The following is a 57332-nucleotide window of genomic DNA, read 5'->3' as shown; positions in this document are numbered from 1 at the left end:
AGCAACGATGCGCTGCAGAAGGTCAAGAACCTGCTGAGGGCCGAGAAGGCCGGCCACACCGGCACGCTCGACCCGCTGGCCACCGGCCTGCTGCCGATCTGTCTGGGCGCGGCGACGAAGTTCTCTCAGGTCAGCCTGGAGTCCGACAAGGCCTACCGCGCGACGCTGCACCTGGGCCAGACGACGGTCGGCGGCGACCGCGAAGGCGCGGTGCTGCTGGAGCGACCGGTTCGATGTGACCGCGTCGCCATCGAGGCCGCCTGCGCCGCGCTGAGCGGCGAGCAGATGCAGCTGCCGCCGATGCACTCGGCGCTGAAGGTCCAGGGCAAAGCGCTGTACGAATACGCCCGCGAGGGCATCGTGCTGGAACGCACGCCGCGCGCGGTGACGATTCATCGCATCGACATCGTGTCGTGGCAGCCTGACATGCCGCACGAGCTGGTGATCGACGTGCGCTGCAGCAAGGGCACCTACATCCGCACGCTGGCCGAGGACCTCGGCGAGCGGCTCGGCTGCGGGGCCCACCTGTCGGCGTTGCGACGCACCGCCAGCGGTCCCCTGCAACTGGCCCGGGCGATCTCGCTGGAGGCCTTCCTGCAACTCGACGAGGCCGGCCGCGAGGCCTGCCTGCTGCCGCCGGACGCGCTGCTGCGCGACTGGCCGGCGCTCACGCTGGCGGCCGATGACGCCGCCCGTTTCCTGGCCGGCATGCGCCGCCGCGGCCAGGGTCCCGATCAGCCGGCGGTGCGTGTCTACGGCCCCGACGGCCGCACGCTGCTGGGCAGCGCACACATCACCGCGGGCGAGCTGATCGCCGACCGCCTTCTCAGTCCTCTTGAAATCCAGGCCATGCGGCCCGTTGCCGCAGCCTCAACGCCATGACCAAGCAAATCCGCAACATCGCCATCATCGCCCACGTTGACCATGGCAAGACCACCATGGTCGACCAGCTCCTGCGCCAGAGCGGCACCTTCGCCGAACACGAGAAGGTCGTCGACACCGTGATGGACAGCAATGCCATCGAACGCGAGCGCGGCATCACCATCCTGGCCAAGAACTGCGCCGTCAGCTGGGAAGGCACGCACATCAACATCGTCGACACGCCCGGACACGCCGACTTCGGCGGTGAGGTCGAGCGCGCGCTGTCGATGGTCGACGGCGTGGTGCTGCTGATCGACGCCCAGGAAGGCCCGATGCCGCAGACGCGCTTCGTGACCAAGAAGGCGCTGGCGCTGGGCCTCAAGCCCATCGTCGTGGTCAACAAGGTCGACAAGCCGGGCGCCAAGCCCGATGCCGTCATCAACGCCGCCTTCGACCTGTTCGACAAGCTCGGCGCCACCGACGAGCAGCTCGACTTCCCGGTCGTCTATGCCTCCGGCATCAACGGCTGGACCTCGCTGGAAGAGGGTGCGCCCGGCGAGCAGTGGGGTCCCGACATGTCGGCCCTGTTCAACACCGTGCTCAAGCACGTGCCGTCCCACCAGGGTGACCCGAGCGCGCCGCTGCAGCTGCAGATCTCCGCGCTGGACTACTCCACCTTCGTCGGCCGCATCGGCGTGGGCCGCGTCAGCGCCGGCACCATCAAGCCGGGCATGAACGTGGCCGTGATGGAAGGTCCCGGCGGCAAGACCGTCAACGGCCGGGTCAACCAGGTGCTGACCTTCCAGGGCCTGGACCGCGTGCAGGTCACCGAAGCCGGCCCGGGCGACATCGTGCTGATCAACGGCATCGACGAGATCGGCATCGGCGTGACCGTGACCGATCCGACCAACCCGAGCCCGCTGCCGATGCTCAAGGTCGACGAGCCGACGCTGACGATGAACTTCTGCGTCAACACCAGCCCGCTGGCCGGTCGCGAAGGCAAGTACGTCACCAGCCGCCAGATCTGGGACCGCCTGCAGAAGGAGCTCCAGAGCAACGTCGCGCTGCGCGTGTCGGAAACCAGCGAGGACGGCATCTTCGAGGTCATGGGCCGGGGTGAACTCCACCTGACCATCCTGATCGAGAACATGCGCCGCGAAGGCTACGAGCTGGCGGTGAGCAAGCCGCGCGTGGTGTTCCACGACATCGACGGCGTGCGCCACGAGCCGATCGAGCTGGTCACGGCCGACGTCGAGGAAGCCCACCAGGGCGGCGTGATGCAGGCCCTGGGCGAGCGCAAGGGCGAGCTGGTCAACATGGAGCCGGACGGCCGTGGCCGCGTGCGTCTGGAGTACCGCATCCCGGCGCGTGGCCTGATCGGTTTCGCCAACGAGTTCATGAACCTGACCCGTGGCTCGGGCCTGATCGCCAACATCTTCGACGGCTACGAGCCGCACAAGGGCGAGATCGCCGGTCGCAAGAATGGCGTTCTGATCAGCATGGACGCGGGCGAGATCTTCACCTACGCGCTGGGCAAGCTCGACGACCGTGGCCGCATGTTCGTCAAGCCGAACGATCCGGTCTACGAGGGCATGATCGTGGGCATCCACAGCCGCGACAACGACCTCGTCGTCAACGCCACGCGCACCAAGCAGCTGACCAACTTCCGCGTCAGCGGCAAGGAAGACGCGATCAAGATCACGCCGCCGATCGAGCTGACGCTGGAGTACGGCGTCGAGTTCATCGAGGACGACGAGCTGGTCGAGATCACGCCCAAGAGCGTGCGCCTGCGCAAGCGTCACTTGTCCGAGCACGAGCGCAAGCGCGCCTCGCGCGAATCGGCCATCGCCTGAGCGGACGGCCCGACGCGCCGGCATGATCGCGCTGACCCATCGACGCGCCGTCGCCACCATGCTGGTGGTGACGCTGCTGTGGAGCATCGCCGGCGTGGTCTCGCGCCACCTCGATGCGGCCCGCTCCTTCGAGGTGACGTTCTGGCGCAGCGCCGCCAACGGCGTCGCGCTGGCGCTGCTGCTGGCGGCCTGGCGCGGACCGTCGGCCCTGTGGCGCAGCGTCCGCGACGGGGGCCGCACGATGGTCTTCTCGGCGCTGTGCTGGTGCGTGCTGTTCACCGCCTTCATGCTGGCGCTGACGATGACCACGGTCGCCAACGTGCTGATCACGATGGCGCTGGCGCCGGTCTTCACCGCGCTGATCTCGCGCTTCGTGATGCACCAGCACCTGCCGCTGCGGACCTGGATCGCGGTGCTGCTGGCCGGCATCGGCATCGCCTGGATGTACGGCTCGCAGGTCGGTGGCGGCAGCCTCGCCGACCTCTACGGCACCCTGGTGGCGCTGACCGTGCCGATCGGTGGCGCGACCATGTGGACGCTGGCCCAGCACAACGCGCGCGCCCATCCCGACGATCGCCGCGACATGACGCCGGCCGTGCTGATGGGCACGACCCTGTCGGCGCTGCTGATGCTGCCGCTGGCCTGGCCGCTGCAGGCCAGCGCCCATGACATCGGCCTGCTGACGATGCTGGGCGTCGTGCAGCTGGCCATTCCCTGCGTGCTGGCCGTCGCGGTCGGTGCGGTGCTCAAGGCGCCGGAGGCCTCGCTCCTGGGCCTGCTGGAGATCCTCTTCGGCGTGGCCTGGACCTGGCTGGGCTCGGACGAGTCGCCCACGCCGGCCGTGATCGGCGGCGGCTCGCTGGTGCTGCTGGCGCTGGCCGGCAACGAGGCGCTGGCGCTGTGGGGCTCACGCGATGAGCCTGCCGAGCCGACGCAGCCTGCCGCGCCGCTGCAGGCCTGATTCCCTTCCTCGCCCTGCGGAGCATGCCATGGCCACCCCGAACGACACCCGTCCCGTCGAACCCCGCCTGACCTCGCTCTCGCACGGCGGCGGCTGCGGCTGCAAGATCGCCCCGGGCGTGCTGTCCGAGATCCTGCGCGGCACCGCCGCGATGCCCTTGCCGCCGGAACTGCTGGTGGGCATCGAGACCTCCGACGATGCGGCCGTCTACCGCCTCAACGACGAGCAGGCGCTGGTCGCGACGACCGACTTCTTCATGCCCATCGTCGACGACCCGCATGACTTCGGTCGCATCGCCGCGACCAACGCGATCAGCGACGTCTACGCCATGGGCGGTCGGCCGATCTTCGCGCTGGCCCTGGTGGGCATGCCGATCAACGTGCTGAGCACGGCGACCATCGGCCGGATCCTCGAGGGCGGCGCGAGCGCCTGCCGCGCGGCCGGCATCCCGATCGCGGGCGGCCACACCATCGATTCCGTCGAGGCCATCTACGGCCTGGTCGCGCTGGGCCTGGTCCATCCGGACCGCATCAAGCGCAATGCCGATGCGCAACCCGGCGACGTGCTGGTGCTGGGCAAGCCGCTGGGCGTGGGCGTGCAGTCGGCCGCGCTGAAGAAGAACCTGCTCGATGCCGCCGGCTATGCCCGCATGCTCGACACCACCACGCGGCTGAACACGCCGGGCCCGGACCTGGCCGCGATCGACGGCGTGCATGCGCTGACCGACGTCACCGGCTTCGGCCTGGCTGGCCATGCGCTGGAACTGGCGCGCGGCTCGCGCTGCCAGGTCCGCATCGACTGGGCAGCCGTGCCGCTGCTGGACGGCGTGCGCGAACTGGCTGGGCAAGGCTGCGTGACCGGCGCGTCCGGCCGGAACTGGGCCGGCTACGGCACCGGGGTGGTGCTGCCGTCCGACTTCGACCCGCTCGACCGCGCGCTGCTGACCGATCCGCAGACCAGCGGTGGCCTGCTGGTGGCCTGCGCGCCCGCCGCGCTGGACGCCGTGCTGGCGACCTTCCGCCGCCACGGCTTCGAGGCCGCCGCCCGCATCGGCGAGGTCCTCTTGGCCGGCACCGACCGCCCGGTCGGCCTGACGATCGGCTGAACCGGCGACCCGTCGGGCGGCCGGGCCCGACGACAGGATGCCGATCTGATACCCGCCGGGGTCTGAATCCCTGGTCCGGCCTGCCGAAAAGACCGGGGAGGGCGCCGCAGGGGCGTCCGTCTGGTCCGAAGGCATCCTGTTGATCTCGATAGACCCAGCCGATGGTTTCCCGGCGGTGGCCGGTCCCGCCCGGCCGTGCGCGCGTCCCGCGCCACAGCCGCTTCCGGCGCCGTGTCTGGCGACCCCTCGGGCGCGTCCATCGGGCACGGCTGAAACGGGTCAGGCTTCCCTGATTGATCCCAGGTACGGGGTGTGAACCAATGCTCACCACCACGTATTCATGTCCTGGATCAAGCACCGGCAGGGACGCCCGCGAGCGGACCGCCACGGCCGACCGGAATCGTTTCCGGCGTGCCGACGCTCCCTTTGCGATGTCCGACTATCCCGACCACGACGAACTGGCCTGCCTGCCCCTGATCGACCGCATCGGTCGCCAGATCGACCACCTCCGCGGCGTCCGCAGCCACACGCGCAGCATCCGCCGCCGGGCCGACGACAGCAGCTCGCCGTTGCTGGAGGAACTGCTGCATGCCTCGCGCGCCACGCTGCATGCCCAGGGCCTGGAGATCACCAGCCTGCGCGCCGCGCTCGCGCGCTGCCAGCAGCGGCGCCAGCATGAGCACGGTGCCGTCACCGAGCCGGTCGACGACCGCGAGGCCGAGGACCTGCTGTTCCTCGCCCATCCGCAGGCGCTGCTGGTGGTCGACGTCGAGACCCGCCGGATCCTCGACGCCAACCCGGCCGCCTGCGAGCAGTACGGCTGGCGCGGCGAGGACTGGCGCGGCCTGGGACTGGCCGACCTGCACACCGGCCCGGAACATGCCCGCATGGATGCCTACCTCGATCGGCTCGGGCGCGGCATGCCGGCCAGCGGCGGCCTGTGGCAGCACCGCCGGGCCGACGGTTCGCCCTTCTACGTCCACCTGCGTTCGCGGCCCCTGCGCCGGCAGGGCCGCGAGGCCCGGCTGATGCTGGTGCGCGACGTCTCCGAATGGCTGGCGACGGTGTCGGCACGCGAGCAGGCCCTGCAGGCGCTCGGCCGCTCGGAGTCCAAGCTCCAGGCCGCGCAGGTGCTGGCACGCATCGGCAGCTTCGAGCACGACGTGCGCAGCGGCGACTTCCAGTGCTCGCCGCAGCTCTTGCGCATGCTGGGCGGCCGTCCGCTGGACGGCCGGCTGACGATGGTCGACATGCTCACCGCGCTCGACCCGCGCGACCGGCCGCAGCTGATCGCGCTGCGCGATGGCGTGCTGGACGGCCGGGCCGGCCAGATCGTGGTGCGCTGTCCCTGCCGGGCCGGCACGCGCCAGGCGCAGTGGCATGCCATCCGGGTCGAGCCCGAGACCGACCGCAACGGCCAGGTCATCCGGGTGCATGGCACGGTCCAGGACGTGACCGAGTCGCAGCTCGCGGCGCAGGAGCTGGCCGACCTGAGCGCGCAGCTGCGCGAGCTGTCGGCCCAGAGCGAGCAGCGGCTGGACCAGCTGCGCAAGCGCATGGCCGCCGACCTGCACGACGGCCTGGGCCAGGTGCTCAGCACGATCAAGTTGCGCGCCCAGATGCTGGGCCAGGCCGGCGCGGCCAGCGAGCCGCAGCGGCTGGCCGAGCGCGTGGAGGCGGTCGGTGCGCTGGTCGACGAGGCCCTGTGCATGGTGCGCGACTTCAGCACGCTGATGCGGCCACCGGCGCTGGCGCTGGGCCTGGTCAGCGCGATCGGCTGGCTGGCCGACGAGTTCCGGCTGCGCGCCGAGCTGCCCTGCGAGGTCGTGGTCGACGACCCGGACGGGCGCTGCGGCGGGCTCGACGAGGACGCCACGCAGGACCTGTTCCGCATCGTCCAGGAATCGCTCGGCAACGTCACCCGCCACGCGGCGGCCCACCAGGTCGGCCTGAGCCTGGCGGCCGATGCGGCCGGCCTGTGCATCGAGGTGGTCGACGACGGCATCGGCTTCGACCCGGCGCAGCGCCGTCGCCATGGCCATTTCGGCCTGTTCGGGATGCAGGAGCGGGCCTTGCGGCTGGGCGCCCGGCTGCAGGTGTCGAGCCAGCCCGGGCGCGGCTGCCGGGTGCGGCTGGAGATGGCGTGGCCGGTGCGGGCCGCCCCGGCCGAGCGCCTGCCGGGAGCGTCGTCATGATCCGCCTCGTGCTGGCCGACGACCACGCGATCCTTCGGGCCGGGCTGGTCGAACTCTTCGCCGGCCAGCCGGACATGGTCGTGACCGGCCAGGCCGGCAGCGCCGACGGCCTGCTTGACCTGCTGCGCCGCGGCCTGCCCGACGTGCTGCTGCTGGACCTCAACATGCCCGGCGAGAGCGGCCCGGTGCTGCTCGACCGGATCCGCCAGGGCTGGCCCGGACTGCCCATCCTGGTGCTGACGATGCACGCCTCGCCGTCGATCGTGCAGCGCGCGCTGGAGCTGGGCGCGCGCGGCTTCCTCAGCAAGGGCTGCGACATCCAGACGCTGATGGGCGCGATCCGCAAGCTCGCGGCCGGCGAGCGGTTCGTCGAGTCGGCGCTGGCCCAGCGCATGGTGCTGGACGGCCCGGGCGACGGCGAGGTCAGGCTGACGCGGCGCGAGCAGGAGGTGCTCGCGCTGATCGTGGCCGGGCTGCGGCTGGGCGACATCGCCGACCGTCTGTTCCTGAGCGCCAAGACGGTCAGCACCCACAAGATGAACCTGATGCGCAAGATGGGCGTGGACAACAACGCCGACCTGATCCGGCATGCGCTGCGCAACGGGATGGAGCTTTAGACGCGTGACATCGGCGTGGTTCGGGCGCCGAGGGCCGAGGCCTGAAGCCCGGGCAGGGAACAAAAAAGGAATGACAGGGATGGATCGAGGATCACGCAGGCCGTCAACGGCCGCATGGGCGCGAGGGCTGCTGGCCTGCCTCGCGATGGCTTGCCTGCCGACCGCGGCGATGCAGGCGGTGTCGGTGCAGCTGAGCTGGACGCACCAGTTCCAGTTCGCCGGCTACTACGTCGCGCTGGCCAGGGGCTACTACCGCGAGGAAGGCTTCGACGTCGAACTGCGGCCGGGCGGCCACGGTGCGGCGGCGCCGGTCGATGCGGTCACGCTCGGCCGCTCCGAGTTCGGCGTCGGCAATGCCGGGCTGGCGGTCCGGCGCATGAAGGGCGCGGACGTGGTGGCGCTGGCCGCGGTGCTGCAGGAAACGCCGCTGGTCTGGATCGCCGCACGCCCGCCGACCGACGAGCGCGCCGGCGCGCCGGCCCTGACACACGAACGGCTGGCCGAGTTGGCGCGTGCCCGGGTGATGTGGCGGGGCAAGGTCGACGACCAGGTCGAGCTGGCCTTGCCGCTGGCGGCGGCGGGGATCGACCTGGCGCGGGTGCCGCAGGCCATGCCACCCGATCCGATCGAGCAGTTCGAGGCCGGCGAGATCGAGCTGATGTCGGGCTACCGCAGCACCGAGGTCCAGGAACTGCGACGACGCGGTGTGCCCCATGCGCTGATCGAGCTGGACCGGCGCCTGCCGGGCTTCTACAGCGAGATCCTGTTCACCTCCGGTGCGCTGGCCGCGCAGGATCCGCAGCGGGTCGAGCGCTTCCGGCGTGCGACGCTCAAGGGCTGGCGCGCCGCCTTCGACGACATCGAGGGCACGGCCCGGCTGATCCATCGCCTGCATGCGCCGCACCTGGGCGTCGAGCAGCTGATGGCCGAAGGCCGCGAGCTGGAAAGCCTCAGCCACCGGGACGACATCGAGCTGGGCCACATGAGCCAGCTGCACTGGCGGCGCGTCGCCGACGAGCAGGTCCGCCTGGGCCTCGCCAGCGAGGCCGACCTGGCGCGGCTCGACGGCCTGCTCTGGCGGGTCGACCGCGAGCCGGTGGCGCTGATGCCCGACCCGATGCGGGTCGCGCTCACCGGCGTCGTCGCCGCGCTCTGGCTGACGGTCTGGGGGCTCTGGCGCATCGCCGCGCGCAGCCGGGCCGAGGCCGACCAGCTGAAGGCGGCCCAGCAGCAGCAGGGCGACGACGACCTGCGCTTCCAGTTCCTGATGGACGTCGCGCCCTTCCCGGTGCTGATGTTCGGCATCCGTGACGGCCATGTCGCCTATGCGAACGAACGGGCCATCGGCGCGCTCGGACTGGCCGGCGACTCGGCCGAACTGCGCATCCACGACAGCCTGCCGTCGCTGCGTCCGGGCGGCGAACTGATGCAGCGCTTGCAGAGCAGCCGCATCCTGCGCGACGTCGAGCTGGAGCGTCCTGGCGTGGGTGCCGAGGCCGCGCACTGGTCGTTGCTGACGATGCGGGCGGTCGAGTACGAGGGCAAGCCCTGCGCCTTCGCCGCAGCCGTCGACATCACGTTGCGCAAGCGCGCGGAGATCGAGCTGTCGCTGCTGTCGGCCCAGCGCGGCCGGATCATCGAGGAGGTCGAGCAGCTGCAGGCCAAGCTGCGCGATGCCAGCGTGCGCGACCCGCTGACCGGCCTGTTCAACCGCCGCTACCTCGATGCGACGCTGCGCCGCGAACTGCACCGGTCCCAGCGGGAGAGCCGTCCGCTCGCGCTGATGGTGGTCGACGCCGACCATTTCAAGCGCATCAACGACCACTACGGACATGCCGGCGGCGACGAGGTGCTGCGCCAGATCGCCCGCGTGCTGCAGGACCGCCACCGCAGCGAGGACGTGGTCTGCCGCTACGGCGGCGAGGAGTTCGTGGTCGTGCTGCCCGGCTCTGACCTGGGCTTCGCGGCCGAACGGGCAGAGCAGCTGCGCCAGCTCATCGCCGCACTGGAGATTCCGACCGACGGTGGCTTCGCGCACATCACCGTGTCGATCGGCGTGGCGGCGACGCTGCCCGGCGACGATGCCGACCGGCTCTTCAAGCGCGCCGATGCGGCCGTCTACCAGGCCAAGCACGAGGGGCGCAACCGCGTCGTCCTCGCGTCGGTGGCGACCGGGCCCAGCCTGCCGGCCCAGGTCACCTTGCCCGGCGAGCCGGACCGCCCGGCGCCCGCCGAGGCCGATCCATCATGAAGGCACGCGATTCAGGTCAGGTCGAAGGCGCAAGCCCTGGCGGCGATCCGGGCCGTGCGGCCCTCCCGATGCAGGCGCTGGCCTGGCTGTTGCTGCCGGTGCTGGCGATCGGTGCCGGACAGCTGCGTGCATCGCCCGGCGACATGCCGCCGGTGGCGCTCGCCGTCGGCCCGGCGGTGGTCGTGGCGATGCAGGCAGCGCATGCCTCGCGCGGGCGCTGCGTCCTGCTGCTGGCCATCGTGCTGGCCGCTTGCGAACTCGTCGCGCAGCGGATCAGCCAGCCCTTCGGTCTGGACCTCGCGCAGCGCTTGCTGGACGGGTTGGGCAGTGGCGCGCTGGTGGCCTGGCAGGCCTGCTTCACGTCGCGGCAGGTGCAGCGCATCCTGGCCGAACTGGCCCGCGACCGGCGGCCGCCCCCGCTGCGGCGGCTCTCGGCCACCGCCCGGCTGGTGGTGATGAGTCTGCTGCCTCTGGCGCTCGTTGCCGGCCTGGCGATCGTCGGGCTGCACCTCGTCATGCAGGCCCTGAGCGATGCGCACGACGCGATGCAGGATCTCGAGCACCTGCGGCTGCTGTTCTACAGCCACGTGCTGGCCAGCACGCTGTCGGTGCTGCTGGCCGTGCCGCTGCTCGGGCGAGTCCCGGCGCCGCGGCCGGGTGGGCGGCTGCTGCTGGGCATCGTCGCGGGCGCGCTGGTCCTGGGCCTCGCGCTGGGCCAGTCGATGGGCGCGATGTATGCCTTGCCGCTCTACACCTTCCTGGGCGGCTGGCTGGGCGGGATGTTCGGTGCGGCGCTGTCGGTCCTGCTGTCGCTCTCCTTGCTGCTGCACGTGGACGGCCTGCTGGTCGGGGCCTCGCCCTTCAACGGCCCGGACGGCTATGTCGTGCTGCTGGCGACAACCTTCCGGCTGATGGTCGTCGGGATGCTCGGCATGGTCTGGAACGAGCCGCGTGCGCGCCACGCCAGGCGGCGGACCGAGCGCGACGCCCGCTCCGGCGCGGCCACCTTCCGCAACGTGATGGCGCTCGAATGGCATCTCGCGCGGGCTGGCTACGGTCGCGGCGCGCGGTCGCGTCGACCGGTGCTGTGGCTGCACATCGACCTGCCCGTGAACCGGCCCGAGGGCAGCCACAGCACGCTGGCGCCCCTGTCGGCGGCGCAGGCGCCCGACGATCCGGCGTCCGGCCCGGAGATCCAGATGATGACGATCGGCCCGATCGGCAGCCTCACCCCGGCCGGTGCCCAGCCGTCCGACAACGTCGATGCGCCGCTTCGGCGGCCGCACGGCGACGGCCTCGACAGCTCGCTGCCATCACCCCGTCTGCCGGCGCTGATGCAGGCGCTGGCGCGCGGCCTGCGTGGCCACGACGCGGTCGTGCCGATCGCCGGCGAGGCGCTGATCGTGCTGGTCGACGACCTGGAGCGTGCGGCCGTGGCCAACGTCGTCCAGCGCCTCGACGTGCTGCTGCTGCGCGAGGGCCGTCGTCACCTCGCCCCGGCCGAGATCCGCCAGGCCGTGCAGGTCCACGCCGGCGCGGCGGCCTTCCTGCTGACCTCGGCGCGCTACCTCAGCATCGACCTGTGATGCCCGGGCACGGCGCGCGAGGCCCGGGACGACAATCGAGGCCTGCTTCTTCCTCGCGCCGCGCCCCGTCCGTCGATGTCCCTGCCTGCCACCCCCCCTGCCACGTCACCTGTCACCTTGCCTGCCGTCGTTCCCGTTGATGTCGCCAGCCCCTGGCGCCTCAGCGTCGCCCCGATGCTGGACTGGACCGACCGGCACTGCCGCCACTTCCACCGCCTGCTCACGCGTCAGACGCGGCTTTACACCGAGATGGTCACGACCGGCGCGCTGCTGCACGGCGACGTGCATCGGCACCTGGACTTCGACGGCGTCGAGCATCCGGTCGCGCTGCAGCTCGGCGGCAGCGAACCGGCCGACCTGGCGGCCTGCGCCAGGCTGGCGCAGCGCTGGGGCTATGACGAGGTCAACCTCAACTGCGGCTGCCCGAGCGAACGGGTCCAGCGCGGTGCCTTCGGGGCCTGCCTGATGGCCGAGCCGGCGCTGGTGGCCGACGGTGTCAAGGCGATGCGCGATGCGGTCGACATCCCGGTGACGGTCAAGCACCGCATCGGCATCGACCGCATCGAGCGCTACGACTTCGTGCGCGACTTCGTCGGCACCGTCGCCGAGGCCGGCTGCGAGGTCTTCATCGTGCATGCCCGCAACGCCTGGCTGCAGGGCCTGAGCCCGAAGGAGAACCGCGACATCCCACCGCTGCGGCATGAACTCGTGCACCAGCTCAAGCGCGACTTCCCGCAGCTCACCCTCGTCATCAACGGCGGCATCCGTAGCGACGACGAGATCGCCCATCACCTGCATCACGTCGACGGCGTGATGGTCGGCCGGCAGGCCTACCACGAGCCCTGGCAGATGGCTGGCTGGGACGCCCGCTTCTTCGGTGCGGCCACGCCGTTCGAGGACCGCCGCGCGGTCGAGGACGCGTGGATCGCCTACCTGCAGCGCGGCCACGAGGCCGGCCGGCCCTGGACCCAGGCGATGCGCCATGCGCTGGGCCTGTGGAACGGCGTGGCCGGAGCCCGCGCCTGGCGGCAGTTCTGGTCCGATGCCCGCCAGCGCGAGCAGGCGCCGGACCTGCTGCACGCGCGAGCCCCTCGTCCGGGCGTCGCCGGGGCGCCGCAGACGAATACACTTTCCCAAGCGGCGTCGGACGCGCGGGGCTGACCTGCGGGGCCCGGGCCCGGCGGCAGACGGTGGACCGGATCAACGGGTGGGAGCAGCGGTGTCTGGAGCGGGCATGAAGTGGCGCAGTGTGTGGGCTCGCAATGAGCGCATTGCGGTCCAGGCGCTCCTGGAGAACCTGCGTCGTCTGGCGTGGCTGACCGCCTTGCTGGTCCCGCTGAGCCTGCTGCACGTGGCCAGTTCATGGAACGACCATGCCGTCGCCGCACCGGCCACCGGCAGCGGCCTGATGCGGCATTTCGGCCTGGGCGTGCCCGGCCAGGTGGTCGCCGCAGCCGTGTCGGCCAATGCGGCCACCGAACTGGCGCTGGCCAGTGCGCGCTGGCGCGAGGCGGTCGTGCTGGTGCACCTGGCGATGGCCGCCAACCTCGTGCTGGTGGGCCTGCTGATCGGCTGGACCCGCCGCCAGCCCCGGCTGCGCCGGGGCTTCCAGGAGGTGCTGGAGATCTGGGGCCTGGGCAGCGCGCTGCTGTTCACCATCGTCATGGCCAGCATCGACCAGTGGATCGGCGCGAGCATCACGTCCTTCCTGATCGGCTGCGTGCTGGTCGGCGCGCTGTTCCTGCTGCGCCCGCCGCGTGCGGCCGTGATGTACGGGCTGGCCTTTGCGGTCTATGCCTGGGCGCTCGGCCTGACCCAGGGTGACAGCGGCCACCTGGCGGCCAACCGGATCGACGGCCTGATCGCCTGCGGGCTGGGCTTCATGGTCAGCCTGATGATCTGGCGCAAGCACGTGCTCAAGGAGACCCTGGTGGCCGAACTGCAGAGCTGCCGCCTGCAGTTGCAGGAGCAGGCCGCCGAGATGCAGTCGCAGGCCGTGCGCGACCCGCTCACCCAGGTCTGGAACCGGGCCGAGATGCTGCGGCTGATGCAGCGTGAGCTGATGCGTGCGCAGCGCCACGGCGGCGAGACCTGCCTGGTGCTGGTCGAGCTCGATGGGCAGCGCCACGTGACCGAGCGCTGGGGCGCGGCAACCGGCGAACGGCTGCTGCTGGCGGTCTCGCGGCTGCTGATCGAGGGCTTGCGCGCCACCGACGAGGTGGGCCGCATGGCCGGCGAGTCCTTTGCCATCCTGCTGCCGCAGACCACCCAGGAAGAGGCCCGCGTGCTGGCCGAGCGGCTGCAGCTGTCGATCCAGCGGCTGCGCCTGACGATGCCCGACGGCGTCGTGTCGACCGGCGCGAGCCTGGCGGTGTCGTCCCAGCCCGGTCGGGCGCTGGTGCCGGTCCCGCAGCAGTGCGACCGGCTTTTCAGCGCGGCCGAGCATGCGCTGGCGCCGATCCGTGCGCAGGGCCGTGGCGGCGTCGCGATGGCGCCGCCCAACGCGGTTCAGGGCTGAGCCATGGCCTGGAGTCGCGCGCGCCGCCGGATCGATGCGCCGTCGACCCTGCCTTCTACCCTGCCATCCGGCAGCCTCGGCGGGACCACCACCACCCGTTTCGGCGGCGCGCACCGGCGCAACTGGCCGGGTCGTCCGACGCGCCGCTCCGCCACCCCGCGCTGGCCCTACCTGCTGGCCGTCGCGCTGGTGGTCGTGCTGGTGCTGGGCCTGGCCGCGCTGGCGCTGGTGCTCGAACACGACCGCCAGCGCGAGCGGGCCGCGCTGGCGACCCAGAACATCGCCCGGCTGCTCGATGCCAACCTGCGCAGCCTGTTCGAGCAGGCCGATGCGAGCCTGACCGTGGTGGCGGCGCGCGAGTCCCGCCGCCCGGTCGGCGAGGCGGCCCTGTCGCTGCCGATGCAGCGCCAGGTCGAGCAGTCCAGTGGCCTGCGTGACCTGCGCATCGCCGATGCCGACGGCCGCTGGATCGCCGGCGGCGAGCGCGACGCGGCGCTGAACCAGGGCGGCGCGCTGGCCCGGCTGGCGCAGCTCAAGCCGGCGCGCATGCTGGTCGAGGGCCCGCGCCGCGATGCGCCGACCGGCGAGTGGGTGTTGACCGTCATGCGGCCGGTGGTCGACGCGAATGGCCGCTTCATGGGCGCGGTGGCGGCCGACCTGACGGTGCACCGGCTGGATCGGCTGTTCGAGGGCCTCGAACTCGGCGAGAGCGGTGCCGCCTCGCTGCGCACCCAGCGCATGGCGCTGGTCTACCGCAAGCCCTGGCCGGCCGACGAGGACAAGGTGCTGGGGGGCACCGAGGTCTCGCGCCAGCTGCGCGACGAGTTGGCCAAGCCTGCGGTGGAGGGCATCTACACGGCCAGCACCGCGATCGACGGCATCGAGCGCGTCAACGCCTGGCGTCGCGTGCAGGGCCTGCCGCTGGTGGTGCTGGTCGGGATGGCGGTGGACGACTTCACCGCCGACTGGCGCCGGCAGCTGACGATGGTCGGCCTGCTGGCCGGCGTCGCGGTGCTCACGGTCGGCGTGCTGGTGTGGATGCTCTACCGCGCCTCGCTGCGCCGCATCGGCGTGGCCGAGCAGCGCTTCGAGGCCATCGTGCGCTATTCGCGCGACGCCATCATCAGCAAGTCGCTCGACAGCCACGTCACCAGCTGGAACGCCGGTGCCGAGGCCGCGCTGGGCTGGCACGAGGACGAGATGCTGGGCGAGTCCATCGGCCGCGTGCTGCCGCCCGAACGCCAGCACGAGGAGGCCGAGATCATGGCCCGCGTGTTGCGCGGCGAGGTCATCGAACCCTTCGACACCGTGCGCCTGCACCGCGATGGCCGGCGCGTGGACATGTCGATCTCGGTGGCGCCGCTGTACGACGAGCAGGGCCGCGTGGTCGGCGCCTCCAGCATCGGCCGCGACGTGACGCGCCAGAAGGCGATGGAGGAGGAGATCCGCAGCCTGGCCTTCCTCGACGCGCTCACGCGCCTGCCCAATCGCCGCCTGCTGATGGACCGGCTCGGCCAGGCCCTGACCCGGGCGCGCCGCGAGCGCCGCCACGGGGCGCTGATCTTCATCGACCTGGACCGCTTCAAGGAACTCAACGACACGCTCGGCCATGAGGCGGGCGACCGCGTGCTGGTCGAGACCGCCCAGCGCCTGGCAGGCGCGGTGCGCAACAGCGACACCGTCGGCCGGCTCGGCGGCGACGAGTTCGTCGTGATCTGCCCCGACCTGGGCGCCGATCCGGAAACCGCCTTGCACGACGTGCAGCAGCTGGTGGTCAAGCTCGACCACGCACTGTCGCAGCCGCTGGCACTGGGCGAGCTGTCCGCCGGCATCCCCGCCAGCCTGGGCTGGCGCGTCTTCGGTCCGCAGGACCATGATGCCGACCAGGTCCTCAAGGACGCCGACCAGGCCATGTATGCCCAGAAGGCCGGCCACCGGCTGCGCGACAACGCGGTCAACGAGTCCTTGTTCGACCGGTCGATCTGAGCGGCGCGTTCAGCGCCGGGCCGGCCAGGTTGCCAGCAGCAGGCCGGTCAGCGCCAGCGCGTAGGCGGCGACCTGCGGGCTGCTGATGCGTTCGCCGAGCAGGCCGACGCCAACGGCGGCGGCGGCCAGCGGCAGCATCACGGTGAAGACGCCGGCACGGGCCGCGCTGACGCGCTTCAGGCCGGTCATCCAGAGCCAGACCGTGATCGTGCTGGCCGCCAGCGAATAGAAGCCCAGCAGGCCCCAGGTGGCCGCGCCGACCGAGCCGAAGTCGAAGCTGAGGGCCTGCCAGAGCGCCAGCGGACTGACCAGCAGCAGGCCCCACAGGTTGACGATCGCGCTGATGCGGCGCGCGCCGACATGGCCGGTCAGCTGCTTGCCGATGATCACGTAGCTGGCCTCGCAGAACACCGCGCCGATCAGCAGCAGGTGTCCCCAGGTCGGGTCACCCGCCGCGCTGGCCGACGATGCCGGTCCGGCCTTCATGAAGGCCACGACCGCGATGCCCCCCACCGCGCAGACGATGCCGGCCAGCACGCGGGCATCCAGCCGCTCGCGCAGCACGACGCGCGACAGCAGGGCGACCGCGGCCGGCAGCGCGGCCATGATCACGCCGGCCGCCAGCGCCGTGCTCATGGCCACGCCGTAGAGCATGCAGATCGAGAACAGGAAGTTGCCCAGCAGGCTTTCCAGGAACAGCAGCCGCCACTGCCGTGGGCCGAGCGGTGGCTCGTCGGCCGGCTTGCGCACCCAGCCGGCCATCGCCACCGCGGCGATCGCGAAGCGCAGGCCGGCCAGCAGGAAGATCGGAAAGACCGTGACCAGGCTCTTGGACAGACCGACGTAGCTGCCCACCAGCGCCATGCTGGCGGCCAGGCAGAGGTAGGACAGCCAGGGCGTGGCGTGGCGATCAGCGTGCGGCATAACGCGCCAGCTCCCAGGCGCTGACATGGCGGGCGTACTGCAGCCACTCATCGCGTTGCAGGGCCAGCAACTGCGTGTGCAGCGTGCTGCCCAGGGCCTCGGCCAGCACGGCGTCGACGGCCAGCGCATCGGCGGCCTCGGCCAGGCTCTGCGGCAGCACGGCGATGCCGCGCGCGTGGATCGTCGCGAGGTCGAGCGCGAACAGGTCGTCGTCGATCGCCGGGCCGGGTTCGAGCCGGCGCGCGATGCCGTCGAGCCCGGCGGCGATCAGGCCAGCCGCCGCGAGGTAGGGGTTGGCGCTTGCGTCCGGCAGGCGCCACTCGAAGCGGCCGGGCAGCGTGCGGACCAGCGCCGTGCGGTTGTTGGCGCCGTGCGCGACATAGGCCGGCGCCCAGCTGGTGCCCGACAGGCTCTCGCCGACCACCAGCCGCTTGTAGGAATTGACCGTCGGCGCGGCCATCGCGCACAGCGCCGCGCTGTGCGCCAGCACGCCGGCGATGAAGTGGCGCGCCAGCGGCAGCTCGCCAGCGCGTCCGGCCCGGTCGACGAGATGCCCGTGTTCATCGAGGTCGTCGAAGGCCGGCCGGTCGCCGTCCCACAGCGAGACGTGGAAGTGCAGGCCGCTGCCGGGCTGGTTGGCCCAGGGCTTGGGCATGAAGGAACAGACGCAGCCGTGCTGCTCGGCCAGGCGCTGCGCGGCCAGCTTGAACAGCATCAGGCGGTCACAGCTGGCCAGCACCTGGTCGTGGCGGAAGTTCAGCTCGTACTGGCCGTGCGCGTCCTCGTGGTCGATCTGCTGGACCTCGGCGCCGTCGGCCTCCAGCGCGGCGCGCAGGGCCTGCAGCAGCGCGGCCTGGCGCGGCAGGCTCTGCAGGTCGTAGCTGGGCTTGTCCAGGCGGTCCAGCGCATCGGCCGGCCGCCAGCTCCCATCGGCCTCGCGGCGCAGCAGGAAGAACTCGGGTTCGATGCCGAGCTGCAACTGCCAGCCTTCCGCGGCCAGGCGAGCCACCTGACGGCGCAGCACCTGGCGCGGGCAGGCGTCGAAGGGCTCGCCGGCCACATGGCCATCGCCGACGATGCGCGCCACGCCCAGCCACCAGGGCAGCGGCTGCAGCGTGGCCAGGTCACCGCGGGCCATGTACTCGGCGCGTGGACCGGTGCGCGGCAGGCCGGTGCCGGCGATCGACGGGCCGGCGAATCCCGCGCCGTGGGCGAGCACGCTGGCCAGCTGGTCCAGCGGCACCAGCTTGCCCTTGGCCACGCCGTGCACGTCGGTGAACTGCACCAGCAGCGTGTGCACGCCCAGGCGCTTCAGTTCGAGGACCCGGGCGTCGTGCATGGCGAGGCCTGGCCCGGTCAACTCTTCAGCGCGGCCTGCTGTTCCTTGTAGAGCCGCCGTTCGCGGGCCGCGATCATGTAGCTGGAGACGACCACGAAGACCGCGACGACCGCGATCACGACGGTGGCCAGCGCGTTGACCGTCGGGTCCAGGCCCAGCCGGGCGCGCGAGAAGATCACCAACGGCAGCGTGGTCGAGCCGGGGCCGGACAGGAAGGCCGACATCACCACGTCGTCCAGCGACAGCGTGAACGTCAGCAGCCAGGCGGCCAGCATGCTCTGGGCAATCATCGGCAGCGTGACCAGGAAGAAGACCTGCGCCGGGCGCGCGCCGAGGTCCTGCGCGGCTTCCTCGAACTGCGGGTTCAGGTCGCGCAGGCGGGCCGAGATCACCACCGTGGCGTAGGCCATGCCGACCAGCAGGTGGCCCAGCCAGATCGTCATCAGGCCGCGTTCGGGGAAGCCGAAGACGCGCTGCACCGACACCAGCATCAGCAGCAGCGACAGGCCGACGATGACCTCGGGCATCACCAGCGGCGCGTTGACCATGCCGGCGAACAGCGTGCGGCCGCGGAACTGGCCGAAGCGCACCAGCGAGAAGGCCGCCAGCGTGCCCAGCACGACCGAGCCGGTGGCCGATCCGGCGGCCACCTGCAGGCTCAGCCACAGCGCGGCGCGGATGTCCTCGTCGCCGACCAGCTTCTCGTACCAGCGCAGCGAGAAGCCACCCCAGACGTTGGGCACCGGCGACTCGGTGAAGCTGAAGACCACCAGCGAGACGATCGGCAGGTAGAGGAAGGTAAAGCCGGCGAACAGCCAGAGCCGGCTGACCCAGCGGGCGGTGGGCGTCGTGATCATCGCTTCTCAGCCTCGGTTTGGGCCCGGTTGAAGATCGCCAGCGGCACCAGGATCAGCATGATCATGATCACCGCGACGCTGGAGGCCATCGGCCAGTCGTTGTTGCTGAAGAACTCGTCCCACAGCACGCGGCCGATCATCAGCGTCTCCGGTCCGCCCAGCAGCTCGGGAATGACGTACTCGCCCACGCAGGGGATGAAGACCAGCATCGCGCCGGCGACGATGCCACCGCGCGACAGCGGCACCGTCACGCGCCAGAAGGTCTGCCAGGGCGTCGCGCCCAGGTCCTGGGCGGCTTCCAGCAGGCGGATGTCGAGCTTGGACAGCGTGCCGAACAGCGGCAGCACCATGAAGGGCAGGTAGGTGTAGACCATGCCGATCACCAGCGAGAAGGGGCTGTACATGAACTGCCCTTCGGCCGGGATCGCGCCGATGGCGAACAGCAGCTGGTCCACATGCAGGGCCTTGAGCGCCGTGCCGACCCAGCCGGTGTCGGCATCGAGCAGGGCCTTCCAGGCATAGACGCGCAGCAGGAAGCTGGTCCAGAAGGGCAGCATCACGCCCATCAGCAGCAAGGGTTGCAGCGATGCCGACGAGCGCGCCATGAAGTAGGCGAAGGGGTAGCCGATCAGCAGGCACACGGCGGTCGTCACGCCCGCATAGAGCAGCGACAGGCCGTAGGTCGACCAGTACAGGTCGTCGGTGAAGAGCAGCTGGTAGTTGCCCAGGCGGACCGTCAGCGTCAACTCGGTGTCGGTCCAGTGGAACAGGTCGCTGACCAGCGCGCCGTCCATCTGCGCCAGGCTGATTCGCAGCACGATCAGGAAGGGCAGCAGGAAGAAGACCAGCAGCCACAGGTAGGGAACGCCGAGCACGCTGCCACGTCCGCCGAGCGAACGCAGCAGGGCCAGCAGGCGCTGCGGCAGGGGAGGGCGGGCGGCGGGCATCAGGCGATCCCGCTCATTGGGTCAGCACGACCTGGGAGGTCGGCGACCAGTTGGCCCAGACCACGTCGCCCATCACCGGGTTGCCGCTGTGCAGGCGTTCCTCGTTCTCGACATTGACCTTCAGCGTCGCGCCGCTGGCGAGCTGCAGGTGGTAGAGGGTGTGACTGCCGAAGTAGGACACCGCATGCACGCTGCCGCGCACCTGGTTGAAGGACTGGTCCAGCGGCTCGCGGGTCAGGTGGATCTTCTCGGGACGCACGGCCACCGTCACGGGCATGCCGAGGTAGCCGGTGATGCCGTGGCCGATGTGGTGGACCACGTCCGGGCAGCCGATCTCGGCCCGGTCGGGCTCGTCCAGCGTGATGGTGCCGTCCATCAGGTTGACGTTGCCGATGAAGTCGGCAACGAAGCGGGTGGTCGGCGTCTCGTAGATGTCGGCCGGACCGCCGACCTGCAGGAAGCGGCCCTCGCTCATGACCGCCAGGCGCGAGGCCATGGTCATCGCCTCTTCCTGGTCGTGCGTGACCATCACGCAGGTCACGCCGACGCTGCGGATGATGTTGACCAGCTCGACCTGGGTCTGCTCGCGCAGCTTCTTGTCGAGCGCGCCCAGCGGCTCGTCGAGCAGCAGCAGCTGCGGCTTCTTGGCCAGGCTGCGCGCCAGCGCGACGCGCTGCTGCTGGCCGCCCGAGAGCTGGTGCGGCTTGCGCTTGCCGAACTTGCCGAGCTGGGTCAGCCGCAGCATCTCGTCGACGCGCTGCTCGATCTCGGCCTTGGGCAGGCCGTCGCGGCGCAGGCCGAAGGCGATGTTGTCCCACACCGTCAGGTGCGGGAACAGCGCATAGGACTGGAACATCATGTTGACCGGCCGCCGGTAGGGCGGCAGGCCGGCCAGGTCCTGGCCCTTGAGCACGATGCGACCGGAGGTCGGCGTCTCGAAGCCCGCGAGCATGCGCAGCAGCGTGCTCTTGCCGCAGCCCGACGAGCCGAGCAGGGCGAAGATCTCGCCGCGCGCGACGTCCAGGCTGACCTGGTCGACGGCACGGAACTCACCGAAATCCTTCACCACGGATTCGATCCGCAGGAAGGCGCTGTCGTCCCCCGGGGCAGTGCTCATGAGGCTCCCTCAAGTCGATGGGGGCCGGTCGCGCGAGGCGGCGCGCCGGCCCGTCCAGGCTCGGTTCAGCGACCGGCCTTGAAGTTGGTGAAGGTGCGGGTGATCAGCTTGCGCGTCGCGTTGTCCGGCGCGCCGGGCGGGATCATCGTGGCCATGGCCGCTTCGCTCGGGAACACCGCCGGATCGTTGGCGATCGCCGGCTCGACGAACTTCAGCGAGGCCTTGTTCGGGTTCGCGTAGAAGACCGAGTTCGTCAGCGACGCATGCACCTCGGCGCGCAGGATGTAGTCGATGAACTTGTGCGCGTTGTCCGGATGCTTGGCGTCCTTGGGGATGGCCATCGTGTCGAAGAACAGCAGGCCGCCGGTCTTGGGCAGCAGCACCTCCAGCTTCTGCGGCTTCTTGGCCTTGGCCGACTTGTCCTTGGCGATCAGGATGTCGCCCGACCAGCCCACCACGGCGCACAGCTTGCCGGTGGCCATCTGGTCGATGTAGTCGGAGCCCGAACCGGCAAAGCGCGTCACGTAGGGGCGCACGGCCTTGAGCATCTCGGCGGCGGCCTTGTAGTCGTCCGCGTTCTTGCTGTGCGGCTCCTTGCCGACGTACTTCAGCGCCAGCGGGAGGATCTCGGAGGCGGTGTCGAGGAAGGACACGCCGCAGCCCTTGAGCTTCTTGGCGTAGTCGGGATTGAAGACCAGGTCCCAGGCGTTCTCGGGCATCGGCATGTCGCCCAGCGCCTTCTTCACGCGCTCGGCGTTGATGCCCACGGTGGTGTAGCCCCACAGCCAGTCGACGATGTGCTCGTTGCCCGGGTCCATCTTGGCCAGCTGGGCCTGGATGGCGGGGTCGAGATTCTTGTAGTTCGTCAGCTTGCTCTTGTCGAGCTTCATCAGCAGGCCGGCCTCGATCTGCTGCTTGGCGAAGTGCGAACCGGGCACCACGATGTCATAGCCCGACTTGCCCGCGACCAGCTTGGCGTGCAGCGCCTCGTTGCTGTCGAAGTTGTCGTAGCGGACCTTGATGCCGGTTTCCTTCTCGAAGTTCTTGATCGTGTCTTCGGCGATGTAGTCGGCCCAGTTGTAGATGTTCAGGACCTTCTCTTCCTGCGCCTGGGCGCCGAAGGAAGCGGCGACCGCGAGGGTGGCCACGAGGGTCTTGAGCAACGACGTGGGGCGAGTGGTCTTCGTGTTCATCAGGGCTCCTGCACGGGTGAGGGGTAAAGGGTCAGGTCTTCCAGGCGCTGCGTCGTCGGCCGGTTCCACCCCACGGAGCGGTGTGACCGGCGCGCGTTGCGGCGCGGATTATGGTGCAAGGTTTTCACGTCTCCGACGGGGTGGCGCTCAGCGGTCGATGCGCAGCCAGGTGGTCTTCAGCTCGGTGTATTTCTCCAGCGCATGCAGCGACTTGTCACGGCCGTTGCCGCTCTGCCGGTAGCCGCCGAAGGGCACCGTGATGTCGTCCTCGTCGTACTGGTTGACGTGCACGGTGCCGGCTCGCAAGGCACGTGCCACGCGGTGCGCCCGGTTGATGTCGTGGCTCCAAACGCTGGCCTGCAGGCCGTAGTCGGTGCCGTTGGCCAGCGCGACCGCCTCGGCCTCGTCCTGGAAACGCAGCACCGACAGCACCGGGCCGAAGATCTCCTCGCGGGCGATCTTCATCTGTGGCGTGACGCCGTCGAACAGCGTCGGCTCGACGTAGGGGCCGCCGCTGCCGGTGCGGGCCTGCTCGCCGCCGACGATGCAGCGCGCGCCTTCGGCCCGGCCGGACTCGATGTAGCCCATCACGGTGCGCAGCTGGGCCTCGTCGACCAGCGCGCCCATCACGGTCGAGGCATCGAGCGGGTCGCCCGGACGGTACTTCGGCGCTTCCTCGCGCAGCACGGCGACGAAGTCGTCGGCGATGGACGCGTGCACCAGCACCCGCGAGGGCGCGTTGCAGGACTCGCCCTGGTTGAAGTACATCGCGCCGGCAACGGTGCGCGCGGCCAGCGCCGGGTCCTGGTGGTCGGGGAAGACGAGGAAGGCCGACTTGCCGCCCAGCTCGTTCCAGACCCGCTTGAGGTTGGAGCGCGAGGCGTAGTCCAGCATGCGCCGGCCGGTGCGGGTCGAGCCGGTGAAGCCGATCGCGTCGACGTCCATGTGCAGCGCCAGCGCCTCGCCGGCCTCGTGGCCATAGCCCGGCACGACGTTGAAGACGCCCGGCGGGATGCCGGCCTGCACCGCCAGCTCGGCCAGCTTCAGCGCGGTCAGCGGCGAGCGTTCGCTGGGCTTCATGACCACCGAGTTGCCGGTGGCCAGGGCCGGCCCGAGCTTCCAGGCGGCCATGATCATCGGGTAGTTCCAGGGCACGATGCAGCCGATCACGCCCATCGCCTCGCGGGTGATCAGGGCCAGCGCGTTCGAGCCGGTCGGCGCGATCTCGTCGTAGACCTTGTCGATCGCCTCGCCGTACCAGGCGATGGTGCGGGCGGTGGCGGCCACGTCCACGCCCAGCGCGTACTGGATCGGCTTGCCCATGTCGAGCGTCTCGAGCAGCGCCAGCTCGTCGCGTGCGGCGGTGATGAGCTCGGACCAGCGCAGCAGGATGCGCTTGCGCGCCGCCGGGGCCTTGCGCGACCAGCGGCCGTCCTCGAACGCGGACCGCGCGGAGCGGACCGCGCGGTCGACGTCCTCCGCCTCGCCACGCGCCACCGCCGCGAGCCGGCGACCGTCGACCGGCGAGTGCTTGTCGAAGGTCGCGCCCGAGGCGGCATCGACCCGCTGGCCGTCGATCCAGGCCCGCCCGTCGATCGTGAGCGCGCGGGCGCGGGCATGCCAGTCCGGCTTGGCGCTGTGGGGGGTGGCGCTGCTCATGCTCAGAAGCTCACGACCAGCGAGGTCGCGAAGAGCTGGTTGTTCTTCACCAGCGTGCCGGTCCGGACGTCCTCGAACACGGCCCGGCTGGCCGCGTCGTGGCGCAGCTCGGTCTTGAACACGACGGTCGGATCGATCGCGTAGTTCAGGCCGACCGTCAGCGCGTAGCGGTTGGCGCCGGTCTCGGTGTCGACGCCGTCGTTGCCGATGCCGTTGCGGCCGTCGTTGGTCGCGTAGCCCAGCAGGCCGCCGCCGTTCTTCTTGTTGTTGATGTAGTCGGCCCGGACGATGCCTTCGATGCGCTGCGTGAACTTGTAGGACGCCAGACCCGACAGGCCCCACCACTGCGCCGCGCGCAGGCTGCCGTCCGCTGCGGCCGTCACCGAGGCGGCGGCCTGGCGGCCGACCGAGAACTGGCCGTTGAAGTTCCAGTCGCCGCGGGTGAAGTAGGCGTCGATCTCGAACAGGTCGACGCGCGAGTCGGGCTGCGACACGACCACGCTGTTGGGCTCGGACAGGCCGGTCGTCGGGTTGAGCTGGAAGCCGTCGCTGGTGGTCACGTTCTCGCTGAAGTTCGCCGCCTTGCCATGCACGCCCGCGAAGCCGAAGCCGAAGTACTCGGTCGCCGCGTAGTCGGCGCGGTAGGCGATCACCGGCATCTTGTTGCCGGCCGAACGCTTGGAGGTGTTCATGTTGGCCAGCATGGCCTTGGTGATCCACTTGCCGCTGGTGACCTGGGTGCCCACGCCGGTGTAGGCGGTCGGCAGCGTCAGGTCGAACAGCAGGTTGTGCGTGATCAGCTTGTTCAGCGTCGGCTGGGTGTACTCATAGCCCGACCAGTCCGGCACATGGCCGGCGATCAGCAGCGTGGCCGGATCGCCCAGTGGCACCTGCACCGAGGCTTCCTGGACGATGCGGTTCGCGCCGTTCATGATCGACTCGGTGCCGCGGTTGGGGACCAGCGTCAGGTGGTACTTCGTGCCGCTGTCGGTCTCCTTGAGGAGGTCCAGCGCGACGCTGCCGAAGGTGGAGTTGTCGTAGGCGTAGCCGTCGTCGCCGACGCCGTTGAGGAACTGGAAGCCGGCCGTGTTCTGGCGGCGGCTGGCGACGAAGGCCGGGTCCATGTAGCCGGAGATCTTCAGGCCCTTGAAGCCCATCGCGTCGCGGCTGTCCTCCAGGGCCTCTGCCTTGGTGGTGACGCGATTGAGCTCCTGGGTCTGCTCGGGCGTCATGCCCCACTGGCCCGGTGCGGCGGCGGCGGGCTTGCCAGCCTGCAGCTGCTGTTCGAGCTGGTTGACGCGGTCCTTGAGCGCGCGCAGCTCGCGCAGCAGCTCGTCGTTGGACTGGGCGCTGGCGGGCAGCGACAGGGCCAGCAGCGCGGCCCCGGCCAGGGCGGTCAGCGCAGCGGGGGCGAGGGTGTGTCGTGCTTGTCGGGTCATCTCGGTCTCCCGTGGTCAGAGTCCGGTCTTGAAGCCGGTGTAGGTGCGGGTCATCAGGCGGCGCAGGTCGTTGTTCAGCGCACCGGGCGGCTTCATCTTCGCCATGTCGGCAGGGGCCAGGAAGACGGTCGGGTTGGTCGCGACCTCGGGCTTGACGAACCTGATCGATTCCTTGTTCGGGTTGGCGTAGAAGACCTTGTTGGTGATCGCCGCATGCACCTCGGGGCGCAGCACGTAGTTGATGAACTTGTGCGCGTTGCCGGGATGGGTCGCGTCGTTGGGAATGATCATCGAGTCAAAGAACAGCAGCCCGCCGGTCGACGGGATCAGGGCCTGCAGGTTCTGGCCGGTCTTGCCGTCGATGGCGCGCTGGCGCGCGATGTTGATGTCGCCCGACCAGCCCAGCGCGACGCAGATGCCGCCGGCGGCCATGTCGTTGATGTAGCCCGACGAGCTGAACAGCGTCACGTAGGGGCGCACGCTCTTGAGCAGCGTGGCAGCCTGCGCGTAGTCGCCCGGCGTCTTGCTGAAGGACGGCTTGCCCAGGTAGTGCAGGGCCGCCGGCACGACCTCGGTGGCCGAGTCGAGGAAGGACACGCCGCAGCTCTTGAGCTTGCTGATGTACTCGGGCTTGAAGACCAGGTCCCAGGCGTTCTCGGGCATGGGCAGGCCACCCAGCGCGGCCTTGACCTTGTCGACGTTGATGCCGACGGTGGTGTAGCCCCAGAGCCAGTTGACCATGTGCTCGTTGCCCGGGTCCATGGTCGCGAGCTGGGCCTGCACCGCCGGGTCGAGGTTCTTCAGGTTGGGGAGCTGCGCCTTGTCGAGCTTGCGGATCAGGCCTGCGTCGATCTGCAGCTTGGCCCAGTTCGAGGACGGCACGACGATGTCGTAGCCCGTCTTGCCGGCCACCAGCTTGGCGTGAAGGATCTCGTTGTTGTCGAAGTTGTCGTAGCGCACACGGATGCCGGTCTCCTTCTCGAAGTTCCGGATCGTGTCCTCGGCGATGTAGTCCGACCAGTTGTAGATGTTGAGGACCTTCTCCTCTTCCTGGGCCTGGACGATGGCCGGGCCGAGGGTGCAGGCCGTCAGCGCGGCGAGCGCCCAGCGGCGGGTCCGTGTAGGGACGTGGCGTGGCAAGTTCATGGGAGCGGCTCCTGGTTCTTGTGGATCGACGACAGGCAACGATGGGTGCCGCTGCGGCCCTGGCCGGCTGCGGCACGTCACACGGGATGCAAGTTCGGCACCAGCCGGGTGAGGCGCGGGGCGCGCACCCGGGACACGTTCAGCTCAAGGGGGTATCAGGTCAACAGGTCACCAGGACATCAGGACATCAGGCCGCGACCCCGCAGGTCGGCCAGGGTCAGGTCCAGGCAACGGTGGATCAGGCCCATCAGTTCGTCGACCTGGGCCCGCGTGATCACCAGCGGCGGCGCGATGATCATGCGGTCGCCGACCGCGCGCATCACCAGCCCGTTCGCAAAGCAGTGGCCGCGGCAGAGCATGCCGACCTCGAGCGCCGGATCGAACAGCTCGGGGCCGCCGGCCGCGCTGGTCCTGGCGCGCGCCAGCAGCATCGCGCCCATCAGGCCGCAGGTCTGGGTGTCGCCGATCAGCGGGTGCTCGCGCAGGGCCTCGAACTTCGAGGCCAGGTAGGGCCCGACGTCGTCGCGCACATGCTCGACCAGGCGCAGTTCCCGGATCAGCCGGATGTTGGCCAGCGCCACCGCGCAGGCCACCGGATGGCCCGAGTAGGTGTAGCCGTGCTCGAACTCGCCGCCTTGCTCGATCAGGGCCTTGGCCACGCGCGAGCCGACCAGCACGCCGCCGAGCGGCACATAGCCGCTGGTGACGCCCTTGGCGAAGGTGATCAGGTCCGGCCGGCTGCCGACCGTCTCGCAGCCGAACCAGTTGCCGGTGCGGCCGAAGCCGCAGATGACCTCGTCGCTGACCAGCAGGATGCCGTAGCGGTCGCAGATGCGCTGGATCTCGGGCCAGTAGGTCTCGGGCGGCACGATCACGCCACCGGCGCCCTGGATGGGCTCGCCGATGAAGGCGGCGACGCGATCCGGTCCGACCGCCAGGATCTTCTGTTCCAGCCAGCTCGCCGCGAGCTTGCCGAACTCGGCCCGGTCCATGCCCCGGCCATGCTCGATCCAGTAGGGCTGGTCGATGTGCGTGATGCCGGGGATCGGCAGGCCGCCCTGCGCGTGCATGTACTTCATGCCGCCCAGCGAGGCGCCGGCCATGGTCGAGCCGTGATAGGCGTTCCAGCGGCTGATGATGACGTCGCGGCCGGGCTGGCCCTGCAGCTCCCAGTAGCGCCGCACCATGCGCACGACGGTGTCGTTGCCCTCCGAGCCGGAGCCCGAGAAGAAGACATGCTGGAAGCCCGGCGGCGCCACCTCGGCCAGCAGCTCGGCCAGCTCGACCGCCGGCGGCGTGGTGGTCTGGAAGAAGGCGTTGTAGAAGGGCAGTTCCTTCATCTGCCGGGCCGCCGCGTCGACCAGGGCCTGCTGGCCGTAGCCGACGTTGACGCACCACAGGCCGCTCATGGCGTCGAACAGCTTGTGGCCCTCGCTGTCCCACAGGTAGAGGTTGTCGGCCTTCGTGATGACGCGCGAGCCCTTGCGGGCCAGCGCCTGGAAGTCGGTGAAGGGATGCAGGAAGTGCGCCGCGTCGGCGGCCTGCCATTCGGCGGTGCTGCGCCGGATGGCTGCCGCCGCGCTCGTGTCGTTCGTGTTGCTCGTGTTCATCGGGGTTCTCCGGGTTCGTGCGATGCGGTCAGGCTCAGACGTGGAGCAGCAGGTGCTCGCGCTCCCACGGCGAGATGACCTTCATGAACTCGGCGAACTCGATCTCCTTGACCTCGGTGTAGACGGTGACGAACTCGGCGCCCAGCACGTCGGCCAGGTCCTTCTCGTGGCGCAGCAGTTCCAGCGCCTCGCCCAGGCTGCGCGGCAGCTGGAAGTCGCCCAGGTAGGCGTCGCCCTTGCATTCGGGCGTCGGCTCGATGCGGTTCTTGATGCCCAGGTAGCCGCAGGCCAGCGTGGCGGCCAGCGCGACGTAGGGGTTGGCATCCGCGCCGATGACGCGGTTCTCGATCCGCCGTGCCGCCGGGCCGGCCACCGGCGAGCGGATGCCCACGGTGCGGTTGTCGGTGCCCCACTGGATGTTGATCGGCGCGGCCGTGAAGCGCGACAGCCGGCGGTAGCTGTTGACGTAGGGCGCGAACAGCGCCATCGCCGACGGGATGTACTTCTGCAGGCCGCCGATGTACCAGTAGAACTCGCGGCTCGGGCTGCCGTCCTCGTTGCTGAAGAGGTTGCGGCCGGTGGCGCGGTCGACGATGGACTGGTGCACGTGCATCGCGCTGCCCGGCTCGCCGGCGATCGGCTTGGCCATGAAGGTCGCGAACATGTCGTGCCGCATCGCGGCCTCGCGCACGGTGCGCTTGAAGAAGAACACCTCGTCCGCAAGCCCGAGTGGGTGGTCGTGGAAGAAGTTGATCTCCATCTGGCCGGCGCCGACCTCGTGGATCAGCGTGTCGACATTGAGCTCCATCTGCTCGCAGTAGGAGTAGACGTCCTCGAACAGCGGATCGAACTCGTTGACCGCGTCGATCGAGTAGGCCTGGCGCGAGGTCTCGGCCCGGCCGCTGCGGCCCTTGGGCGGCTTGAGCGGGATGTCCGGATCGGTGTTGCGCGCGACCAGGTAGAACTCCAGCTCCGGCGCGACCACCGGGTTCCAGCCCTCGGCATCGAACAGCTCGCAGACCCGCCGCAGCACCGAGCGTGGCGCGAAGGGCACGATGCGGCCTTCCTTGTCGTAGCAGTCGTGGATGACCTGCGCGGTCGGGTCGGTCGCCCACGGCACGATGCGCACGGTGCGCGGATCGGGCCGCAGGTGCATGTCGCGGTCGGTGGGGTTGATGACGTCGTAGTACGGCCCCTCCTCGGGGAACTCGCCGGTGACGCCCATCGCGACGACCGCCTCGGGCAGCCGCATGCCGCGGTCCTCGGTGAATTTCTCGCGCGGCAGGATCTTGCCGCGCGCCACGCCGGTGAGGTCCGGCACCAGGCATTCGATCTCGGTGACGCGACGCTCGTTGAGCCAGTTCTCGAGTTCGCTGAAGGTGAAGTTGTCTCTCGTGACCATGAAGTTTCCCGTTGCGCGTCGCATTTGCTGCACGGCCCGCGAAGGCCGATGCGCCGAGGCTGCGACGCCGACACCCGTCCAGGCGGACAGGTCAACGGTTCGGTGGGCGATGCAGGTCGCGGTAGTCCTGGCAGGCTGCACCGAAGGCCTGCAGCAAGGGGATCGAGACGGGGTTGTCGGCGGCCTGCCATTCGGGGTGCCACTGCACGCCGAGCAGGAAGCCCGTGCCCGCGCCCGCGTCGCGGGTGAAGGCTTCGACCAGGCCGTCCGGTGCGCGGGCCTCGACGCGCAGGCCATCGGCCAGGCGCTTGACGCCCTGACCGTGCACGCTGTTGACGGTGATGTCGCCCCCCACGGCGACATCGGCGAGCAGGCGTTCGAGCAGCCCGCCTGCGGTCACGCGCACGCGGTGCGACGGGCCGTACTGCACGTCGACCGGCGCGTCCGGCGGCGCGCGGTGGTCATGCTGCCCGGGAACCTCCTGCACGGCCTGGTGCAGGCTGCCACCCAGGGCCACGTTGACCTCCTGGAAGCCACGGCAGATGGCGAACAACGGCATGCCGCGCGCCAGCACCTTGGGGATCAGCGGCAGGGTCCAGTCGTCGCGCAGCGGGTCCAGGGGCAGGCGGGTGTCGTGCACCGCCTCGCCGAAGTGGCTGGGGTGGACGTTGGACGGCGAGCCGGTCAGCAGCACGCCGTCGGCCAGGTCGAGCAGCGCATCGAGCTGGTCCGGCGTGGCGCTGGGCACGACCAGCGGCAGGGCGCCGGCCAGCCTGACCGCATCGACGTACTTCTGCCCGGCGACATGGAAGGGATGCGCACCGATCATGCGGTTGCAGGCCGGGACCAGCACGATGGGCTGGCGGGATGCAGGTTGCGCGCGAGGCGCTGGAATGGGGCTCATTGGGCTTGCTGCGACCGGCTTGTTGAGCCGATGGCAATGGGCTTGCTGACGATGGATCGGACGGCTCGTGCAGACCGTTGCATCGAGTGTGCCAGAGGCCTTGCGGGCCAGCCTGCGGGCTTGTCCCGAGGCGCCTTGCGGCGATCGATGGGTGCGATCGGCGCGCGCGTCGTGCCGATCACAGCAGGTCCATCAGCCGGTACCACGCCATCGCCAGCACCAGCGAGGGCATGCGCAGCAGCGCGCCGCCCGGGAAGGGTCGGTGCTTCAGGCGCGCGAACAGGTCGAAGCGCGAGGCGTCGCCGCTGATCGCCTGCGCCACCATCTGGCCGGCCAGGCCGGTCAGCGCGAGGCCGTGGCCCGAGAAGCCTTGCAGGTAGTAGACGTTGGCGCCGGCCTGGCCGGCCACCGGCGCGAGCCGGCCGAAGTCGGGCGCGCGGTTCATCGTGATGTCGACGAAGCCGCCCCATGCATGGGCGATGCGCACCGGTGCGAGCGCCGGAAAGGTGCGCACCATGCGCGCATGCATGGCCTCGGCCAGCCGCGGCGGCGTGACCATGCTGTAGCTGACCCGGCCGCCGTAGAGGATGCGGCGGTCGGCGGTCGGCCGGAAGTAGTCAAGCACGAAGTTGCTGTCGCAGACCGCCGTGCCGCGCGGCAGCAGCGCGTCGAGCTGCGCCTGCGGCAGCGGCGCGGTGCAGACGATGTAGGTGCCCACCGGCATGATCCGCGGCTCCAGTTCGGGCGCCAGGCCCTGCTGGTAGACGTTGCCGGCCAGCAGCACCTGGTCGGCGACGACGCGGCCGTGCGCGCTGTGCAGCGTCGCCGGGCTGCCGCGTTCGAGTCGCGTCACCGGCGTGTGCTCGAAGATGCGCACGCCCGCCAGTGCGGCGGCACGGGCGATGCCCAGCGCGTACTTCAGGGGATGCAGATGGCCGGATGCCGGATCGTGCAGGCCACTGTGGAAGCGCGGGCTGCGGATGAAGTCGCCGAGCCGGTCCGGGCCCAGCCAGTCGAAGCGATGTCCGTAGGCATCGGCCATGCGCTCGGCCCAGGCCTTCAGCGCGTCGGCCTTGCGCGCGCTGGTGGCCACGCCCAGGTAGCCGTCGCGCCAGTCGCAATCGATGGCGTGGCGGCGGCTCGTCTCGCGGATGCGCGCGACCGCTTCGAGCGACAGCGCCCAGACCTGGCGGGCCGCGTCGAGGCCCAGCTGGCGCTCGATCACGCCCTGGTCGCAGGCCAGCCCGTGGATGGCCTGGCCGCCGTTGCGGCCCGAGGCGCCCCAGCCGACCTGGCGGGCTTCCAGCAACGCGACCTGGTGGCCGCGTTCGGCCAGTTCGAGTGCGGCCGACAGGCCGGCCAGCCCGCCGCCGACCACCGCCACGTCGCAGCGCAGTTCGCCGTCCAGCGCCGGCCAATGGTGGTCGCGCACGGCGGTGGCCGCGTAGTACGAGTCGCGGGCGAGGTGGCGGTCGATGCTGAGGAGTCGGCCCATGCGGATCCTGTTTGCAGGCTCCGTTTGCAAGCCCCGTGCGCGCCGTCTCGCGGCCCCGGCCTCAGGCCACCCGACGCAGCGCCGCGCCGAGCGTCTCGACGATCTGGCCGATGTGCGCCGGCTCGATGATCAGCGGCGGCGACAGCGCGATCGTGTCGCCGGTGGTGCGGATCAGCAGGCCGCGTTCGTAGCAGTCCAGGAAGACCTCGAAGGCGCGCTTGCCGGGCTCGCCCGGACGCGGCGCCAGCTCGATGCCGCCGACCAGGCCGATGTTGCGGATGTCGATCACGTGGGGCGCCTCGCGCAGCGTGTGCAGCGCGTCGGCGAAGGTCTCCTGCAGCGTGGCGGCGCGCGACAGCAGGCCTTCCTCGGCATAGGTGTCCAGGGTTGCCAGGCCGGCCGCGCAGGCCAGCGGGTGGGCCGAATAGGTGTAGCCGTGGAACAGCTCGATCAGGTGTTCCGGGCCACCCATGAAGGTGTCGTGGATCTTCTGGCTGGCGAGCACCGCGCCCATCGGCACGCAGCCGTTGGTGATGCCCTTGGCCAGCGTCATCAGGTCCGGCGTGACGCCGAAGGTCTGGGCCGCGAAGGGCGAGCCGGTGCGGCCGAAGCCGGTGATGACCTCGTCGAAGATCAGCAGGATGCCGTGCTTGTCGCACAGCTCGCGCAGGCGCTGAAGGTAGCCGATCGGCGGGATCAGCACGCCGGTGGAGCCGGCGACCGGCTCGACGATCACCGCCGCGATGGTCGACGCGTCATGCAGCGCGACCAGGCGCTCGATGTCGTCGGCCAGCTCGACGCCGTGCGGCGGCTGGCCGCGGCTGTAGGCGTTGCGGGCCGGGTCGTGGGTGTGGCGGATGTGGTCGACGCCGGACAGCAGGCTGCCGAACATCTTGCGGTTGGCGACCATGCCGCCGACCGAGATGCCGCCGAAGTTGACGCCGTGGTAGCCGCGCTCGCGGCCGATCAGCCGGGTCCGCGAGGCTTCGCCGCGCGAGCGGTGGTAGGCCAGCGCGATCTTCAGCGCGGTCTCGACCGCCTCGGAGCCGGAGTTGGTGAAGAAGACCCGGTTCAGCCCGGCCGGGGCCAGCGCCGCGACCCGCTCGGCCAGCTCGAAGGCCTTCGGGTGGCCCATCTGGAAGGGCGGCGCGTAGTCCATCTCGGCGGCCTGTTCCTGGATCGCCCGGACGATGCGCGGCCGGCCGTGGCCGGCGTTGACGCACCACAGGCCGGCCACGCCGTCGAGGATCTGACGGCCGTCCGCCGTCCAGTAGTGCATGCCTTCGGCGCGCGCCAGCAGCCGGGGGTTCTTCTTGAACTGCCGGTTGGCGGTGAAGGGCATCCAGTAGGCGTCCATCGCCGGGACGTCGGTGTGCGGGTGCTGGGTCATCGGTGGCTCCGTGCGCCGGCCCGGTCCACCCCTTGCGGACCGGCCTGGTGCGGCTTGGGCCAGTCTAGGCAAGAGCCGCCGCAAGCGGGTTGCGTTGTGCGACCGGGGTGTCCCGCGCCGAGCGCACGAACGTGCGTTCGAGGCTGCGTTGACGCAATAAGATGCCGCTGATGAGCTCCAGCGTGCAACTCGACCCCACCGATCGCGCCATTCTTCGTCAATTGCAGCGCGACGCCCGGCTGACCAATGTGGAGCTGGCCGAGCGGGTCCACCTGTCGCCGTCGGCCTGCCTGCGGCGGGTCCGGCGGCTGGAGGACAGCGGCGTGATCGCGCAGGTGGTGGCGCTGCTCGACCCGCGCGCGGTGGGCCAGTCGGGCACCTCGTTCACGATCGTCAACGTCGAGCGCACCTCGATGGAGACGCTCAAGCGCTTCGAGGAGGCGGTGCGGCAGGAGCCGGCCATCCTCGACTGCTACTACGTCGCCGGCAGCAACGACTACCTGATCCGCTACACCTACCAGGACGCGGCGGACCTCGAGCGCATCCACGCCGAGGTGCTGGCGCAGCTGCCTGGCGTGGTGCGGTCCAACTCGATGCTGGTGCTGCGCACGGTCAAGAAGACGACCGCTCTGGAGGTCTGAGGTCGGACCGCCTCAGCCGGCCTGCAGGCGTGCCGCCGCGGCGGCGGCCAGCTCGGCCTCGCGCCGGCGTGCCTCGGGGTAGGCCAGCGTCTCCTCGACCCGGATGTGGTCGTGGTAGAGCGCGTTGAACAGCGTGACCGCCTCGCGCAGCAGGTCCATGTCGGCGCCGACCATGCCCTCGGCGATGGCCGACACGTTCGGCGCCAGCTCCAGCCAGTTCTGCTCCAGCCAGCCGTGGTCCTGCACCAAGCGCTCGATCTGGCTGCGCAGGCGCTCGTCGGCACTGTTGAGCAGGCCGGGGAAGACGTGCAGTTCCTCCAGCGCGTGGTGCTGGCGGGCGTGCTCGCTGAAGAAGGTGTGGACCTCGTGCGCCAGCGCGCGGATCTCGGGTTCGGGCAGGCCCAGCGCCGGGTCGACCAGGCGGTCCAGCCGGGCCAGCATCACGACCATCTGGCGGTGCTCGTCGTCGAGCACCTCCAGCGGGCTCAGCGGCACGGCATCGACCACGCGGCCTCGGATCGTCTGCAGGGTCGGGCGGGTCATGGCGGCATCCTCGGTGCGTTGATGCAGCCATTGTTCGGGCCCGGCCGCGGGCCGGCTTGCGCCGCATCAACCCGGCGTGGATCCCGCAGCGCCCGGCACCACCGTGTCGTGGTGCATGCGCCCGCACAGGTAGGTCCAGACGAAGGTCGCGGCGGCCAGGCTGGTCAGCTCGGCATGGTCGTAGGCAGGGGCGACCTCGACGCAGTCCATGCCGACCCAGTTCTGGTCGGCCAGGGCCTCCAGCAGCGTCAGCACCTGGTTGCTGGTCAGGCCGCCGGGCTCGGGCGTGCCGGTGCCGGGCGCGAAGGCGGGGTCCAGGCAGTCGATGTCCAGGCTCAGGTAGAGCGGCGGCAGGCCGCGCTCATGCCAGCGCTGGCGGATGGCGGCCAGCACCGGCGACAGGCCGGCGCCGTCCAGGCCGCGCAGCTCGCGGGCGGTGAAGATCTCGCCACCGCAGCTGCGCACGTAGTCGCGGGCCTCGCGCGAGCCCGCCGAGCGGATGCCGACCTGCACCGTCGCGGCCGGGTCGACCAGGCCCTCGCGGATCGCCTCGTAGACCCAGGTGCCGTGGCCGCTGGGCTCGCCGAAGTGGTCGGTCCAGGTGTCGCAGTGGGCGTCGAAATGCAGCAGGCCGAGCGGGCGGCCCAGCCAGGCCCGGTAGGCCCGCAGCAGCGACAGCGTGACCGAGTGGTCGCCGCCCAGCCAGGCCATGTGGCGCTGGCGGATCAGCAGCGCGGCCTGCAGCTCCAGCGCGTCGCGCATGGCCTGCAGCGAGGTGTTGGGCAGCGCCAGGTCGCCGTGGTCGACGAGGGCCGGCCGGCTGCGGCCCGGCTCGCCCAGCGGGCTGTTGTCGAACAGCGGATGGATGCCGTCGCACAGCATGTGGCTGGCCTGCCGGATCGCGCGCGGCCCGAAGCGCGCGCCGGGGCGGTTCGTGACCGCGCCGTCCCAGGTGATGCCGGCGACGCCGTAGGGCGACCCGGGGGCGCTGTCGGCCGCCCCGGCAGGAGCGGCGCCGGGCGCCTTCAGGAAGGTGTCGTTGCTGAGGTAGGCGAAGGCGGTCATGGCGGACGGGCAAGGTCAGAAGGCGGGGACGGCGGCGGGCCGGAACGAGGCGGCGGCAGGATCGCACAGCGCTCGGGCCGGCGTCCTGGGGCCGGATTTCACCGTGATGAATTGCTGTTCCGCATCGTGAAAAACGGCCATGCTGCGCCGCCGCAAAATCTTCCGCTCTGAGAAAACCCGTTCCGCATCATAAAAAATCTTTGCTAAGCTGTTGATTTCATTGAATTGCGTTTTATATCTTATATAAGACATAAGTGTTGCCGGATCGGGGACGACGTCGCTAAGCTGAGAGCCATCGAGTCACCCCTTTTCCTGTCACCTGAACCGGAGCATCCGATGAGCCAACCGACCCGCCAGCAACAGATTGACGCGCTGATCACCGACTGGGAGCAGAACCCCCGTTGGAAGACCGTCAAGCGCGGCTACAGCGCCGCCGACGTGGTGCGCCTGCGTGGCAGCCTCCAGCCCGAGTACACGCTGGCCAAGCGTGGCGCCGAGAAGCTGTGGGACCTCGTCAACGGTGGCGCCAAGAAGGGCTACGTGAATGCCTTCGGCGCGATCACCGCTGGCCAGGCGATGCAGCAGGCCAAGGCCGGCCTGGAAGCGGTCTACCTGTCGGGCTGGCAGGTCGCCGCCGACGGCAACACCTCCGAGACCATGTACCCCGATCAGTCGCTGTACGCGTACGACTCGGTGCCGACGATGGTCCGCCGCATCAACAACACCTTCAAGCGTGCCGACGAGATCCAGTGGTCGCGTGGCATCGAGCCGGGCAGCGAGGCGTTCATCGACTACTTCCTGCCGATCGTGGCGGACGCGGAAGCCGGCTTCGGCGGCGTGCTCAACGCCTTCGAGCTGATGAAGAACATGATTGCCTCCGGCGCCGCCGGCGTGCACTTCGAGGACCAGCTCGCCGCGGTCAAGAAGTGCGGTCACATGGGTGGCAAGGTGCTCGTGCCGACGCAGGAAGCGGTCGAGAAGCTGATCGCCGCGCGCTTTGCCGCCGACGTCATGGGCGTGCCCACCATCGTGCTGGCCCGCACCGACGCGGAAGCCGCCAACCTGATCACCAGCAACCACGACGCCAACGACCAGCCCTTCCTGACCGGTGAGCGCACCCAGGAAGGCTTCTACCGCGTCAAGAACGGCCTGGAGCAGGCCATCAGCCGCGGCGTCGCCTACGCGCCCTACGCCGACCTGGTCTGGTGCGAGACCGGCGTGCCCGACATCGGCTTCGCCCGCGAGTTCGCGCAGGCCGTGCATGCCGCCTGCCCGGGCAAGCTGCTGAGCTACAACTGCTCGCCGTCCTTCAACTGGAAGAAGAACCTGGACGACAAGCAGATCGCCGCCTTCCAGGAAGACCTCTCGGCGCTGGGCTACAAGTACCAGTTCATCACCCTCGCGGGCATCCACATCAACTGGTACAACACCTTCCAGTTCGCCCACGCCTATGCCCGCGGCGAAGGCATGAAGCACTACGTCGAGCAGGTCCAGGAACAGGAATTCGCCGCCCGCGAGAAGGGCTACACCTTCGTGTCGCACCAGCAGGAAGTCGGCGCGGGCTATTTCGACGACGTCACCACGGTGATCCAGGGCGGCTCGTCCAGCGTCAAGGCGCTGACCGGCTCGACCGAGGAAGAGCAGTTCCACTGATCGCGTGACCGAAGGCCGCCCTCGCGGGCGGCCGGTCGCCGCAGGCCCAGGGTGAACCCCTGGGCTTTCTGCTTAGAATCTCAACTTTTCGGACACGACAAGGAACGGGGAAAGGCACCATGGTTATGACACCGCGAACGTCGAACGCCGCCCCCAGCCGGGCCTGATCGCCGGTCGTCCGCATATCCCCTCTCCCCCTCGAGAAAGCGCGGCGACCCCGCGCTTTTTTCATGTCTTCCACGGAGTTCCGCAGATGGTCTCGATTCAATTGCCCGACGGCTCGCGCCGCGAATTCGACGCCCCGGTGACGGTGGCCGAGGTGGCTGCCTCGATCGGCGCCGGCCTGGCCAAGGCCGCGCTCGGCGGCCGCGTCGGCAGCGGCGAGTCCGCCCGGCTGGTCGACCTGAGCCACCGCATCGAGTCCGACACGGCACTGGCGATCGTCACGCCCAAGGATGCCGACGGCCTGGACATGATCCGCCACTCGACCGCCCACCTGCTGGCCTATGCCGTCAAGGAGCTGTTCCCGGACGCCCAGATCACGATCGGCCCGACCATCGAGCACGGCTTCTATTACGACTTCTCGTACAAGCGTCCCTTCACGACCGAGGACCTGGCCGTCATCGAGAAGAAGATGACCGAGCTGGCCAACAAGGACGAGCCGGTCACGCGCCGCGTGCTGCCGCGCGACGAGGCGGTCGCCTACTTCAAGTCCATCGGCGAGGCCTACAAGGCCGAGATCATCGCCAGCATCCCGGCCGGCGAGGACGTGTCCCTGTACAGCGAGGGCGCCTTCACCGACCTGTGCCGCGGCCCGCACGTGCCCAGCACCGGCAAGCTGAAGTTCTTCAAGCTGATGAAGGTGGCTGGCGCCTACTGGCGCGGCGACCATCGCAACGAGATGCTGCAGCGCGTCTACGGCACCGCCTGGGCGAGCAAGGACGACCTGCAGAAGTACCTGACGATGCTGGAGGAGGCCGAGAAGCGCGACCACCGCAAGCTCGGCCGCGAGCTCGACCTGTTCCACATCGACGAGCACTCGCCCGGCACCGTGTTCTGGCACCCCAAGGGCTGGACGCTGTGGCAGGAGGTCGAGCAGTACATGCGCCGGGTCTACCGCGACAACGGCTACCAGGAAGTCAAGGGCCCGCAGATCCTTGACCAGGGCCTGTGGGAGAAGACCGGCCACTGGGACAAGTACCGCGAGAACATGTTCGTGACCGAGTCGGAGAAGCGCGACTACGCGCTCAAGCCGATGAACTGCCCCGGCCATATCCTGATCTTCAAGCAGGGCATCAAGAGCTACCGCGACCTGCCGCTGCGCTTCGGCGAGTTCGGCCAGTGCCACCGCAACGAGCCGACCGGCGGCCTGCACGGCATCATGCGGGTGCGCGCCTTCACGCAGGACGACGGCCACATCTTCTGCACCGAGGACCAGATCCAGGCCGAGGTGATCGCCTTCACGACGCTGCTGCAGAAGGTCTACCGCCACTTCGGCTTCAACGACATCATCTACAAGCTGTCGACCCGGCCCGAGAAGCGCATCGGCACGGAGGAGAGCTGGGACCGCGCCGAGAACGCGCTGGCCGCGGGCCTGAAGGCGTCCGGCTGCGACTTCGAATACCTGCCGGGCGAGGGCGCCTTCTACGGTCCGAAGATCGAGTACACGCTCAAGGACGCGCTGGGCCGGCCCTGGCAGTGCGGCACCATCCAGGTCGATCCGAACCTGCCGGAGCGCCTCGACGCCGAGTACGTCGGCGAGGACGGCGCCCGCCATCGGCCGATCGTCCTGCACCGCGCGATCGTCGGCAGCCTCGAGCGCTTCATCGGCATCCTGATCGAGCAACACGCCGGCGCGCTGCCGACGTGGCTGTCGCCGGTTCAGGTCAGCGTCATGAACATCACCGACGGACAGGCCGACTACGCACGGGAAGTGGCCCAAACGCTGCAGAAACAAGGGCTTAGGGTCACGTTGGACCTGCGCAACGAAAAGATCACGTATAAAATCCGCGAGCATTCCTTGCAAAAGGTGCCGTACCTGATCGTTGTCGGAGACAAGGAGCGGGACGCAGGCACCGTTGCAGTGCGCGCCAGAGGCAACCAGGACCTCGGTGTGATGGCCCTGGCGGCCTTCTCCCAGAAGATCTCGGCCGAACTCAACCCGGAGCAGTGACAACCGGGTCGGGCCATCGGCTTGGTTGACGGCGCATTCATCAATTTGGGCGCAAGCCCCGAAGGAAACGAACCATCGCTACTTTTCTTGACCGCCGGATGCCCAACGTCGAGCGCAAGCATCGGCTGAACCGCGAGATCACTGCCCTGGAGGTCCGTCTGAACGGACCCGAGAACGAGCCCCTGGGCATCGTCAGCATCCAGGAAGCCTTGCGACTGTCGGCTGAGGCCGATGTTGATCTGGTCGAGATTGCTGCCACGGCGAACCCGCCGGTCTGTCGTCTGATGGACTACGGCAAGTTCAAGTACCAGGAGCAGAAGAAGGCGGCCGAGGCCAAGGCCAAGCAGCACGTCATCGACATCAAGGAAGTCAAGTTCCGTCCGGGCACGGACGAAGGCGACTACCAGATCAAGATGCGCAACCTGCGCCGCTTCCTCGAAGAAGGCGACAAGGGCAAGGTCACCCTGCGCTTCCGCGGTCGGGAAATCACGCACCAGGACATCGGCATGCGCCTGCTCGAGCGGATCCGCGACGAGCTGACCGATGTGAGCCTGGTCGAGAACATGCCCAAGCTCGAAGGCCGCCAGATGATCATGGTCCTGGCGCCCAAGAAGAAGAAGTGAACGATTGAAGGATGAGGTCGCTGCGGTTTGGTCGCTGCAGCGTCCCGGTGCCCGTAGGCCACCAAGACCGCGAAGCTCTTTCGCGGCGCCTCACGGGAACAACTCAGAAGGAGCAGTCATGCCCAAGATGAAGACCAAGAGCAGCGCGAAGAAGCGTTTTCGCGTTCGTCCGGGTGGCACCGTCAAGCGCGGTCAGGCGTTCAAGCGCCACATCCTGACCAAGAAGACCACCAAGAACAAGCGCCACCTGCGCGGAGCCGTCAACGTGCATGAGACCAACATGGGTCACATCGCGCAGATGCTGCCGTTCGCCGGTCTGTAATCCACCACGCACTGAAGGAGTCAACACATGCCTCGCGTCAAACGTGGTGTTACCGCCCGCGCTCGTCACAAGAAAGTCCTCGCCCTGGCCAAGGGCTATCGCGGTCGTCGCAAGAACGTCTATCGCATCGCCAAGCAGGCGGTGATGAAGGCGGGCCAGTACGCCTACCGTGACCGCCGCGCCAAGAAGCGCGAGTTCCGCCGCCTCTGGATCGCCCGCATCAACGCCGCCAGCCGTTCGCTCGGCCTGACCTACAGCCGTTTCATGGCCGGTCTGAAGAAGGCGCAGATCGCGATCGACCGCAAGGTCCTGTCGGACATGGCGATCAACGATCCGGCCGCCTTCGGCAGCATCGTCGACAAGGTGAAGGCCCAGCTCGCCTGAGCCCGACAGCGTGGTGCCGGCCCCGGCCGGTGCCATGCGCCTCGCACCCCAAGGCCGACCCCGTGTTCGGCCTTTTTTGTGTCCGTCGCCGACCGGTGGCGGACCCATCCAGCTGACCTGTCCGTGATGAACGATCTCGATACCCTGGTCCAGGCCGCCGAGGCGGATTTCGCCGCTGCCGGCACGCCGGCCCAACTCGAGGACGCCAAGGCGCGCTTCCTCGGCAAGACCGGTCGCGTGACCGAACTGCTCAAGGGCATGGCCGCGCTGTCGCCCGACGAGAAGAAGACCCGCGGCGCCGCCATCAACGAGACCAAGCAGCGCATCGAGGCCGCGCTGACCGCGCGCCGCCAGGCGCTCGCCGAGGCCGAGATGCAGGCCCAGCTCAAGGCCGAGTCGCTCGACGTCAGCCTGCCCGGCCGCCAGCGCGGCAGTGGCGGCCTGCACCCGGTCTCGCGCACGATGGAGCGCATCGAGCAGATCTTCGCGTCGATGGGTTTCGACGTCGCCGACGGTCCGGAGATCGAGACCGACTGGCACAGCTTCACCGCGCTGAACAACCCGGAGAACCATCCGGCCCGTTCGATGCAGGACACCTTCTACGTCGACATGAACGACGAGGCCGGCCGCCCCCTGTGCCTGCGCCCGCACACCTCGCCGATGCAGGTGCGCTACTCGCGCCAGCATGCCGCCCGCCACGCCGGTGCCGACCCGATGCCCGAGATCCGCGTGATCGCGCCGGGCCGTACCTACCGGGTCGACAGCGACGCGACCCACTCGCCCATGTTCCACCAGTGCGAAGGCCTGTGGATCGGCGAGAACGTCTCGTTCAAGGACCTCAAGTCGGTCTTCACCGACTTCTTCCGCACCTTCTTCGAGACCGACGACCTCGAACTGCGCTTCCGGCCGTCCTTCTTCCCCTTCACCGAGCCGTCCGCCGAGGTCGACATCGCCTTCTCGAGCGGTCCGCTCAAGGGCCGCTGGCTCGAGGTCGCCGGTTCCGGCCAGGTCCATCCGAACGTGGTGCGCAACTTCGGCCTCGACCCGGAGCGCTACATCGGCTTCGCCTTTGGCATGGGCCCGGACCGCCTGACCATGCTGCGCTACGGCGTCAACGACCTGCGCCTGTTCTTCGAAGGCGACATGCGCTTCCTGGCCCAGTTCCAGTGATGCCCGTGAGCCCCCGCACGCCCGCCGACCCGATCACCGACGCCTCCTGAAGCCATGCAATTCCCAGAATCCTGGTTGCGCGAGTTCTGCAACCCCGCCCTCGACAGCGACGGCCTGGCCCGCCTGCTGACCATGTCCGGCATGGAGGTCGAGGAGCAGCAGCGCGCCGCCCCGCCGTTCAGCCGCATCGTCGTGGCCGAGATCGTGACCGCCGAGCAGCATCCCAACGCCGACCGGCTGCGCGTGTGCACCGTCGACGCGGGCCCGCACAGCAAGGACGGCCCGCTGCAGATCGTCTGCGGCGCGCCCAATGCACGCGTCGGCATCCGCGTCCCGCTGGCGCTGGTCGGTGCCGAACTGCCGCCCGGAGAGGACGGCAAGCCCTTCGTGATCAAGCTCGGCAAGCTGCGCGGCGTCGAGAGCCAGGGCATGCTGTGCTCGGCCCGCGAACTCAAGCTGTCCGACGACCACGGCGGCCTGCTCGAACTGCCGGCCGACACGCCGGTCGGCGCGGACATCCGCCAGGTCCTGAACCTCGACGACACGCTGTTCACGCTCAAGCTCACGCCCAACCTCGGCCACGGCCTGAGCGTCTACGGCGTCGCCCGCGAGGTCGCCGCCCTGACCGGCACTGCGCTGGCCCAACCGGCGTTCGCGCCGGTGCCGGTCACGGCCGATGACCGCCTGCCGGTGCGCATCGAGGCCGACGACCTGTGCGGCCGCTTCTCCGGCCGGGTGATCCGCGGCATCGATCCGCAGGCGAAGACGCCGGCCTGGATGGTCGAACGACTCGCGCGCTGCGGCCAGCGCTCGGTCAGCGCGCTGGTCGACATCTCGAACTACGTCATGTTCGAGTTCGGCCGGCCCAGCCACATCTTCGACCGCGACAAGATCCAGGGCGGCCTGGTGGTGCGCTGGGGCCGCGCGGGCGAGACGCTCAAGCTGCTCAACGGCAACACCGTCGAGCTCGACGGGCAGGTCGGCGTCATCGCCGATGACCACGGCGGTGCGCAGACCGTCGAGTCGCTGGCCGGCATCATGGGTGGCGACGCCACCGCCGTTGGCGACGCGACCCGCAACGTCTACGTCGAGGCCGCCTTCTGGTGGCCCGAGGCGGTCGCCGGCCGCTCGCGCCGCTACAACTTCTCGACCGATGCCGGCCACCGCTTCGAGCGGGGCGTGGACCCGGCGCTGACGGTCGAGCACATCGAGCGCATCACCGCGCTGATCGTGCAGATCTGCGGCACGGCCGACACCCGCATCGGCCCGATCGACGACCAGATCACCCGCCTGCCCGAGCGTCGCCCGGTGGCGCTGCGCGTGGACCGTGCCGCCAAGGTCATCGGCATGCCGGTCAGCCAGGCGCAGTGCGTGCAGGTGTTCGAGCGGCTCGGCCTGGGCTGCACCGAGTCCTCGCCCGGCGTGCTGACCGTGACGCCGCCGAGCTGGCGCTTTGACCTGCAGATCGAGGAAGACCTGATCGAGGAGGTCATCCGCGTGATCGGCTTCGACCAGCTTCCGCTGACGCCGCCGAACGCGCCGGTGACCGCCCGCGTGCGCACCGAGGACCGCCGCAGCCCGCACGCGGTGCGCCGTGCCGTGGCGGCGCAGGGCTACCAGGAGACGATCAACTTCAGCTTCGTGGAAGCCCGCTGGGAACACGAGCTGGCGGGCAACGCCGACCCGATCCGCCTGCTCAACCCGATCGCCGCGCCGCTGTCGGTGATGCGCTCCAGCCTGCTCGGCAGCCTGGTGCAGGTGCTGCGCCACAACCTGTCGCGGCGCGCTTCGCGGGTGCGCGTGTTCGAGTTCGGCCGCGTCTTCCGCCGTGATGCGTCGGTGCAGGGCAGCGAGCAGGACGTCGCCGGCGTCGACCAGCCGCTGCGCGTGGCCGGCCTCGCCTGGGGTCCGGTCGACGCGCTGCAATGGGGCGCCAAGGAGCGTGCGGTCGACTTCTACGACGTCAAGGGCGATGTCGAGGCGCTGCTTGCGCCGCTGCAGCCGCGATTCGAGGCGGCCGAACATCCGGCGATGCACCCGGGCCGCTGCGCCCGCGTGGTGCTCGACGGCGCGGAGATCGGCCATGTCGGCGAGCTGCACCCGCGCTGGCGCCAGGCCTATGAACTGCCCAGCGCGCCGGTGCTGTTCGAGCTGGACGCGGCGGCGCTGCTGCGCCGTCCCGTGCCGGCTTACCAGCCGGTCGCCCGGCAACAGGCCGTGACGCGCGACCTGGCCTTGATCGTTGGCGAGAGCGTCGGCCACGATGCGCTGGTCGACACCATCCTGGCGGCTCCGACCGACGGCCTGGTGCGTGGTGCGCAGCTGTTCGACGTCTACCGCCCGGCCGCCGGCGTGGCCGGTTTCGCGGCCGGCGAGCGCAGCCTGGCGGTGCGCATCGAGCTGCTGGACGATGCCGCGCCGCTGACCGACGCCCGCAGCGACGCGGCCATCCAGGCCGTCGTCGAGGCGGTCGGCCAGCGTCTCGGCGCGCGACTGCGCGGCGCCTGAGCCGGTTCCTTCGACCCCCAAGAACGCACACCAAGATGGCCGACACCCCAGAACAGGCGCTGCCGATGGACCGCGTGATCTCGCTCGAGACGCCGACGCTGACCAAGGCCGAACTGGCTGACCTGCTGTTCGAGCGCCTGGGCCTGAACAAGCGCGAGTCCAAGGACATGGTCGAGGCCTACTTCAAGTTCATCCACGACGCGCTGGTCAGCGGCGAGGACGTGAAGCTCTCGGGCTTCGGGAACTTCCAGGTCCGCCGCAAGGCGCCGCGGCCGGGTCGCAACCCGCGCACCGGCGAGGCCATCCCGATCCGCGCCCGCAAGGTCGTCACGTTTCACGCCAGCCACAAACTCAAGGCCATCGTGCAAGGCGAGGCACCGCCGCCCGGAGAGTTCGAGTAAAGTGTTGCGAGACTCCTGAATCCCATTGATTTCAATGGAAAATTCGCTCCCGGACATCCCGCCCAAACGCTACTTCACCATCGGTGAAGTGAGCGAGCTTTGCGGCGTCAAGCCTTATGTGCTGCGCTACTGGGAACAGGAGTTCACCCAGTTGCGTCCGATGAAGCGACGCGGCAACCGGCGCTACTACCAGCACCACGAGGTGCTGCTGATCCGCCGGATCCGCGACCTGCTCTACGAGCAGGGCTTCACCATCAGCGGCGCCCGCAACCGCCTGATCGAACTCGGCGCCGTGGCCGCGCCCGGCGCGTCGCTGCCGATGGGCGCTTCCGGCCCGGCCGACGATCCTTCCCACGACGACCTCGACCTTCACGCGTCGGTCAGCGGCATGCCGATCCCGTTGTCGACCTTGCCGCGCGCCCCGCAGTACGCCAGCGCCGCCCTGGCGATGCCGCCGGCCGAAGCGGCCACGACGGTCGTCCTGCCCGACGCACCGCGCCTGTCGCTGCGAGACGAGCTGCTGTCGATCCGCAGCCTGCTGGACCTCGACGACTGAGGTCGGGTTGGCGGGCTGGTGGGCTGAATCTCTCTCAAATGTCTGGACAGACTGATTTCTCCTGGCATATACTTTTTGGCTCAGTCGGGGTGTAGCGCAGCCTGGTAGCGCACTTGCATGGGGTGCAAGGGGTCGCGAGTTCGAATCCCGCCACCCCGACCAAAGAAAGCACGAGCCCGGTGTCCACAAGACACCGGGCTTTTTGCTTTTTCCTGCTTGCTTACTGGCTTCTGCGTAGTCGTGTGCGTGTGCGTCTCTCTTGTCCGGTTCTTGTCTGGTGGAACGGCGGATACACATCCGGGCACTCGAGGCCGCGCCGCGCGGCTGAACCCGACCGGTCCGTGCAGGCGCTCAGGCGCCTGGGCCCGCCAAGACCGCCACCAGGTATCTTCCCCGCCCTTCGGCCTTGGCCTGGTAGAGCATCTGGTCGGCCTTCTCCAGCAGGGCCGGCCAGTCGCCGATGACGGCGTGGCCGAAGGCGCCGCCGACGCTGGCACCGATGTGGGCGATGCGATCGGGGCCGAGGTCGAACGGCTCCTTCAGCGCCTCGACGATCTTGGCGGCCACGCGCTCGGCCTGCGCCACCTGCGTGACGCCATGCAGCAGCACCGCGAACTCGTCACCGCCGAGCCGGGCGACCGCGTCGGTGGGGCGCATCAGGCGCGTCAGGCGACGGGCCACGTCCTTGAGCACCGCATCGCCGGCGGCATGGCCGTGGGTGTCGTTGACCGGCTTGAAGCGGTCGAGGTCCACGTAGAGCAGACCGATCGATTCACCGACATGCTCGTCGAGCATGTTCTCCAGCCGCATCCGGAAGCCGGTGCGGTTGAGCAGGCCGGTCAGCGCATCGGTCTGCGTGAGCGTCAGCAGGCGCAGTTCCTCGCGCTTGCGCTGGGTGATGTCCTGGGTCACGACGACGAAGCTGTCGACCTCGCCGGATGGCCGCAGCAGTGGCAGGTATTCGACCTGGGTGTAGGTCTTGCCGTGCTCGCCGACCTGTTCCAGCTCGAAGGTGACGGGCACGCCCTGCAGCGCCATCTCGATCCAGGGCCGGCGGCGCTCGAACTCCTCTTCGCCGAGGATCTCCCGCGCGCCGTGGCCGAGGATGCCCGCCGTGTCGCGCCCGACGGCGCGCTCGAAGGCGCGGTTGACGAAACGGTACTGGCCGTCCTGGCCCATCACCGCCACGGTCGAGGGGATCGCATCCGCGACCGACTTCAGGATCGCGCTCTGGCGGCGGATCTCGGCCTGCGCCGCCATCGACGCCGTCTCGTCGCGCATAAGCGCCGAATACCGCTCGACCGACCGGCCGTGGCGCGTGTCGACGCTGCGGTGCGCGATCACCATGAGGCTGACCGGCAACTCGCGCCGACCGTCCAGCCGGATCGTGGTCGAGCCCAGCCAGACATCGTCCTGCAGTAGCGCCGGCAGGATGGTCGATCGGAAAAGGTCGCGGGCCTCGTCACTCAGCAACTGCTCGAAGGTCTGGCTGCCTGAGGCCGCATCGGCGGACCATCCGCCAACCTCGCGCATGGCCGGGTTGAGGTAGAGGATCTGGCCGGCCAGGTCGAACTGCACGACGTAGTCGGTGGTGTGCTCGAAGATCGCCGCGATCTCGCGGTGGGCCTTCTCGGCCGCGCTGCGCTCGGTGATGTCGGTGGCCGAGACGAAGAAGCCGCGCACCTGCCCGTGTTCATCGACGTCCGGCTTCAGCCGGTGCTCGAAGCGGCGGACCTGGCCGGCCACGGTGTCGTCGGTCTCGAACTGCACCGATTGCCCGGACAGTGCCAGCGCGGCGTGGTGGCGCAGTTCCTCGCGGTCCTGCCCCGGCAGGACGCGGGCGCGGGTCTTGCCGATGACCTCCTCGCGGGACAGACCAGTGCCCTGGCACCAGGCCTCGTTGACGAAGCGGTAGCGCCGCTCGCGGTCCAGATAGGCCAGCCGCACCGGCACGCCGTCGGTGAGCTGGCGCAGGAACTGTTCGCTGGTGGCGAGCTGCTCGCGCAGGCGACGTTGCTCGGTGATGTCCTGGAAGGCCCCGATCAGCCGCACCGCCTGGCCGTCCTCGAACTCGACCGCGCCGACTGCGCGGGCCCAGATCGTGCGGCCCTTGGCCGTGACCACCTGCAGTTCGAGGTCCCAGGGCGTGCCATGGGCCATGCCCTCGGCGACCGCCTGCTCGATCCGCACGCGCGAGGCGGGCGTGTAGAAGCTGATCGCGGCCTCCAGCGTCGGCTTGAAGCCGGGCGACAGTTCGTGGATCCGGTAGGTCTCGTCCGACCAGGTGATCTCGCTGGTGCGCAGATCCAGCGCCCAGCCGCCGACGCCGGCGACCTCGCCGGTGCGCGCCAGGAAGGCCTGGCTGGTCCTCAGCTTGCGCTCGGCCAGCACGCGGGCGGTGACGTCGCGACCGGTCGAATGCAGCAGGGGCCGTCCTTCCAGGTCGAACTGCCGGGTGTTGGTCCAGGCGATCCAGCATTCGGAGCCATCGGGCAGCGACATGCGGTTCTCGCTGGTCACCGGCTTGCCCTGGCTCAGCACCTGCGCGATGCGCTCGCGCACCAGGCCGCGCACGGCGGGATCGACGTGCTCGTACAGGTTGGTGCCGGTGATCTCCTCGACCGAGCGGCTGAAGTACGCCGCGTAGGCCGGGTTGACGTACAGCAGCCTGCCGTCCGGCGTGGCCTGCGAGACCAGTTCGCTCTGCGTGTCCAGGATGGCGCGCAGGCGAGCCTCGCTCTCCGCCACGGCCAGATCGTCCGCATGCCGCACGGCCAGGGTGCGCAACACCAGGCTTTGCCGCAACTCCAGGGCCTGGACCACGGCCTGCGCCAGCTGGGTGAGCATGGCGGCCTGTTGCGGTGCGAGCTGGCGCGGCTGCCGGTCGATCACGCAGAGCGTGCCGATGCGGTCGCCCGAGGGCAGCACCAGCGGTGCGCCGGCATAGAAGCGGACGCCGGGCTGCCCGGTGACCAGCGGGTTGGCCTCGAAGCGCCGGTCACGCGTCGCGTCGCCGACCTCGAACAGCCCGTCCTGACGGATCGCGTGGTCGCAGAAGGCGACGTCGCGCGGGGTCTGGCCGACGCCGGGCAGGCCGACGTTGGCCTTGAACCACTGGCGGTCGGTGTCGATCAGGCTGACCAGGGCGATCGGTGTGCCGCAGACCTCGGAGGCCAGCTGGGCGAGGGTGTCGAACAGGGGTTCGGGTTCGCTGTCCAGGACCTTCAGGGCCTGCAACTGCGCCAGGCGGCGCTGCTCTGCGGGGTCGGAGGTAGACGGCATGTCTCGCAACAACAGTGATGGTCCAGTTTAAGGGGGCGCGCTCGCCATGGCTCGACGTGCGAACCGGTTCAGTCGCTGGACCGGCCAGCCCAGCGGTGGGCCCGGTCGACGATGAAGTCGATCAAGGTGCGCGTGGCCAGCGTCTGGTAGCGGCCGGGCATGCGCAGCAGGTGCAGGCGCGAGCCGAACACGCTCAGCCGCCAATCGTCCAGGGCGGTCACGAGCCGGCCTTCGGACACGTCCTGCGCCACCACGTAGTCCGGCACCAGGCCCACGCCCAGGCCGGCCAGGATGGCCTCGCGCAGGAACTGGAAATTCTCGGACGCCAGCGTCGGATGCGGCTTGATCTCCAGCGGCGGCTCGGCCGGGAGGCTCGGGTCTTCCGCGCTGACGCGGTAGGCCGTCACCTTCAGGTCGCGTCCGGACACCGCCGAGGTGATCAGCGGCACGCGCGCCAGGTCGGCCGGCGATGCGGGCAGGGCCTGGGCGGCCAGATGGGCCAGCGAGGCGCAGAGCACGTAGCGGACCCGGCCCAGCTCGATCGCGATCAGGTTCTGCGGCGGCTCGGACATCACGCGCACCGCCAGGTCGACCTCGTCGCGCAGCAGGTCGTCGACCTGGTTGTCGAACAGCAGCTCCAGCGCGATGTCCGGGTAGCGGCGCTTGAAGTCGATCAGCCAGGGCGACATCACCAGGTGGCCGAAGCCGGTCGGCACGCTCAGGCGTACCGAGCCGTGCAGGGCCTTGCCGAACATCGCCACCGTCTCGCGCGCGGCCTGCCATTCGTTGCGGATGACGCGGCCGTGCTCGTAGAGCCGCTGGCCGACCTCGGTCGGCTCGACCCGCCGGGTGGTGCGCCGCATCAGCTGCTGGCCGACCGACTTCTCCAGCTGGGTCAGGTGGTAGCTGACGTTGGCCCGGCTCATCTTGAGGTTGCGGGCGGCCAGGCTGAGGTTGCCCGCGTCCACGATGTCCACGAAGAGCACCAGCGCGTTGAGGTCCATGTCGGCTCGATTCGTCGAAATTCCTTGACAGTGTGTTCACTGGCTTTGTGATTGTCAAACCGCACTGCGGATTCAACAATCTGCCCTGTCACGTGGAGTCCCGCATGTCCCTCGATCCGGAAACCTTCCTGCTGCTCAAGGACGCCGTCCGGCGCTTCGTGCGCGAACGTCTGGTCCCGGCCGAAGACCACGTCGAGGAACACGACGAGGTGCCCGCCGACATCGTGGCCGACATGAAGGCGCTGGGCCTGTTCGGCATCTCCATCCCCGAGGCCTACGGCGGCATCGGCCTGTCGATGGCGCAGGAATGCGAGGTGGCTCACGAGCTGGGCCAGACCGCGCTGGCCTTCCGTTCGGTCTTCGGCACCAACATCGGCATCGGCTCGCAGGGCATCCTGATGGACGGCACGCCCGAGCAGAAGGCCCAGTGGCTGCCGCGCATCGCCAGCGGCGAGCTGATCGTGTCCTTCGCGCTGACCGAGCCGGATGCGGGTTCGGACGCGGCCTCGCTGAAGACCCGCGCCGAACGCGACGGCGACCACTACGTCCTGCACGGCAGCAAGCGCTACATCACCAACGCGCCGCGGGCCGGCGCCTTCACGCTGATGGCCCGCACCGACGGCCCGGGTGCCGGGGGCATCACCGCCTTCATCGCGAGCGCCGACAGCCCCGGCCTGAGCCTGGGCCCACCCGACCGGAAGATGGGCCAGCGTGGCACCAAGACCTGCGACGTCCACCTCGACGGCGTGCGCGTGCCGGCCGCGAACATCATCGGCGGCGTGCCGGGCCGGGGCTTCAAGACGGCGATGAAGGTGCTCGACCGCGGCCGCCTGCATGTGTCGGCGCTGGCCTGCGGCATGGCGCAGCGCATCCTGCAGGAGAGCGTGGCCTATGCCCGCGACCGGCGCCAGTTCGGCCAGCGCATCGGCGATTTCCAGCTCATCCAGGCCATGCTGGCCGACAGCCAGGCCGAGCTGCTGGCCGGCTGGGCGATGGTGCGCGAGACGGCCCAGCGCTACGACGAGCGCGCGGCAGGACGGGCCGATCCGGACGTCGCCATGCAGGCGTCCTGCTGCAAGCTGTTCTGCACCGAGATGGTCGGCCGCGTCGCCGATCGCGGCGTGCAGATCCACGGTGGCGCGGGCTACATCAACGACTACCCGGTGGAACGCTTCTACCGCGATGTGCGCCTGCTGCGGCTCTACGAGGGCACGACGCAGATCCAGCAGCTCATCATCGGCAAGCACCTGATGCGCGAGGCCTGAGACCATGACCGCCGACGATGCGACCGTGTCATCCGGCATCCCGGCATCCCCGCATCCCGGCATCACCCATATCACCGACATCACCCTCGCCCTCCGGCTCGACCCGATGGACATGATCGAACGGAACGAGGCCCACGCCGCGCATCGCCTGGCGGTGCTGCGCGACCTGGCCGGCCCATCACGTCACACGCAAGGAAAACCATGAAAGCACTCGTCGCTGTGAAGCGAGTCGTCGACTACAACGTCAAGGTGCGCGTCAAGAGCGACGGCACGGGCGTGGACATCGCCAACGTCAAGATGAGCATGAACCCCTTCGACGAGATCGCGATCGAGGAGGCTGTCCGGCTCAAGGAGAAGGGCGTCGTGACCGAGGTCATCGCCGTCTCCTGCGGTGTCACCCAGTGCCAGGAAACGCTGCGCACGGCCATGGCGATCGGCGCGGACCGCGCCATCCACGTCGAGACCGATGCCGAACTGCAGCCGCTGGCCGTGGCCAAGCTGCTCAAGGCGCTGGTCGACAAGGAACAGCCCGGCCTCGTGATCCTTGGCAAGCAGGCCATCGACGACGACTGCAACCAGACCGGCCAGATGCTCGCGGCGCTGGCGAACCTGCCGCAAGCCACCTTCGCCTCGAAGGTCGAGATCGCCGACGGCAAGGCCGTCGTGACGCGCGAGATCGACGGCGGCCTGGAGACGCTGAGCCTGTCGCTGCCGGCGGTCATCACGACCGACCTGCGCCTGAACGAGCCGCGTTACGTGACGCTGCCCAACATCATGAAGGCCAAGAAGAAGCCGCTGGACAAGGTGACGCCGGCCGATCTGGGCGTTGATGTCACGCCGCGCCTGAAGACCTTGAAGGTCGCCGAGCCGGCCGGTCGCAAGGCGGGCATCAAGGTCGCCGATGTCGCGGCCCTCGTCGACAAGCTGAAGAACGAAGCGAAGGTCATTTGACCCACCCCCTACGCGCTGCGCGCGCCCCCTCAAGGGGGCCAGCCCGGTGGCCCGGCGGAGCCGGCTCCACGGCCTGTGCTGGATAAATCCCGGTGCGTGCGGCTCGCTCGAAATCAACTGACTTTCGGAGAATCGATATGACCGTTCTCGTCATTGCCGAACACGACAACCACACCCTCAAGCCCGCGACGCTGAACCTCGTCACGGCCGCGTCGAAGCTGGGTGAGGTCCACATCCTGGTCGCCGGGCACAACGCCGCCGGGGTGGCTCAACAGGCGAGCCAGGTCGCCGGCGTCAGCGAGGTGATCCATGCCGACGGCGCGAGCCTCGCGCATGGCCTGGCCGAGTCGCTCGCGCCGCAGGTGGTCGCGCTGGCCGGTGGCTACAGCCACCTCCTGTTCCCCGCGACGGCGGGCGGCAAGAACACCGCGCCGCGCGTGGCCGCGCTGCTGGATGTGGCGCAGATCAGCGACATCACGGCGGTGGTCAGCGCCGACACCTTCGAGCGCCCGATCTACGCCGGCAACGCGATCGCGACGGTGCAGAGCGCCGATGCGGTGAAGGTGATCACGGTGCGTGGCACCGCCTTCGACGCCGCTGCATCGACCGGTGGCAGCGCCGCCATCGAGACCGTCGCCGCAGCGGCCGACTCGACCAGCAGCAGCTACCTCGGCAGCGAGATCGCGAAGAACGATCGCCCCGAGCTCACCGCCGCCAAGATCATCGTCAGCGGTGGCCGCGCGCTGGGCAGCAGCGACCAGTTCAACGAGGTGCTGACGCCGCTGGCGGACAAGCTCGGCGCCGCGCTCGGTGCCAGCCGTGCCGCCGTCGATGCGGGCTATGCGCCCAACGACTGGCAGGTCGGCCAGACCGGCAAGATCGTCGCGCCGCAGCTCTACATCGCGGCCGGCATCTCGGGCGCGATCCAGCACCTGGCGGGCATGAAGGATTCCAAGGTGATCGTCGCGATCAACAAGGATCCGGAGGCGCCGATCTTCTCGGTGGCCGACTACGGCCTTGAAGCGGACCTGTTCGCGGCGGTGCCGGCGCTGACCGGCTCGGTCTGACCGGGCGTCACTTGAAGCGCAGCACGTCGACCTCGCTGACCGGCGCGGCGCGGTTGCCCCAGGACTGGCGCATCAGGTTGACCAGCGCGGCGACCTCGCGGTCGTCCAGGTCCTGCGGCGGCATGCCGTAGGGGCGCGGGTTGGCGGCGGTGACGGGCGCGAAACCGCCGTGTCGCAGCACCTGCACCAGGTTGCGGGCGACCGGTTGCAGCACCGTCGGGTTGCCGGCCAGCGGCGGGTAGACGCCCGGCAGGCCGGCGCCGTCGCTGCCGTGGCAGTCGGCGCAGCGGTCGTCGTAGAGCTGGCGGCCCAGCGCCAGGCTGTCGGCCGGCGCGTCGGCCACGGCGGCTTGGGCCGCCGACAGGCGCGGCCGTTGGGCGAGGTAGACGGCGGCGGCCTTCAGGTCGGCCTCGGTCCAATGCTGCGTGCTGCGGTGGACCACGCCGGCCATCGGGCCGGATGCCGTGCCCAGCCGGTTCTGGCCGCTGCGCAGCAGGGCCACGAGATCTTCGACGCTGGCCTGCGGCTGGCCGTCGACCGGGTGCAGCGACGGCGCATGCCAGGGCTCGCCGGGCATGTCGCCGCCGCGCGCGAGGTCGGCCGCAGCGCCCAGCAGGTTGCGCGGCGCGTGGCATTCGGCGCAGTGTCCGAGGCCTTCGACCAGGTAGGCGCCGCGCTGCAGCGGGTCGTCGCTGGTGGCACGCATCGCCGCCTGGGCCGCATCGCCGCTGCGGAAGAACAGCACCTGCCAAAGCGCGATGGCGATGTCCGTGTCGTAGGGAAAACGCAGCGCGTGCGGGCGATTGGCCTGGCGCACGGGGGCGAGGCTGCGCAGCCAGGCGTGCAGCGCGTCGCTGTCGGCCCGGCTGACCTGCGTGTAGGACGGGTAGGGGAAGACCGGCAGCAGGCGCCGGCCGTCGCGCGAGCGGCCGTGGTGCAGCGCCTGCCAGAAGTCGTCGGCGCTCCAGCGGCCCAGGCCGGTGTCCGGGTCGGGCGTCAGGTTGCCGGCATGGACGGTGCCGTAGGGCGTGTTCAGCGCGCGCCCTCCGGCCAGCGGCGCACCGCCACGCGCGGTGTGGCAGCCGGCGCAGTTGCCGACCTGGGCGAGGTAGGCGCCACGGGCGATCTGGGCCGCATCGGATGGCGCGGCCTGGGTGGCGTCCCGGGTTGTCGGGTTGCCCGGCGGCGCAGGTTTGCCGCCGCCCAGCAGGCCGGCATACCCGGCCAGCAGCAGCAGGAGCACGGTCAGCACGGCCATCACGGCCAGCCCGATCCGCCAGCCCGTCGCGGATCTCTGGAAGGGCCGGCTCATCGGATCGACTCCCCGCAGGCCATCGGCCAGGGTGTGCGGCGGGCACTGCCGGCCGGCAGGGGCGAGGCGGGCTGCGGCACGGGCTGGCGCTCCAGCCAGCGCGACAGCGCGGTGATGTCGCCGGGGGCGAGCCGCCGGGCGATCTCGGCCATGCAGTCGGGCGCATCCGCGCGCCGCGTGCCGACCCGCCAGCTGCCCAGCTGGGCCGACAGGTAGCCGCCGGGCAGGCCCAGCAGGCCAGGCACCTGCGGCGCGATGCCGGTCAGCGCCGCGCCGTGGCAGCCCGCGCAGGCCGGCAGGCGGCGGCCGGGGTCGCCCTCGCGCACCAGCTGCTCGGCGCGGCGCGTGTCGTCCGCCGTCAGCGTCAGCCCGGCCGTCGGGACCGGCGCGGCATAGGGCACGTCCAGAGCGGCGAAATGGCCGGCCAGCTCGCGCAGGAAGGCATCGTCGAGGTTCTCCAGCAGGCGCGCCATGCCGTCATGGCGACGACGGCCGTCGCGGAAGGCGCGCAGCTGCGCGGCCAGGTAGCCGGCCGGTTTGCCGGCGATGCGCGGCACATAGCCTTCGGGCGAGGACTTGCCTTGGGGCCCGTGGCAGCCGGTGCAGGCCAGCGCGCGCTGTGCGGTGCTGTCGGGAACCCGGGGCATCGCCTGTGCGGCAGGCACGACCGCCGTGGCGGACAGCAGCCCGGCGGCCAGGCAGGCGCGCAGCGGCTTCGTGTTGGGGAGGTGCGGCGTGTGAGGTGGCATCAGGCGGACGATTTTCCATGCAGCCCCATGACGGGCCGTGCGCCTGGGGCCGTGGGCATGGGGCCGGGCCGGCCGTGCCGCAGGGGCCGGATATATTCGTCGGCCGCTGCCGCCGTGCCGCCGTGCCGCCCCATCCGGAACCCGACATGCCCCGTTTCCTGCACACCGCCGACTGGCAGATCGGCCGTCTCTACGCCAGCCTGCCGCCCGAGAACGCGATGCCGCTGGCCGAAGCCCGCATCGCCTGCGTCGAACGCCTGGCCGCGCTGGCCGCCCGCGAGGCCGTCGACGCGGTGCTGGTCGCCGGTGACGTCTTCGATGCCCAGACCGTCTCCGAGCGCACCGTGCGGCGGCTCTTCAACGCGATGGCCGGCTGGTCCGGGCCGTGGGTGCTGATCCCCGGCAACCACGACGCGGCGCTGGCCGAGAGCGTCTGGACCCGCGCGCAGCGCCTGGGCGCCGTGCCGGCCCATGTCCACCTGGCGCTGGCGCCCGAGCCGCTGCTGCTGCCCGACATCGGCCTGGCCCTGCTGCCCGCGCCGCTGACCCAGCGCCACACCCACACCGACCTGAGCGCCTGGTTCGACAGCGCCGAGACCCCCGCCGGCCTGCTGCGCATCGGCCTGGCCCACGGCAGCGTGCAGGGCCTGCTGGCCGAGGAGATCGACTCGGCCAACCCGATCGCGCCAGACCGCGCGGTGCGGGCCCGGCTGGACTACCTCGCGCTGGGCGACTGGCATGGCTGCAAGCGCATCGACGAGCGGACCTGGTATGCCGGCACCCCCGAGCCCGATCGGCACAAGGACAACGACGCCGGCCATGCGCTGGTGGTCGACATCGCCGCGCCGGGCGCGCTGCCGCAGGTCAGCCGCCATGCGGTGGGCCGCTACCGCTGGCGCACGCTCGACGTCCGGCTGGCGGTGCCCAGCGACCTCGACGCCCTGCTGGCGCAGCTCGACGCGCTGGGCGCCGACGAGGTCATCGCGCTGCGGGTCGAGGGCATCGTCGACCTGGCCGCGCATGCCCGGCTGCGCGAGGCCGTCGCCCGCGGCGAGGCGCGCTGCCGTCACCTGGGCGTCGACCTGGCCGGGCTGCGGCTGGAGCCGACCGATGCCGACATCGCCGCGCTGAAGGCCGACGGCTACCTCGGCGAGCTGATCGCCGCGCTGCGCGAGCGCCAGTCGCACGGCGACAGCCCCGAGCAGGCCCGCACCGCCGCCGACGCGCTGGCGCTGCTGAGCACCGAGCTGCAGGACCTGGGAGCCGGCGCATGAGCCTGCAGATCACCCGCCTGGCCGTCGAGCAGGTGCGCAAGTTCCGCCGGCCCTTCGAGCTGACCGCCATCCAGCCCGGCCTGAACCTGTTCTGCGGCGACAACGAGGCCGGCAAGAGCACGCTGGTGCGCGCCATCCGCGCGGCCTTCTTCGAGCGCCACGGCACCACCGCCGTCGACGACCTGCGGCCCTGGGACGACCCGGGCGCGGCCCCGCAGATCGAGATCGACTTCCGGCTCGACGGCGAGGAGGGCCAGCTGTTCAAGCGCTTCCTGGCCAAGAAGCGCTGCCGGCTGCAGCTCGGCGGCCGCAGCCTGGAAGGCAGCGAGGCCGAGGACCTGCTGGCCGAACGGCTGGGCTACGGCTTCCCGGCCCGGGGCGCGAGCAAGAGCGAGCACTGGGGCATCCCCGGCCTGCTGTGGATCGAACAGGGCGCCGGCCAGCACATCGACGAAGCGGCCGGCCATGCGCGCAACCACCTGCAAGGTGCGCTGCACGGGCGGCAGGACGTCGACCCGGCCCGCGCCACCGACCCGTCCGGCAGCCTGGCCGCCAGCGTCGGCGATGCCTTGCTGGAACGGCTGCAGGCCCGTCGTGGCGAGCTGCTGACCGGCACCGGCAAGGCGCGCGGTGCGTTGGCCGAGGCGCAGGCCCGGGTCGACGAGCTGGCCGCCCAGTGCGAGGCGCTCGATGCGCTCATCGGGACCTACCGCCAGCAGGTCGACCGGCTCGACGCGCTGCGCCGCGCCCATGCGGCCGACGCGCGCGACCAGCCCTGGCAGGCGCTCGAACGCGAGCTGGCGCTGGCGCGCGAGCGGCAGGTCGCCCTGCAGGACAGCCAGCGCCAGCTGGTGCAGGACCAGCAGCGCCATGCCCAGCTGCAGGCCCAGGTCGGCCTGCTGCAGCGCCAGGTCCAGGCCGGCCAGCAGCAGGCCGAGGACCTGGCCCGGCGCGACGCCGAATGGGCCCGCGCCCAGGCCGCGTTGCAGGCCGCCACGTCCGCCGCCGCGCAGGCCCGTGACCGGCTCGACGCC

47 protein-coding genes and 1 tRNA gene (2 of these 48 cut by a window edge) are annotated in these 57332 nt (G+C 70.2%); 28 read left to right on the top strand and 20 right to left on the bottom strand.

Features of this window, described 5'->3' with window-relative positions:
• From truB to Q8X39_RS08705, 11 genes are all read left to right on the top strand, one after another.
• A protein-coding gene (gene truB / locus Q8X39_RS08755) for a tRNA pseudouridine(55) synthase TruB (protein WP_305749307.1) crosses the window boundary here: on the top strand, positions 1-882 show its 3' portion. 78 nt of this gene lie to the left of the window's left edge; 882 of the gene's 960 nt are visible here — the last part of the coding sequence; its start codon lies off the left edge, out of view; the stop codon is at positions 880-882.
• Positions 879-2714 (top strand): translational GTPase TypA, encoded by a 1836-nt coding sequence (typA, locus tag Q8X39_RS08750; RefSeq protein ID WP_305749258.1) that lies wholly within the window; start codon positions 879-881, stop codon positions 2712-2714. The genes truB and typA overlap by 4 nt, the downstream gene beginning before the upstream one ends.
• Positions 2715-2736: 22 nt before the next feature.
• Positions 2737-3675, top strand: a complete 939-nt coding sequence (locus tag Q8X39_RS08745; protein WP_305749257.1) for a DMT family transporter — start codon at positions 2737-2739, stop codon at positions 3673-3675.
• Between the two features lie 28 nt (positions 3676-3703).
• Positions 3704-4780: a selenide, water dikinase SelD gene (gene selD, locus Q8X39_RS08740; RefSeq protein WP_305749256.1), complete on the top strand. Its 1077-nt coding sequence runs from the start codon at positions 3704-3706 to the stop codon at positions 4778-4780.
• A 431-nt stretch (positions 4781-5211) separates the two neighbouring features.
• Positions 5212-6975 (top strand): PAS domain-containing sensor histidine kinase, encoded by a 1764-nt coding sequence (locus tag Q8X39_RS08735; protein WP_305749255.1) that lies wholly within the window; start codon positions 5212-5214, stop codon positions 6973-6975.
• Positions 6972-7592, top strand: coding sequence for a response regulator (locus Q8X39_RS08730; RefSeq protein WP_305749254.1), 621 nt, complete (start codon positions 6972-6974; stop codon positions 7590-7592). Before Q8X39_RS08735 ends, Q8X39_RS08730 begins: the two co-directional genes overlap by 4 nt.
• A gap of 145 nt (positions 7593-7737) precedes the next feature.
• Positions 7738-9843, top strand: coding sequence for a GGDEF domain-containing protein (locus Q8X39_RS08725; RefSeq protein ID WP_305749253.1), 2106 nt, complete (start codon positions 7738-7740; stop codon positions 9841-9843).
• On the top strand, positions 9840-11429 hold the full coding sequence (locus Q8X39_RS08720) for a hypothetical protein (protein ID WP_305749252.1): 1590 nt from the start codon (positions 9840-9842) through the stop codon (positions 11427-11429). Before Q8X39_RS08725 ends, Q8X39_RS08720 begins: the two co-directional genes overlap by 4 nt.
• Before the next feature lie 174 nt (positions 11430-11603).
• The gene (gene dusA, locus Q8X39_RS08715) at positions 11604-12590 is read left to right on the top strand and encodes a tRNA dihydrouridine(20/20a) synthase DusA (protein WP_407067992.1); all 987 of its coding nucleotides are present in this window, start codon (positions 11604-11606) and stop codon (positions 12588-12590) included.
• Positions 12591-12663: 73 nt separating this feature from the next.
• On the top strand, positions 12664-13947 hold the full coding sequence (locus Q8X39_RS08710; RefSeq protein WP_305749250.1) for a GGDEF domain-containing protein: 1284 nt from the start codon (positions 12664-12666) through the stop codon (positions 13945-13947).
• 3 nt (positions 13948-13950) lie between these two features.
• Positions 13951-15933: a diguanylate cyclase domain-containing protein gene (locus tag Q8X39_RS08705; RefSeq protein ID WP_305749249.1), complete on the top strand. Its 1983-nt coding sequence runs from the start codon at positions 13951-13953 to the stop codon at positions 15931-15933.
• Positions 15934-15942: 9 nt separating this feature from the next.
• On the opposite strand, the gene Q8X39_RS08700 is transcribed toward Q8X39_RS08705, so the two are convergent.
• From Q8X39_RS08700 to aptA, 14 genes are all read right to left on the bottom strand, one after another.
• Complete coding sequence (locus Q8X39_RS08700) at positions 15943-16857, bottom strand: DMT family transporter (RefSeq protein ID WP_305749248.1); 915 nt, start codon at positions 16855-16857, stop codon at positions 15943-15945.
• Positions 16844-18196 carry a type III glutamate--ammonia ligase gene (gene glnT / locus Q8X39_RS08695; RefSeq protein WP_305749247.1) on the bottom strand — a complete coding sequence of 451 codons (1353 nt, stop codon included), beginning with the start codon at positions 18194-18196 and terminating at the stop codon, positions 16844-16846. Before glnT ends, Q8X39_RS08700 begins: the two co-directional genes overlap by 14 nt.
• Before the next feature lie 17 nt (positions 18197-18213).
• Positions 18214-19053, bottom strand: coding sequence for an ABC transporter permease subunit (locus tag Q8X39_RS08690; RefSeq protein ID WP_305749246.1), 840 nt, complete (start codon positions 19051-19053; stop codon positions 18214-18216).
• Positions 19050-20000 (bottom strand): ABC transporter permease, encoded by a 951-nt coding sequence (locus tag Q8X39_RS08685; RefSeq protein ID WP_305749245.1) that lies wholly within the window; start codon positions 19998-20000, stop codon positions 19050-19052. Before Q8X39_RS08685 ends, Q8X39_RS08690 begins: the two co-directional genes overlap by 4 nt.
• A gap of 13 nt (positions 20001-20013) precedes the next feature.
• On the bottom strand, positions 20014-21117 hold the full coding sequence (locus Q8X39_RS08680) for an ABC transporter ATP-binding protein (protein ID WP_305749244.1): 1104 nt from the start codon (positions 21115-21117) through the stop codon (positions 20014-20016).
• A gap of 65 nt (positions 21118-21182) precedes the next feature.
• Complete coding sequence (locus Q8X39_RS08675; RefSeq protein WP_305749243.1) at positions 21183-22310, bottom strand: polyamine ABC transporter substrate-binding protein; 1128 nt, start codon at positions 22308-22310, stop codon at positions 21183-21185.
• A 147-nt stretch (positions 22311-22457) separates the two neighbouring features.
• The gene (locus Q8X39_RS08670) at positions 22458-23969 is read right to left on the bottom strand and encodes an aldehyde dehydrogenase (protein ID WP_305749242.1); all 1512 of its coding nucleotides are present in this window, start codon (positions 23967-23969) and stop codon (positions 22458-22460) included.
• A 2-nt stretch (positions 23970-23971) separates the two neighbouring features.
• On the bottom strand, positions 23972-25408 hold the full coding sequence (locus Q8X39_RS08665) for a DUF3138 family protein (protein WP_305749241.1): 1437 nt from the start codon (positions 25406-25408) through the stop codon (positions 23972-23974).
• 15 nt (positions 25409-25423) lie between these two features.
• Positions 25424-26554 carry a polyamine ABC transporter substrate-binding protein gene (locus Q8X39_RS08660; protein ID WP_305749240.1) on the bottom strand — a complete coding sequence of 377 codons (1131 nt, stop codon included), beginning with the start codon at positions 26552-26554 and terminating at the stop codon, positions 25424-25426.
• A gap of 179 nt (positions 26555-26733) precedes the next feature.
• Positions 26734-28164, bottom strand: coding sequence for an aspartate aminotransferase family protein (locus Q8X39_RS08655; RefSeq protein WP_305749239.1), 1431 nt, complete (start codon positions 28162-28164; stop codon positions 26734-26736).
• Positions 28165-28198: 34 nt separating this feature from the next.
• A complete protein-coding gene (locus Q8X39_RS08650; RefSeq protein ID WP_305749238.1) occupies positions 28199-29566 on the bottom strand; it encodes a glutamine synthetase family protein in 1368 nt (455 codons plus the stop codon).
• 91 nt (positions 29567-29657) lie between these two features.
• Positions 29658-30470 (bottom strand): gamma-glutamyl-gamma-aminobutyrate hydrolase family protein, encoded by an 813-nt coding sequence (locus Q8X39_RS08645; RefSeq protein ID WP_305749237.1) that lies wholly within the window; start codon positions 30468-30470, stop codon positions 29658-29660.
• A 178-nt stretch (positions 30471-30648) separates the two neighbouring features.
• Positions 30649-31965 (bottom strand): NAD(P)/FAD-dependent oxidoreductase, encoded by a 1317-nt coding sequence (locus Q8X39_RS08640; protein ID WP_305749236.1) that lies wholly within the window; start codon positions 31963-31965, stop codon positions 30649-30651.
• Between the two features lie 61 nt (positions 31966-32026).
• A complete protein-coding gene (aptA, locus tag Q8X39_RS08635; RefSeq protein WP_305749235.1) occupies positions 32027-33355 on the bottom strand; it encodes an omega-aminotransferase AptA in 1329 nt (442 codons plus the stop codon).
• 182 nt (positions 33356-33537) lie between these two features.
• On the opposite strand from aptA, the gene Q8X39_RS08630 reads away from it, so the two are divergent.
• Entirely contained in the window at positions 33538-33996 is a 459-nt protein-coding gene (locus Q8X39_RS08630; protein ID WP_407067984.1) for an Lrp/AsnC family transcriptional regulator, read from the top strand.
• A gap of 12 nt (positions 33997-34008) precedes the next feature.
• Here the strand turns inward: Q8X39_RS08630 and Q8X39_RS08625 are convergent, their stop codons facing one another.
• Both Q8X39_RS08625 and speB read right to left on the bottom strand, forming a co-directional pair.
• A complete protein-coding gene (locus tag Q8X39_RS08625; RefSeq protein ID WP_305749233.1) occupies positions 34009-34539 on the bottom strand; it encodes a hemerythrin domain-containing protein in 531 nt (176 codons plus the stop codon).
• A 66-nt stretch (positions 34540-34605) separates the two neighbouring features.
• A complete protein-coding gene (gene speB, locus Q8X39_RS08620) occupies positions 34606-35604 on the bottom strand; it encodes an agmatinase (protein WP_305749232.1) in 999 nt (332 codons plus the stop codon).
• A gap of 336 nt (positions 35605-35940) precedes the next feature.
• Between speB and aceA the strand changes: the two genes are divergently transcribed.
• The 10 genes from aceA to Q8X39_RS08570 all read left to right on the top strand — a co-directional run bounded on the left by aceA (position 35941) and on the right by Q8X39_RS08570 (position 45556).
• On the top strand, positions 35941-37257 hold the full coding sequence (gene aceA / locus Q8X39_RS08615; RefSeq protein WP_305749231.1) for an isocitrate lyase: 1317 nt from the start codon (positions 35941-35943) through the stop codon (positions 37255-37257).
• Between the two features lie 253 nt (positions 37258-37510).
• On the top strand, positions 37511-39430 hold the full coding sequence (gene thrS / locus Q8X39_RS08610) for a threonine--tRNA ligase (protein WP_305749230.1): 1920 nt from the start codon (positions 37511-37513) through the stop codon (positions 39428-39430).
• 98 nt (positions 39431-39528) lie between these two features.
• A complete protein-coding gene (gene infC, locus Q8X39_RS08605; protein WP_305749229.1) occupies positions 39529-40053 on the top strand; it encodes a translation initiation factor IF-3 in 525 nt (174 codons plus the stop codon).
• A gap of 118 nt (positions 40054-40171) precedes the next feature.
• Positions 40172-40375 carry a 50S ribosomal protein L35 gene (rpmI, locus tag Q8X39_RS08600; RefSeq protein WP_025564002.1) on the top strand — a complete coding sequence of 68 codons (204 nt, stop codon included), beginning with the start codon at positions 40172-40174 and terminating at the stop codon, positions 40373-40375.
• Positions 40376-40402: 27 nt separating this feature from the next.
• Entirely contained in the window at positions 40403-40759 is a 357-nt protein-coding gene (rplT, locus tag Q8X39_RS08595) for a 50S ribosomal protein L20 (RefSeq protein WP_305749228.1), read from the top strand.
• Positions 40760-40885: 126 nt separating this feature from the next.
• Positions 40886-41929: a phenylalanine--tRNA ligase subunit alpha gene (pheS, locus tag Q8X39_RS08590; RefSeq protein ID WP_305749227.1), complete on the top strand. Its 1044-nt coding sequence runs from the start codon at positions 40886-40888 to the stop codon at positions 41927-41929.
• Between the two features lie 54 nt (positions 41930-41983).
• Positions 41984-44437 (top strand): phenylalanine--tRNA ligase subunit beta, encoded by a 2454-nt coding sequence (gene pheT / locus Q8X39_RS08585; protein ID WP_305749226.1) that lies wholly within the window; start codon positions 41984-41986, stop codon positions 44435-44437.
• A gap of 65 nt (positions 44438-44502) precedes the next feature.
• Complete coding sequence (locus tag Q8X39_RS08580; protein WP_305749306.1) at positions 44503-44838, top strand: integration host factor subunit alpha; 336 nt, start codon at positions 44503-44505, stop codon at positions 44836-44838.
• Between the two features lie 34 nt (positions 44839-44872).
• On the top strand, positions 44873-45394 hold the full coding sequence (locus tag Q8X39_RS08575; protein WP_305749225.1) for a MerR family transcriptional regulator: 522 nt from the start codon (positions 44873-44875) through the stop codon (positions 45392-45394).
• Positions 45395-45479: 85 nt separating this feature from the next.
• A tRNA-Pro gene (locus tag Q8X39_RS08570) sits at positions 45480-45556 on the top strand.
• A 189-nt stretch (positions 45557-45745) separates the two neighbouring features.
• Here Q8X39_RS08570 and Q8X39_RS08565 read toward each other — a convergent pair.
• Both Q8X39_RS08565 and Q8X39_RS08560 read right to left on the bottom strand, forming a co-directional pair.
• Positions 45746-48676 carry a PAS domain S-box protein gene (locus tag Q8X39_RS08565; protein ID WP_305749224.1) on the bottom strand — a complete coding sequence of 977 codons (2931 nt, stop codon included), beginning with the start codon at positions 48674-48676 and terminating at the stop codon, positions 45746-45748.
• A 68-nt stretch (positions 48677-48744) separates the two neighbouring features.
• On the bottom strand, positions 48745-49680 hold the full coding sequence (locus tag Q8X39_RS08560; protein WP_305749223.1) for a LysR family transcriptional regulator: 936 nt from the start codon (positions 49678-49680) through the stop codon (positions 48745-48747).
• A 104-nt stretch (positions 49681-49784) separates the two neighbouring features.
• Here Q8X39_RS08560 and Q8X39_RS08555 point away from each other — a divergent pair, with 104 nt between their 5' ends.
• The 4 genes from Q8X39_RS08555 (at position 49785) to Q8X39_RS08540 (ending at position 52963) form a co-directional block, all read left to right on the top strand.
• Positions 49785-50945: an acyl-CoA dehydrogenase family protein gene (locus Q8X39_RS08555; RefSeq protein WP_305749222.1), complete on the top strand. Its 1161-nt coding sequence runs from the start codon at positions 49785-49787 to the stop codon at positions 50943-50945.
• 4 nt (positions 50946-50949) lie between these two features.
• Positions 50950-51150, top strand: coding sequence for a hypothetical protein (locus Q8X39_RS08550; protein ID WP_305749221.1), 201 nt, complete (start codon positions 50950-50952; stop codon positions 51148-51150).
• A complete protein-coding gene (locus tag Q8X39_RS08545) occupies positions 51147-51896 on the top strand; it encodes an electron transfer flavoprotein subunit beta/FixA family protein (protein ID WP_305749220.1) in 750 nt (249 codons plus the stop codon). Before Q8X39_RS08550 ends, Q8X39_RS08545 begins: the two co-directional genes overlap by 4 nt.
• A gap of 137 nt (positions 51897-52033) precedes the next feature.
• Complete coding sequence (locus Q8X39_RS08540; protein ID WP_305749219.1) at positions 52034-52963, top strand: electron transfer flavoprotein subunit alpha/FixB family protein; 930 nt, start codon at positions 52034-52036, stop codon at positions 52961-52963.
• Between the two features lie 7 nt (positions 52964-52970).
• Here Q8X39_RS08540 and Q8X39_RS08535 read toward each other — a convergent pair whose 3' ends face one another.
• Together Q8X39_RS08535 and Q8X39_RS08530 are read right to left on the bottom strand one after the other, a co-directional pair.
• Positions 52971-54275, bottom strand: coding sequence for a cytochrome c (locus Q8X39_RS08535; RefSeq protein WP_305749218.1), 1305 nt, complete (start codon positions 54273-54275; stop codon positions 52971-52973).
• On the bottom strand, positions 54272-55024 hold the full coding sequence (locus Q8X39_RS08530) for a c-type cytochrome (RefSeq protein ID WP_305749217.1): 753 nt from the start codon (positions 55022-55024) through the stop codon (positions 54272-54274). Before Q8X39_RS08530 ends, Q8X39_RS08535 begins: the two co-directional genes overlap by 4 nt.
• 146 nt (positions 55025-55170) lie before the next feature.
• Between Q8X39_RS08530 and Q8X39_RS08525 the strand changes: the two genes are divergently transcribed.
• Together Q8X39_RS08525 and Q8X39_RS08520 are read left to right on the top strand one after the other, a co-directional pair.
• Positions 55171-56298, top strand: a complete 1128-nt coding sequence (locus Q8X39_RS08525) for a metallophosphoesterase family protein (RefSeq protein WP_305749216.1) — start codon at positions 55171-55173, stop codon at positions 56296-56298.
• Positions 56295-57332, top strand: the 5' portion of a protein-coding gene (locus Q8X39_RS08520; RefSeq protein WP_305749215.1) for an AAA family ATPase. The gene runs 1698 nt beyond the window's last position; only the first 1038 of its 2736 coding nucleotides appear in the window; its start codon is at positions 56295-56297; the stop codon falls past the right edge of the window. The genes Q8X39_RS08525 and Q8X39_RS08520 overlap by 4 nt, the downstream gene beginning before the upstream one ends.

The sequence above is a fragment of the Leptothrix discophora genome (assembly GCF_030705305.1).
GTDB lineage: Bacteria > Pseudomonadota > Gammaproteobacteria > Burkholderiales > Burkholderiaceae_C > Sphaerotilus > Sphaerotilus discophorus.
Note: the sequence above shows the minus strand (reverse complement) of the source record. Positions and strands in the feature narration are given on the sequence as shown.

Coding starts and splice junctions, on each gene's coding strand:
- Q8X39_RS08575 (WP_305749225.1), top strand. CDS start 44,873: ATGGAAAATTCGCTCCCGGACATCCCGCCCAAACGCTACTTCACCATC.
- Q8X39_RS08720 (WP_305749252.1), top strand. CDS start 9,840: ATGAAGGCACGCGATTCAGGTCAGGTCGAAGGCGCAAGCCCTGGCGGC.
- Q8X39_RS08535 (WP_305749218.1), bottom strand. CDS start 54,275: ATGAGCCGGCCCTTCCAGAGATCCGCGACGGGCTGGCGGATCGGGCTG.
- Q8X39_RS08730 (WP_305749254.1), top strand. CDS start 6,972: ATGATCCGCCTCGTGCTGGCCGACGACCACGCGATCCTTCGGGCCGGG.
- Q8X39_RS08680 (WP_305749244.1), bottom strand. CDS start 21,117: ATGAGCACTGCCCCGGGGGACGACAGCGCCTTCCTGCGGATCGAATCC.
- Q8X39_RS08555 (WP_305749222.1), top strand. CDS start 49,785: ATGTCCCTCGATCCGGAAACCTTCCTGCTGCTCAAGGACGCCGTCCGG.
- Q8X39_RS08525 (WP_305749216.1), top strand. CDS start 55,171: ATGCCCCGTTTCCTGCACACCGCCGACTGGCAGATCGGCCGTCTCTAC.
- Q8X39_RS08735 (WP_305749255.1), top strand. CDS start 5,212: ATGTCCGACTATCCCGACCACGACGAACTGGCCTGCCTGCCCCTGATC.
- rpmI (WP_025564002.1), top strand. CDS start 40,172: ATGCCCAAGATGAAGACCAAGAGCAGCGCGAAGAAGCGTTTTCGCGTT.
- glnT (WP_305749247.1), bottom strand. CDS start 18,196: ATGCACGACGCCCGGGTCCTCGAACTGAAGCGCCTGGGCGTGCACACG.
- rplT (WP_305749228.1), top strand. CDS start 40,403: ATGCCTCGCGTCAAACGTGGTGTTACCGCCCGCGCTCGTCACAAGAAA.
- dusA (WP_407067992.1), top strand. CDS start 11,604: ATGCTGGACTGGACCGACCGGCACTGCCGCCACTTCCACCGCCTGCTC.
- selD (WP_305749256.1), top strand. CDS start 3,704: ATGGCCACCCCGAACGACACCCGTCCCGTCGAACCCCGCCTGACCTCG.
- Q8X39_RS08560 (WP_305749223.1), bottom strand. CDS start 49,680: ATGGACCTCAACGCGCTGGTGCTCTTCGTGGACATCGTGGACGCGGGC.
- Q8X39_RS08650 (WP_305749238.1), bottom strand. CDS start 29,566: ATGGTCACGAGAGACAACTTCACCTTCAGCGAACTCGAGAACTGGCTC.
- Q8X39_RS08690 (WP_305749246.1), bottom strand. CDS start 19,053: ATGATCACGACGCCCACCGCCCGCTGGGTCAGCCGGCTCTGGCTGTTC.
- Q8X39_RS08745 (WP_305749257.1), top strand. CDS start 2,737: ATGATCGCGCTGACCCATCGACGCGCCGTCGCCACCATGCTGGTGGTG.
- Q8X39_RS08670 (WP_305749242.1), bottom strand. CDS start 23,969: ATGAGCAGCGCCACCCCCCACAGCGCCAAGCCGGACTGGCATGCCCGC.
- Q8X39_RS08540 (WP_305749219.1), top strand. CDS start 52,034: ATGACCGTTCTCGTCATTGCCGAACACGACAACCACACCCTCAAGCCC.
- Q8X39_RS08710 (WP_305749250.1), top strand. CDS start 12,664: ATGAAGTGGCGCAGTGTGTGGGCTCGCAATGAGCGCATTGCGGTCCAG.
- Q8X39_RS08705 (WP_305749249.1), top strand. CDS start 13,951: ATGGCCTGGAGTCGCGCGCGCCGCCGGATCGATGCGCCGTCGACCCTG.
- infC (WP_305749229.1), top strand. CDS start 39,529: ATGCCCAACGTCGAGCGCAAGCATCGGCTGAACCGCGAGATCACTGCC.
- aptA (WP_305749235.1), bottom strand. CDS start 33,355: ATGACCCAGCACCCGCACACCGACGTCCCGGCGATGGACGCCTACTGG.
- Q8X39_RS08725 (WP_305749253.1), top strand. CDS start 7,738: ATGGCTTGCCTGCCGACCGCGGCGATGCAGGCGGTGTCGGTGCAGCTG.
- Q8X39_RS08530 (WP_305749217.1), bottom strand. CDS start 55,024: ATGCCACCTCACACGCCGCACCTCCCCAACACGAAGCCGCTGCGCGCC.
- Q8X39_RS08700 (WP_305749248.1), bottom strand. CDS start 16,857: ATGCCGCACGCTGATCGCCACGCCACGCCCTGGCTGTCCTACCTCTGC.
- Q8X39_RS08565 (WP_305749224.1), bottom strand. CDS start 48,676: ATGCCGTCTACCTCCGACCCCGCAGAGCAGCGCCGCCTGGCGCAGTTG.
- Q8X39_RS08580 (WP_305749306.1), top strand. CDS start 44,503: ATGGACCGCGTGATCTCGCTCGAGACGCCGACGCTGACCAAGGCCGAA.
- thrS (WP_305749230.1), top strand. CDS start 37,511: ATGGTCTCGATTCAATTGCCCGACGGCTCGCGCCGCGAATTCGACGCC.
- pheT (WP_305749226.1), top strand. CDS start 41,984: ATGCAATTCCCAGAATCCTGGTTGCGCGAGTTCTGCAACCCCGCCCTC.
- Q8X39_RS08675 (WP_305749243.1), bottom strand. CDS start 22,310: ATGAACACGAAGACCACTCGCCCCACGTCGTTGCTCAAGACCCTCGTG.
- typA (WP_305749258.1), top strand. CDS start 879: ATGACCAAGCAAATCCGCAACATCGCCATCATCGCCCACGTTGACCAT.
- pheS (WP_305749227.1), top strand. CDS start 40,886: ATGAACGATCTCGATACCCTGGTCCAGGCCGCCGAGGCGGATTTCGCC.
- Q8X39_RS08550 (WP_305749221.1), top strand. CDS start 50,950: ATGACCGCCGACGATGCGACCGTGTCATCCGGCATCCCGGCATCCCCG.
- aceA (WP_305749231.1), top strand. CDS start 35,941: ATGAGCCAACCGACCCGCCAGCAACAGATTGACGCGCTGATCACCGAC.
- Q8X39_RS08545 (WP_305749220.1), top strand. CDS start 51,147: ATGAAAGCACTCGTCGCTGTGAAGCGAGTCGTCGACTACAACGTCAAG.
- Q8X39_RS08640 (WP_305749236.1), bottom strand. CDS start 31,965: ATGGGCCGACTCCTCAGCATCGACCGCCACCTCGCCCGCGACTCGTAC.
- Q8X39_RS08665 (WP_305749241.1), bottom strand. CDS start 25,408: ATGACCCGACAAGCACGACACACCCTCGCCCCCGCTGCGCTGACCGCC.
- speB (WP_305749232.1), bottom strand. CDS start 35,604: ATGACCGCCTTCGCCTACCTCAGCAACGACACCTTCCTGAAGGCGCCC.
- Q8X39_RS08660 (WP_305749240.1), bottom strand. CDS start 26,554: ATGAACTTGCCACGCCACGTCCCTACACGGACCCGCCGCTGGGCGCTC.
- Q8X39_RS08625 (WP_305749233.1), bottom strand. CDS start 34,539: ATGACCCGCCCGACCCTGCAGACGATCCGAGGCCGCGTGGTCGATGCC.
- Q8X39_RS08685 (WP_305749245.1), bottom strand. CDS start 20,000: ATGCCCGCCGCCCGCCCTCCCCTGCCGCAGCGCCTGCTGGCCCTGCTG.
- Q8X39_RS08645 (WP_305749237.1), bottom strand. CDS start 30,470: ATGAGCCCCATTCCAGCGCCTCGCGCGCAACCTGCATCCCGCCAGCCC.
- Q8X39_RS08655 (WP_305749239.1), bottom strand. CDS start 28,164: ATGAACACGAGCAACACGAACGACACGAGCGCGGCGGCAGCCATCCGG.